Source organism: Candidatus Solincola tengchongensis (assembly GCF_015711935.1).
In the GTDB taxonomy this organism is placed as follows: domain Bacteria; phylum Actinomycetota; class Geothermincolia; order Geothermincolales; family RBG-13-55-18; genus Solincola_A; species Solincola_A tengchongensis.
In genome coordinates this window covers 1-55,548 of the sequence record NZ_MU158682.1, presented here as the reverse complement: position 1 = coordinate 55,548, position 55,548 = coordinate 1, and the positions used below count along the sequence as shown (strand labels likewise).

Annotated in this window: 45 protein-coding genes and 1 pseudogene; 20 read left to right on the top strand and 26 right to left on the bottom strand. The window is 63.9% G+C overall.

What is annotated here, in order from left to right; genetic code table 11:
• From H7007_RS13285 to H7007_RS13265, 5 genes are all read right to left on the bottom strand, one after another.
• Nucleotides 1–773: GltB/FmdC/FwdC-like GXGXG domain-containing protein (locus H7007_RS13285; protein WP_287155824.1), on the bottom strand; the 773-nt coding region annotated here is incomplete at its 3' end.
• Between the two features lie 167 nt (nucleotides 774–940).
• The gene (locus tag H7007_RS13280; protein ID WP_287155822.1) at nucleotides 941–2,452 is read right to left on the bottom strand and encodes a glutamate synthase-related protein; all 1,512 of its coding nucleotides are present in this window, start codon (nucleotides 2,450–2,452) and stop codon (nucleotides 941–943) included.
• 17 nt (nucleotides 2,453–2,469) lie between these two features.
• Nucleotides 2,470–3,621: a class II glutamine amidotransferase gene (locus H7007_RS13275; protein WP_287155821.1), complete on the bottom strand. Its 1,152-nt coding sequence runs from the start codon at nucleotides 3,619–3,621 to the stop codon at nucleotides 2,470–2,472.
• A 6-nt stretch (nucleotides 3,622–3,627) separates the two neighbouring features.
• The gene (locus H7007_RS13270) at nucleotides 3,628–4,953 is read right to left on the bottom strand and encodes an NAD(P)/FAD-dependent oxidoreductase (RefSeq protein ID WP_287155819.1); all 1,326 of its coding nucleotides are present in this window, start codon (nucleotides 4,951–4,953) and stop codon (nucleotides 3,628–3,630) included.
• A 111-nt stretch (nucleotides 4,954–5,064) separates the two neighbouring features.
• A complete protein-coding gene (locus H7007_RS13265; RefSeq protein ID WP_287155818.1) occupies nucleotides 5,065–5,502 on the bottom strand; it encodes a 4Fe-4S dicluster domain-containing protein in 438 nt (145 codons plus the stop codon).
• 301 nt (nucleotides 5,503–5,803) lie between these two features.
• Between H7007_RS13265 and H7007_RS13260 the strand changes: the two genes are divergently transcribed.
• From H7007_RS13260 to H7007_RS13240, 5 genes are all read left to right on the top strand, one after another.
• Nucleotides 5,804–6,799, top strand: a complete 996-nt coding sequence (locus tag H7007_RS13260) for a DUF128 domain-containing protein (RefSeq protein WP_287155872.1) — start codon at nucleotides 5,804–5,806, stop codon at nucleotides 6,797–6,799.
• Between the two features lie 19 nt (nucleotides 6,800–6,818).
• Nucleotides 6,819–7,667, top strand: a complete 849-nt coding sequence (locus tag H7007_RS13255) for an ABC transporter ATP-binding protein (RefSeq protein WP_287155817.1) — start codon at nucleotides 6,819–6,821, stop codon at nucleotides 7,665–7,667.
• Nucleotides 7,664–8,455 (top strand): ABC transporter permease, encoded by a 792-nt coding sequence (locus H7007_RS13250; protein WP_287155816.1) that lies wholly within the window; start codon nucleotides 7,664–7,666, stop codon nucleotides 8,453–8,455. Before H7007_RS13255 ends, H7007_RS13250 begins: the two co-directional genes overlap by 4 nt.
• A gap of 265 nt (nucleotides 8,456–8,720) precedes the next feature.
• Nucleotides 8,721–9,485 (top strand): acetoacetate decarboxylase family protein, encoded by a 765-nt coding sequence (locus H7007_RS13245; RefSeq protein WP_287155815.1) that lies wholly within the window; start codon nucleotides 8,721–8,723, stop codon nucleotides 9,483–9,485.
• Nucleotides 9,486–9,715: 230 nt separating this feature from the next.
• Nucleotides 9,716–10,021, top strand: a complete 306-nt coding sequence (locus tag H7007_RS13240) for an MscL family protein (RefSeq protein WP_287155814.1) — start codon at nucleotides 9,716–9,718, stop codon at nucleotides 10,019–10,021.
• A 293-nt stretch (nucleotides 10,022–10,314) separates the two neighbouring features.
• Here H7007_RS13240 and H7007_RS13235 read toward each other — a convergent pair whose 3' ends face one another.
• The 8 genes from H7007_RS13235 to H7007_RS13200 all read right to left on the bottom strand — a co-directional run bounded on the left by H7007_RS13235 (nucleotide 10,315) and on the right by H7007_RS13200 (nucleotide 20,615).
• Nucleotides 10,315–11,655 (bottom strand): RuBisCO large subunit C-terminal-like domain-containing protein, encoded by a 1,341-nt coding sequence (locus H7007_RS13235; protein ID WP_287155813.1) that lies wholly within the window; start codon nucleotides 11,653–11,655, stop codon nucleotides 10,315–10,317.
• An 18-nt stretch (nucleotides 11,656–11,673) separates the two neighbouring features.
• Nucleotides 11,674–13,236 carry a xylulokinase gene (locus H7007_RS13230; RefSeq protein ID WP_287155812.1) on the bottom strand — a complete coding sequence of 521 codons (1,563 nt, stop codon included), beginning with the start codon at nucleotides 13,234–13,236 and terminating at the stop codon, nucleotides 11,674–11,676.
• 75 nt (nucleotides 13,237–13,311) lie between these two features.
• On the bottom strand, nucleotides 13,312–14,529 hold the full coding sequence (locus H7007_RS13225) for a saccharopine dehydrogenase family protein (RefSeq protein WP_287155811.1): 1,218 nt from the start codon (nucleotides 14,527–14,529) through the stop codon (nucleotides 13,312–13,314).
• 17 nt (nucleotides 14,530–14,546) lie between these two features.
• A complete protein-coding gene (locus H7007_RS13220) occupies nucleotides 14,547–15,389 on the bottom strand; it encodes a TetR/AcrR family transcriptional regulator (RefSeq protein WP_287155810.1) in 843 nt (280 codons plus the stop codon).
• 748 nt (nucleotides 15,390–16,137) lie between these two features.
• The gene (locus H7007_RS13215; RefSeq protein WP_287155809.1) at nucleotides 16,138–17,145 is read right to left on the bottom strand and encodes a hypothetical protein; all 1,008 of its coding nucleotides are present in this window, start codon (nucleotides 17,143–17,145) and stop codon (nucleotides 16,138–16,140) included.
• Nucleotides 17,146–17,371: 226 nt separating this feature from the next.
• Nucleotides 17,372–17,533 carry a hypothetical protein gene (locus H7007_RS13210; protein ID WP_287155808.1) on the bottom strand — a complete coding sequence of 54 codons (162 nt, stop codon included), beginning with the start codon at nucleotides 17,531–17,533 and terminating at the stop codon, nucleotides 17,372–17,374.
• Nucleotides 17,530–18,222, bottom strand: a complete 693-nt coding sequence (locus H7007_RS13205) for a flavodoxin family protein (protein ID WP_287155807.1) — start codon at nucleotides 18,220–18,222, stop codon at nucleotides 17,530–17,532. The genes H7007_RS13210 and H7007_RS13205 overlap by 4 nt, the downstream gene beginning before the upstream one ends.
• Nucleotides 18,219–20,615: a sensor histidine kinase gene (locus H7007_RS13200; protein WP_287155806.1), complete on the bottom strand. Its 2,397-nt coding sequence runs from the start codon at nucleotides 20,613–20,615 to the stop codon at nucleotides 18,219–18,221. The genes H7007_RS13205 and H7007_RS13200 overlap by 4 nt, the downstream gene beginning before the upstream one ends.
• Before the next feature lie 271 nt (nucleotides 20,616–20,886).
• Between H7007_RS13200 and H7007_RS13195 the strand changes: the two genes are divergently transcribed.
• From H7007_RS13195 to H7007_RS13165, 8 genes are all read left to right on the top strand, one after another.
• A complete protein-coding gene (locus H7007_RS13195) occupies nucleotides 20,887–22,044 on the top strand; it encodes an iron-containing alcohol dehydrogenase (RefSeq protein ID WP_287155805.1) in 1,158 nt (385 codons plus the stop codon).
• Nucleotides 22,045–23,024: 980 nt separating this feature from the next.
• Nucleotides 23,025–23,195 carry a hypothetical protein gene (locus H7007_RS13190; protein WP_287155804.1) on the top strand — a complete coding sequence of 57 codons (171 nt, stop codon included), beginning with the start codon at nucleotides 23,025–23,027 and terminating at the stop codon, nucleotides 23,193–23,195.
• A complete protein-coding gene (locus H7007_RS13785; protein ID WP_350340662.1) occupies nucleotides 23,185–23,265 on the top strand; it encodes a 4Fe-4S binding protein in 81 nt (26 codons plus the stop codon). The genes H7007_RS13190 and H7007_RS13785 overlap by 11 nt, the downstream gene beginning before the upstream one ends.
• 42 nt (nucleotides 23,266–23,307) lie before the next feature.
• Complete coding sequence (locus H7007_RS13185) at nucleotides 23,308–23,739, top strand: hypothetical protein (protein ID WP_287155803.1); 432 nt, start codon at nucleotides 23,308–23,310, stop codon at nucleotides 23,737–23,739.
• Nucleotides 23,740–24,378: 639 nt separating this feature from the next.
• Entirely contained in the window at nucleotides 24,379–25,971 is a 1,593-nt protein-coding gene (locus tag H7007_RS13180) for a phenylacetate--CoA ligase family protein (protein WP_287155802.1), read from the top strand.
• Between the two features lie 114 nt (nucleotides 25,972–26,085).
• Entirely contained in the window at nucleotides 26,086–27,582 is a 1,497-nt protein-coding gene (gene glpK / locus H7007_RS13175) for a glycerol kinase GlpK (RefSeq protein ID WP_287155800.1), read from the top strand.
• A 384-nt stretch (nucleotides 27,583–27,966) separates the two neighbouring features.
• A complete protein-coding gene (locus H7007_RS13170) occupies nucleotides 27,967–28,719 on the top strand; it encodes an alpha/beta hydrolase (protein ID WP_287155799.1) in 753 nt (250 codons plus the stop codon).
• Between the two features lie 104 nt (nucleotides 28,720–28,823).
• Nucleotides 28,824–31,751, top strand: a complete 2,928-nt coding sequence (locus H7007_RS13165) for a YCF48-related protein (RefSeq protein WP_287155871.1) — start codon at nucleotides 28,824–28,826, stop codon at nucleotides 31,749–31,751.
• A gap of 707 nt (nucleotides 31,752–32,458) precedes the next feature.
• Here the strand turns inward: H7007_RS13165 and heR are convergent.
• A complete protein-coding gene (gene heR, locus H7007_RS13160) occupies nucleotides 32,459–33,247 on the bottom strand; it encodes a heliorhodopsin HeR (RefSeq protein ID WP_287155798.1) in 789 nt (262 codons plus the stop codon).
• 276 nt (nucleotides 33,248–33,523) lie between these two features.
• On the bottom strand, nucleotides 33,524–34,084 hold the full coding sequence (locus H7007_RS13155; protein ID WP_287155797.1) for a cupin domain-containing protein: 561 nt from the start codon (nucleotides 34,082–34,084) through the stop codon (nucleotides 33,524–33,526).
• Nucleotides 34,085–34,726: 642 nt separating this feature from the next.
• On the opposite strand from H7007_RS13155, the gene H7007_RS13150 reads away from it, so the two are divergent.
• The 4 genes from H7007_RS13150 (at nucleotide 34,727) to H7007_RS13135 (ending at nucleotide 38,532) form a co-directional block, all read left to right on the top strand.
• Nucleotides 34,727–34,879, top strand: coding sequence for a hypothetical protein (locus H7007_RS13150; RefSeq protein ID WP_287155796.1), 153 nt, complete (start codon nucleotides 34,727–34,729; stop codon nucleotides 34,877–34,879).
• Between the two features lie 854 nt (nucleotides 34,880–35,733).
• Nucleotides 35,734–35,991, top strand: a complete 258-nt coding sequence (locus H7007_RS13145) for a putative Se/S carrier protein (RefSeq protein WP_287155795.1) — start codon at nucleotides 35,734–35,736, stop codon at nucleotides 35,989–35,991.
• A 61-nt stretch (nucleotides 35,992–36,052) separates the two neighbouring features.
• Nucleotides 36,053–37,330 carry a double-cubane-cluster-containing anaerobic reductase gene (locus H7007_RS13140; RefSeq protein WP_287155794.1) on the top strand — a complete coding sequence of 426 codons (1,278 nt, stop codon included), beginning with the start codon at nucleotides 36,053–36,055 and terminating at the stop codon, nucleotides 37,328–37,330.
• A gap of 452 nt (nucleotides 37,331–37,782) precedes the next feature.
• Nucleotides 37,783–38,532: an acyl-CoA dehydratase activase gene (locus H7007_RS13135; RefSeq protein WP_287155793.1), complete on the top strand. Its 750-nt coding sequence runs from the start codon at nucleotides 37,783–37,785 to the stop codon at nucleotides 38,530–38,532.
• A 28-nt stretch (nucleotides 38,533–38,560) separates the two neighbouring features.
• Here the strand turns inward: H7007_RS13135 and H7007_RS13130 are convergent, their stop codons facing one another.
• On the bottom strand, nucleotides 38,561–39,316 hold the full coding sequence (locus H7007_RS13130) for a class I fructose-bisphosphate aldolase (RefSeq protein WP_287155791.1): 756 nt from the start codon (nucleotides 39,314–39,316) through the stop codon (nucleotides 38,561–38,563).
• Between the two features lie 189 nt (nucleotides 39,317–39,505).
• Nucleotides 39,506–41,905, bottom strand: a complete 2,400-nt coding sequence (locus H7007_RS13125; RefSeq protein WP_287155790.1) for an NlpC/P60 family protein — start codon at nucleotides 41,903–41,905, stop codon at nucleotides 39,506–39,508.
• A gap of 729 nt (nucleotides 41,906–42,634) precedes the next feature.
• Between H7007_RS13125 and H7007_RS13120 the strand changes: the two genes are divergently transcribed.
• Nucleotides 42,635–43,792 (top strand): aminotransferase class V-fold PLP-dependent enzyme, encoded by a 1,158-nt coding sequence (locus tag H7007_RS13120; RefSeq protein WP_287155789.1) that lies wholly within the window; start codon nucleotides 42,635–42,637, stop codon nucleotides 43,790–43,792.
• 643 nt (nucleotides 43,793–44,435) lie between these two features.
• Here the strand turns inward: H7007_RS13120 and H7007_RS13115 are convergent.
• Genes H7007_RS13115 through H7007_RS13100 form a run of 4 tightly spaced genes read right to left on the bottom strand, consistent with a single transcriptional unit; the run spans nucleotide 44,436 to nucleotide 47,758 of the window.
• Entirely contained in the window at nucleotides 44,436–44,879 is a 444-nt protein-coding gene (locus H7007_RS13115) for a Zn-ribbon domain-containing OB-fold protein (RefSeq protein ID WP_287155788.1), read from the bottom strand.
• 12 nt (nucleotides 44,880–44,891) lie between these two features.
• Nucleotides 44,892–46,124: a thiolase C-terminal domain-containing protein gene (locus tag H7007_RS13110; protein ID WP_287155870.1), complete on the bottom strand. Its 1,233-nt coding sequence runs from the start codon at nucleotides 46,122–46,124 to the stop codon at nucleotides 44,892–44,894.
• A 12-nt stretch (nucleotides 46,125–46,136) separates the two neighbouring features.
• Entirely contained in the window at nucleotides 46,137–47,282 is a 1,146-nt protein-coding gene (locus tag H7007_RS13105) for a thiolase family protein (RefSeq protein ID WP_287155787.1), read from the bottom strand.
• Between the two features lie 14 nt (nucleotides 47,283–47,296).
• Nucleotides 47,297–47,758, bottom strand: a complete 462-nt coding sequence (locus H7007_RS13100) for a Zn-ribbon domain-containing OB-fold protein (protein WP_287155786.1) — start codon at nucleotides 47,756–47,758, stop codon at nucleotides 47,297–47,299.
• A 432-nt stretch (nucleotides 47,759–48,190) separates the two neighbouring features.
• On the opposite strand from H7007_RS13100, the gene H7007_RS13095 reads away from it, so the two are divergent.
• Complete coding sequence (locus tag H7007_RS13095; RefSeq protein WP_287155785.1) at nucleotides 48,191–49,522, top strand: alpha/beta hydrolase; 1,332 nt, start codon at nucleotides 48,191–48,193, stop codon at nucleotides 49,520–49,522.
• Nucleotides 49,523–49,655: 133 nt separating this feature from the next.
• Here the strand turns inward: H7007_RS13095 and H7007_RS13090 are convergent, their stop codons facing one another.
• The 3 genes and pseudogenes from H7007_RS13090 to H7007_RS13780 form a co-directional block, all read right to left on the bottom strand.
• Complete coding sequence (locus tag H7007_RS13090) at nucleotides 49,656–50,393, bottom strand: class I SAM-dependent methyltransferase (RefSeq protein ID WP_287155784.1); 738 nt, start codon at nucleotides 50,391–50,393, stop codon at nucleotides 49,656–49,658.
• Between the two features lie 9 nt (nucleotides 50,394–50,402).
• Nucleotides 50,403–51,509, bottom strand: coding sequence for a DUF362 domain-containing protein (locus H7007_RS13085; protein ID WP_287155782.1), 1,107 nt, complete (start codon nucleotides 51,507–51,509; stop codon nucleotides 50,403–50,405).
• A 10-nt stretch (nucleotides 51,510–51,519) separates the two neighbouring features.
• Nucleotides 51,520–52,455 (bottom strand): annotated as a pseudogene (locus H7007_RS13780) (C-GCAxxG-C-C family protein); the annotation flags it as partial.
• A 639-nt stretch (nucleotides 52,456–53,094) separates the two neighbouring features.
• Between H7007_RS13780 and H7007_RS13070 the strand changes: the two are divergent.
• Nucleotides 53,095–53,889 carry an enoyl-CoA hydratase/isomerase family protein gene (locus tag H7007_RS13070; protein WP_287155781.1) on the top strand — a complete coding sequence of 265 codons (795 nt, stop codon included), beginning with the start codon at nucleotides 53,095–53,097 and terminating at the stop codon, nucleotides 53,887–53,889.
• A gap of 92 nt (nucleotides 53,890–53,981) precedes the next feature.
• Here the strand turns inward: H7007_RS13070 and H7007_RS13065 are convergent, their stop codons facing one another.
• Complete coding sequence (locus H7007_RS13065; protein ID WP_287155780.1) at nucleotides 53,982–55,187, bottom strand: acetyl-CoA acetyltransferase; 1,206 nt, start codon at nucleotides 55,185–55,187, stop codon at nucleotides 53,982–53,984.
• A gap of 1 nt (nucleotide 55,188) precedes the next feature.
• The coding region (locus H7007_RS13060) for a Zn-ribbon domain-containing OB-fold protein (RefSeq protein ID WP_287155779.1) at nucleotides 55,189–55,548 on the bottom strand (360 nt) is incomplete at its 5' end.

Sequence of the window (55,548 nt, the reverse complement as noted above, 5' to 3'; positions counted from 1 at the left end):
TGGGACCGGGCGTATATCTTGAGGAAATCGGAGCCCATTATGGACGCGGCGTCGGCGGCGAAATAACCCGCGTACTCCTCCACGAAGGGACGGATGAGCTCCTTGTCCTCCTGCGTGGCCGGAACGGCGACCGCTTCCTTGCCCAGCTGATGTTCCTCGATCTCCCCGCGCAGGAAGATCAGGCCCCCGTGCATCCCGGTACCGATGTGCCGGGCTCTGAACCTGGACCTCTTTCCCTTCCCTCCCTTCAGGCCGAGCACTATGACCAGCCCGCCAGCCATGTACTCGCCGAGGAAGTCCTGTGTATCGCCGCCGATGACCAGCACGGGGCGAAGCTTCCGGTATTCCTTCATGTGTATGGCGGCGCGGTAGCCCACCCCGTCGCGGATGAATATCCTCCCTCCCCTCATGCCCATGGCCACGATATCCCCGGCCCGGCCGTGCACCACTATCAAACCGCTGTTCATGGTGTTCCCCACTCCGTCCTGGGCGTTGCGGTCCACGGTGATGCGGGGTCCGTCCATGAAGGCTCCCAGGTCGTTGCCGGGGACCCCGTGGATGACGATGCGCACCGGGCGCCGGATGCCCGATCCTATATAGCGCTGCCCGAAGACGTTCTCCACCACGATCTCCTCGACGCCCTCCGAGGCGGCGCCCTTGATCATGTTGTTCAGCTCCCGGTAGTGCAGATGGCGGGCGTTTATCTTCACCCTGCCGTCGACACGCATGAAGACGCCCGGGAGACCGGCATGGTGGTCGACATCGATCTTCATTCCCGCTTCACCCCTACAACTCCGCGCTCCCCGTCACCCGTCCCTCTCCTCTCGGCATGCTTATTCCGCTCATCTCATTTTTTTCTTCGCAACCCGGCCCCTTCCTCCAACTGCGCGGCCGCGCCTCACAAATGAAGAGACGGGCCGGGCACCGGGAGGTTCCCCTTTCAGGCACCTGCGTGTTTAATGCCCAGTATGTCCAATTCCTCCCTGGTGAGGCCCACGCCCCGCAGGCGCAGGCGGTTGCCGCGCAGGCTCTCGATGGCGTTTATGCCCATCCCGCCCAGCATCTCCATTATCTCGTGGGACCAGGCGCGGAGGAGGTTCACCAGGCGGCGGGCCCCCACCTCGGGGTTGAGGCGCTTGGACAGGTAGGGATCCTGGGTGGCGATGCCCCAGTTGCACTTCCCGGTATAGCACTTCTGGCACACGTGGCACCCCAAGGCCACTAGTGCCGCCGTCCCGATGTACACCGCGTCCGCCCCCAGGGCTATGGCCTTGACGACGTCTGCGGAGGAACGGATGCCGCCGGCCACCACGATGCTCGCCCGGTTGCGGATGCCCTCTTGGCGCAGGCGGTCGTCCACCGCCGCCAGGGCCAGCTCGATGGGGATGCCCACGTTGTCCCTAATCATGGTGGGCGCTGCGCCGGTGCCCCCACGGATCCCGTCGAGGACTATGATGTCCGCCCCGGCACGCACCATCCCGGAGGCTATGGCCGCGGAGTTGTGCACCGCGGCGATCTTCACCGACACCGGTTTGCTCCAGTGGGTGGCCTCCTTGAGGGCGTATATGAGCTGGGCCAGGTCCTCGATGGAATAGATGTCGTGATGCGGGGCGGGGGAAAGGGCGTCCGTGCCCTTGGGGATCATGCGCGTGCGGGAGATCTCGGCGCTGACCTTCTCCCCCGGGAGGTGGCCTCCGATGCCCGGCTTGGCCCCCTGTCCTATCTTTATCTCCAGCGCCGCCGCCACCTCCAGGTAATCCGCGTGAACCCCGAAACGCCCCGAGGCCACCTGGCATATGGTATGCTCCCCGTACTTGTAGAGGTTGCGGTGCAGCCCGCCCTCCCCGGTGTTGTAGTAGGTCCCCGCCTCCGCCGCGGCGCGGGCCAGGGATTCGCAGGCGTTGTAGCTGATGGCCCCGTAGGATATGGCCGAGAACATGATGGGGGTCTCCAGTTTAAGCTGGGGGGTTATCCTGGTCTCCAGGGAGGGCTTGCCTCCCTTCCTTCCCACCTTAAGGGCGTCGGGCTTGGCCCCCAGGTAGGTGCGCAGCTCCATGGGTTCCCGGAGGGGATCTATGGAGGGATTGGTCACCTGGCTGGCGTCCAGGACTATGCGGTCCCAGTAGATGGGGTAGTCCTTGTCGCAACCCATCCCGGTCAGGAGGACACCACCCGTCTCCGACTGCTTGTAGATGTTCTGCAGGACCTCCCTGGTCCAGTTGGCGTTTGGGGGATGCTGGGTCGGGTTGTGCCTCACCACCAGGGCGTTGGTAGGGCACAGGGTGGCGCAGCGCAGGCAGCCCACGCATTTGCTCTCGTCGGCGAAGACGGCGTCCTCCTCCTCGTCGTACCAGTGCACCTCGAAGGCGCACTGCCGGGCGCAGACCTCGCACCGGATGCACCGGTAGTCGTCCCGGTCGATGAGGAACTGCGGTAAGAGGTAGCTCTTCAAGCTCTCCAGCCTCCCTATCAAGCCGAATCCGAAGCAGGAAGGGATATGACCTCGGCGCCCTTCGTCTCGATTTCCTCCATCTTCTCCGCCAGCTCGGCTATTATGGGTTCCCCTCCCTGCGGGATCCACGTCTCCTGAAGGCCGTCGTCCACCAGGTGGATGGGAGCCTCCTCGGAGGAGATGTACATGAATTCACCGCTGCGCCCGGCCACCAGGGGCCGCAGCCTGATGCGGTCCGTGAGCCCTATCATCTGGCTCCGGTTGGAGATGATGATGCTGAAGGGACCGTTGAGGAGCAGGGAACCGTATGTCTGGCGCAGGGCGGTGTGCACCTCCCGCTCTCGCGGCGGCATGCGGTCTATCTCCGTCCACAGGGGCGCGGCGAAGACCCTGGCCATGTCCTCTACGGTGAGCCCGTGCTTCCTCAGCAGCAGGTCCACCCCGTAGGCGATGACCTCGGTGTCCGTGTGCAGGGTGCAGATATACCCGAACATCTCAAGGTAGCGGCGGTTTATTCCGTAGGAGGAGATCTCCCCGTTGTGCACCACGGACCAGTCCAGGATGTTGAAGGGATGTGCCCCTCCCCACCATCCCTGGGTATTGGTGGGGAACCTGCCGTGGGCCACCCAGGTGTAGCCCTCATAGTCCTCCAGGCGGAAGAAGCGGCCGATGTCCTCGGGGAAGCCCACCCCCTTGAAGACCCCCATGTTCTTCCCGCTGGAGAAGACGAAGGCACCCTCTATCCTGACGTTGATGTGCATCACCGCCTGGACCACAAAATCGTCGGCCTCCCGCTCCGAGCAGACCAGGCTTTCCCTGGGCCGCAGGAAATAACGCCACAGGAGCGGGGGGTCGTCCACCCCCTCGCAGGGGCGAGTGGGGATGACCTCCGCGCCCTCCACATCGAACCTGCTCTTGAAGAATTCCTCCGTCTCCTCCCTGGCCCCCTGGTCGTCGTACATCATGTGGAAACAGTACAGCTCGGCGTACTGGGGATAGATGCCGTAAGCGGCGAAGCCGCCGCCCAGTCCGTTGCTCCTCTCCTTCATGTTGGAGATGGCCGTGATCATGGGTTCTCCGTTGAACCTCTCCCCACGGACGTTCATCATCCCGAATATGGAACACCCGGAGAAATCCTTGTCGTCGCGAAAGCGTACCTCTCTGAGCATGGCCGCTTATCTCCTTCTCCTCTCGCGCTCCTGCCGAGCCTCGCGCTCCTGCTTGGCCAGGCCGGCCACCGCCTCCACGATGCGTTCCTCCCTCATGGAGCGCGGGAAATGGATGTGCCCGAAGCCCTCCTCGAGGAGGAAACCCTTTATCCTCCGCACGTTGGCCCTCTCCTGGATGAGGGAGGTGAGGATTCCCGCCCTCTCTATCTTTCCGGCCACCAGCATGCCCACCAGCACATCTCCCCGGATAACCGCCTTGCGGTAATCGCCGTCCTCGCCCCGCCGGATGAGCACCTCATAAGAAGCGTCGGGCGGGTTGACCACGCCGGCGGAGAGCACGGGAAGCCCGAAGAACTCCACGGCGTTCATGGAGTTGCCGCCGGGATAAGGGGCCTCCTTCCCGGCCATGTTCAGGCCCGCGTACTTTCCCTGTAAGGCCGCCACCGGCCAGAGGGCGTTCACCGTGGGTTCACCGCGCACAAGGTCGTAGGCCGCCACGGCGTCACCGGCGGCGTAGACGTCCGGCTCGGAGGTCCGTTGATGCTCGTCCACCACGATCCCGCCCTCGCAGCGCAGACCCGCCACCTCGGCGAGCTCGGTGCGCGGCCTCACCCCCACCGCCACCACCAGGAGGTCGAAGTCCAGCTCCGCACCGTCATCGAGGACCGCCGTACCGCGGTATCCGCCGCGGGCCGCGACCCGCGAGACGCTGCGGCCCGTAAGTATCTCTATGCCCGATTCCCTGCAACGCGCGGCCACCATCTCCGAGGCCGTCTCGTCCAGGGCCAGGGGGAGGACACGGTCCATCCTCTCCACCACAACGACCTCGCATCCCCGGGAGTGAAGGGCTTCCGCAGCCTTCATGCCTATCAGGCCGGCCCCCATCACCAGCGACCTCAGGGGGCGGGACGTCAGGCGGAGCATGGTCCTGGCGTCATCCCAGGACACGAAGGTGAGGTACATCGCCTCCTCCAGTCCTTCTACCGGGGGCATAAAGGGGCGGAACCCGGTGGCCAGAAGCAGCCTCCTCCACTTATACCTCTCGCCATCCGAGGTCTCCAGGCACCGCCGCTCCGGGTCCACCGCCTCCACCTTGCTCCCCGCATGGAAGTCGATCTTCCGCCTGCGGTAATAATCTGGGGGGCGGTAGTACATCCCCTTCTCGTCGACGGTCCCCATCACCAGGTAGGAGATAAGGGGACGGGAATAACAGCGGCGCTTCTCCTCGCCGAACAGGGCCAGGCTACCGTCCGGGTCCAAGCTGCGGATGGCGTCACAGGCGTTGATGGCCGCCGCCGAGTTGCCCACCACCACGTAGTCGTATGTCCGCATGTCCGCGCCTCTTCCTCTTCTCCCGCGCGACCCTTTCCTATACCTCCCCCGGGGACTACCCTCGGGCGCCGGACGGGCCGAGTGCCAATCCGGTTCCATGCCTACGTGCGCCTACTCCTCGACCAGCACCAGGGCCTCGTTCGGGCAGTTGGCCACGCAGGCCGGCACCTCCAGGTCCGGGCAAAGGTCGCACTTCCCCACCACCTTCTTGCCCTCCCCGTCCCTGCGTACAGCCCCGTAAGGGCAGACCAGGATGCAGGTCCAGCAGCCCACGCAACGCCGGGAGTCGTGGACCACCACTCCCGACACGCCATCCCTCTGCATGGCCCCCGAGAGGCAGGCCGTGATGCAGGGGGCCTCCTCGCAGTGCCGGCACTGCAGGGCGAAGGAGACGTGGCCGTGCTCCTCGACCTCCACCCTCTTGGCCGGCCTCCGCTCCTTCTTGAAGGCTTTGATGATGTTCCGGCTCTTGGAGTGCTGGACGATGCAGTGTATCTCGCATAGGCGGCAGCCGATGCAGTATTCCTCACGGGGGATTATGCGTTTCAACTATCTACCGCCTTTCGCAAGGCCATCGGTCTTGCCTTTCGCAAGGCCATCGGTCTTCCTCGCGGGTTCGGGATGACGAACCCGGCGTCCTCACCGCATCCGGGTCATAGAATATATTAATCGCAAAACCTGCCCACGACCATTGACAGTCTAACCCCTGGAGGTGACAGAGAGCACCGCTCCAGGGACTTTACGCCTTGAGGCGTATAGTCTATAATAATCGGCAATAGGTAACCTATTACCTATAATAAGCCTAATAATTGCTATGTCAAGACCATATAACGGTAAATAGTTGCCGATTATGAATGAGGATGCCTTTCTGGAGCGCAAGACCCTCTCCATCCTGGAGGTCCTCCAGGAGGCGGGTAAACCCCTCGGGGCGAGGGCCGTCTCACGGGAGCTGTCCCGCAAAGGGCTGGACCTCAACGAGAGGACGGTGCGCTATCACCTCCTCCACCTCGACGCCAGGGGGTACACACGCCTGGTGGGAAGGAGCGGACGGGTTCTCACCGAGAAGGGGGCCAGGGAAGTGGAGGGTGCCCTGGCCGTGGAACGCCTGGGCTTCGTCAATGCGCGCATAGACGACCTCGCCTGGCGCGCCGACTACGACCTGCGCACGGGAAAGGGCCGCGTGGTGGTGAACATCACCTTCTTCCCTCAGGAACAGGAGCCGAGGGCCATGGAGGCCATGCGCGGCGCCTTCCGGGCCGGCCTCTGCCTTTCCGACCTGGTGCAGCGATCCGGTCCGGGCGGGCGCATCGGCCGGTTGGAGGTGCCCTCCGGGATGGTGGGTTGGGCGACCCTGTGCAGCGTGACCCTGAACGCCGTGTTCCTTCGCCACGGGATACCGGTGGAATCCACCTTCGGAGGCCTCCTGGAGATGCAGGATGGTAGGCCCCGCCGCTTTACGGAGATCATCAGCTACTCCGGCTCCACCCTGGACCCCATCGAGATCTTCATCAAGGGAAAGATGACCGGCGTCCACGCCGCGGCGGAGACCGGCAACGGGAGGATATGCGCCTCCTTCCGGCAGATCCCGGCCAGCGCCCGCGAGCGGGCCGCCGAGATACTGGAGGAGATGAAGACCGCCCGCATGGGAGGCCTAGTGGTGCTGGGGAAACCGGGGCAGCCTTGCCTGGAGATACCCTGTCCCAAGGACCGGGTCGGCCTGGTGGTGGCCGGAGGGCTCAACCCCCCCGCGGCGGCGGAGGAGCTAGGGGTGGACACCTACTCCCGGGCCATGGCCGATCTGGTGGACTATTCGCTGCTGGTACCCTTCTCCAAGGTAAGGCCCTGAAGGAAGGCGGTGAGCCCTTATGCCGAACGGGACCTCTCGGGGACCGGTTCTGGAGATAGTGGACCTGGTCAAGGAGTTCCCGAGGCCGGGACGGGGACTTCGCTCCTACCTCCAGCCCGGCTGGAGGCGGGGGAAGGTAAGAGCCCTGGACGGGGTCAGCTTCTGCGTGAGCGGCGGTAGCATCTTCGGGATACTGGGGACCAACGGCGCGGGCAAGACCACCCTCCTGAGGATAATCATGAACCTCCTGCTCCCCACCTCGGGAAAGGTCACGGTCATGGGCCGCGAGCTGGAGAGAAACGACTACCGGTACCGGCGCCAGCTGGGGATGGCCTCCGGGGAGGAACGCAGCTTCTACTGGAGGCTCACCGGGCGGCGTAACCTGGAATTCTTCGCTTCTCTCCAGGGCTTGGAACGCCGCGTCGCGTCGCGGCGGATAGACGACGTCGCCTGCCTTCTGGGACTGGAGGAGAACCTGGACGTACCCTTCTCCGACTACTCGGCCGGGATGCGCCAGAGGATGTCCCTGGCCCGGGCCCTCCTGCACGACCCCGAGATACTCCTGCTCGACGAGCCCACCCGCTCCCTCTCCCCGGAGACCGCCCTCCCCCTGCAGGACTTCATCCGCCGCAGGCTGGTTGAGGAGAGGGGCAAGACCGTGCTCCTGGCCACCCAGGACATGCGCGAAGCGGAGAGGCTTTGCCGGGAGCTGGTGCTCCTGGACCGGGGACGGATCCTTTATGCCGGACCGCTCGACGAGCTCATGGAGAGAGGTAAGGGGGAGCTGGGAGAAGATGCCCGGCTGGAGGACATCTTCGTGGCCTTGGTGGGTGGTGGGGGGTCGGGCGTTGCCGGAGGTGCGCGGTGAGAAAGTGCCTGGCTTTCCTGAAACGCGATTTCCTCATCGAGACCAGCTACCGCTTCAACTTCCTCCTCTCCCTGGCCGGCCTGCTCTTCTCCGTCACCATCTTCTATTTCCTGGGGAAGATGGTGGATCCTTCCATGGTGAGAGGGTCGGCCGACGACTATTTCTCCTTCGCCCTGGTGGGGATGGCCCTGGCCCTGTTTTTACGCACCGGCCTGGGGTCCTTCGCGGAGAGCCTGCGCGAGGAGCAGATGGCCGGGACCCTGGAGGCGGTCATGTCCACCCCCACCTCCCTGGTGACCGTGGTCCTCTCCTCCTCCCTGTGGCGCTTTACCTTCACCTCCCTGGCCGCCCTGGCCTTTTTGGGGACGGGGGCCCTCTTCGGCGTCTCCTACGCCGGGGCCAACTGGGGCGCCGCGCTGCTCATCTTCGCCCTCACCGTCGCCGCCTTCTCCTCCCTGGGCATAATCTCCGCCTCCTTCATCGTCACCTTCAAGCGCGGGGACCCCGTCAACTGGCTGGTGAGCAGCCTTTCCGTGCTCCTCGGCGGGGTCTTCTACCCGGTCACCGTGCTCCCCGCATGGCTGAGGCCTCTCTCCAAGGCCCTTCCCATCACCTGGTCCCTGGAAGGGCTGCGCGCCGCCCTCCTGCGCGGAGCGGGCCTGCACGAACTGCGCGGGAAGATGGCCGTACTGGCAATCATTACCATTACTCTGCTCCCCCTCAGCCTGGCCCTCTTCCGCCTCGCCGTGAACCACGCTCGAAAGACGGGAACCCTCTCCAAGTACTGAACCGCGGCCCCGCCTTTCCGAGACCGGCCTTTCTTGCCCTATCTCCCGCTTTTTTTCCGGCTCCGCCCGCCAGGTTCCGAACTCCTTCGTCCGAGCCACGAACCCGGCCTCGCGCTTCGACCTCCCCCCGTCCGTTTAAAACTCCGCGCTGAGGGCAGGTATAATAATGCCGACCGCGGCTCGGCGGCAGACGTCCTTTACCAGCGGCCGTCACGGCGTATCGGAATCCGGGGGCCGGCGCCATCGGGGGAACGGAGGAGGTAACATGGAAGGGCTCTTCTTCGCGGACGTTGAGCAGAGGGAAGTGCAGATAACCGGGGGCTCCTGCGCCGTTCCGATCCTTTACCGGGAGGTCTTCGCCGTGGCCGGGATATTCCTTGCCCCCACCCTGAAGCTCCGCGACCTGCTGCCCACATCCAAGCTGGTGCCGGCGGAGGTGATGCCCGGAAAGGGCCTCCTCGCGGTCATGGCCTTCGATTACCGGGACACGAGCCTCGGTCCTTACCGGGAACTGGCCATAGCCGTGCCGGCGCGCTACCGGCCGCGAGTCAACCCCATGCTCATCCCGCCCCTGCGCATGGCCGCCTCCCTCTCCTTCGAGGCCTTCGTCTGGCAGCTCCCGGTGACCACGGAGGTCGCCCTCCACGCCGGCATCGACATCTGGGGCTATCCCAAGTTCATGGCGGAGATCGGTTTCGAGGAGGGCGAGGAAACGGTGACCTGCACCCTCGAGGAGCAGGGCAGGCATATACTGACCCTGGAGGTGAAGAAATCCCTGCCCCGCATGAAGACCTATTTCGACTTCAACACCTACACGGTGAAGGACAGGGAACTGCTCTTCACCTCCATCCGGGGACTGTCCACCTCCCTCGGAAGGAGCTTCCTGCCCGGAACCGCCCGCATGACCCTCGGGGAGCATGAGATCTCGAGGAAGATCCGCGAGATAGCGCCGGGGAAGAGCATCCATTCCCTGTACATCCCCCGGGCCCGGATGCTCCTGCCCGAGGCGGAACAGCGCCTGCCCCTCTGAAATACGCCCTGCGGCAATTCCCGGCCTCGGTTCCGGTCATTTCGAGCTCATTCCTTCACTCGGCCTGAAAACGCATTGTACCGGGATGCAGATCAGCGGAGGGGGATCCCCGTAGGCCCGTCCGCGAGCTCCCAGAAAGGTATTTCCTTTGTCACCGAAGAAAAATCCGTTGAGTTTGAAAAGGTGTCGGGGTCTTGCTTGAAGGAACCGGATATGGGGAGGTAGGGGCGATGAGAGGTTTCGTCGAGTTCGTGCGTAAACAAGGTGTTGTGGGCATGGCCATAGGCTTTATCGTGGGCGTGGCCACCGGTGCGCTGGTGAATGCCCTGGTTACCGACCTCATCAATCCCATCATAGGAGCTATTATAGGTAAGGTCACCCTGGACGAGCTCACTTTCACCATTGGGAAGTCCGTCTTCAAGTACGGGCATTTCATCGGCGTCCTCATCAACTTCCTGCTCATCCTGGCCGTGGTCTACGTCCTCTTCAAAGTCCTGCGCCTGGAAAGGCTGGATATCGAGGAAGAAAAGGATTGACCGCGCCATTTGGCCCGCCGACGGGTATCGTATCCCAGATCTTCCGGAGAACGCTGCAGGGGAGGCCGACCTCCGAAGGCCGAGGTCTCATCAAGAGGATTGCAAGGGTCAAAAGGCGTTTTCTTTCCCTGCCCATCTGTTCCCGTAACCCGCTTATCCCAAAAGAACTCGAGGCCTGAGGCAAGGCAATCCCGAGGCGGGTGATCAACGGATCCCTCAGATCCGATGAACGGGCGGATGGCGGCCTTCCCCCGCCTGAGGGATTACCGACCCGGCTGCATATATCGCTGGGGTCAGCCGAGGTGCTCGGTCTTGGCCTCGATGCCCGCCTCCGCGGTGGTCTCCTTGAAGACGCCCTCCCAGATTCCCAGGGCCACGGCCAGCTCCTGGTGGTCCTTCGCGTACTCGTGAAGCGGGATGCCCTGCATGGTGGCGTCGATGGCCTGGCGGAAGGCCCGGGCCCCGGCCGTGGGCCCCATGGGATGAGCGTGAATGCCCCCGCCGGAGCCGATCATGATCTCCCTGCCGAGGTCCGCCACGCAGGTGGGGACCATCTCCGGGGTTATGCCCCCGGAGGGCATGGGCATGGAGGGCTTGATGTTGTGCATGGGGTAGTGCATGACGTCCGCCGTGTACACGAAGCGGTCCTTGAGATAGGGCGCCTTGCCGTACGGCGCCGGGAAGACGATGGCGTCAGCCCCGGCCAGGCGGGGCAGTTTGGCCAGGACCAGGTGAGAGGCGATGCCCGAGATGGGCGACTCGTAAAGAGCGCCGGCGCAGTCCATGTGCGCCAATATGGGCACGTTTATGTCCGGGTCCTCGGCCAGGGCCTGCAGGGCGGGGAGCCCCACGGCCAGGTAGTTGACCATGATGGCGTTTGCCCCGGCGTCCACGGCGCGCTTGGCCACCTCGAACATCTTGGGCAGGTTGTCGGAGACGTTCACCGTGTACAGGGTGTGCTCCCCGGTCTCCTCGTAGACCCTCCTCTCCATGGCCATGTAGGCGCGCACCCTGTCCTCCACGCGGTTGAAGGCCATGTCCGCGATGAGCTCGTCGTCCTTGATCACGTCGCACCCGCCCAGGGCCGCCTCGTAGAACAACTTCTCCCCCACCTCGCAGGAATACCCGGTGCAGGGTTTTATCATGTTGTTGAGCAGGGGGCGGCGCTCCTTCATCCCCAGGGCCTCGTAGATGCCGTCGATACCGAACTTGGGGCCCCGGAACCCCTCGGTGTACTTCTTCGGAAAGTAGAGGTCGAGCAGCTTCACCTTCCCCGCCATGGAGATATTTCCCACCACAGCGGTGAGCAGCATGGGTATCTGGTGCTCGATGTTGCGGAAGGGGAAGGCGATCTGCACCACGTAGGTGCGCTCCTCCACCCCCCTGGGCACCTCGAACTCGTAGAAGGGCACCTCGTGGATGCCGATGACCTTGGCCACGTGCTTGGCCCTCACCTCCGGCGTCTCCCCGGGGACCGGGGTCCAGGTCCCCGTGGACTGCTCCACGGCCAGGAAGGGGGCCAGGTAGTACATGATGGCCTCCCGGGGGAGGGCGGCGTAATAGGTGGCCACGATGAACTCGTCGTAGTCTATGCCCTCGGGCAGGGCTTTCGGCTGGGCTTCGTAATAGAGCATCTCCTCCTACCTCCTCGTCTATCCGGCTTCGCAGGCCTCCTCGCCCTGGTTAAGGCGGCGGCAGAGGCCGCACAGGTTTCCGTACAGTTCGCGGAAAACGCCGTACAGTTCCTCGTACTCCGGGACGCAAGCGGTGTCGGGCTCGAAGGTCCGCCGCACCCGCACCGCCTTCTTCAGGTCGCGGTACCCTTCGTATTCGCCCAGGGCCGCCGCCACCGCCAAGGCGCAGCCGATGGCCCCCGCCTCCTGAGGATCGGCCACCGCCTCGATTTTCCTCCTGGTAACGTCGGCCATGATCTGCATCCAGACGTCGCTCCGCGCGCCCCCGCCGATAGCCCTCAGGGTGCGGCAGGGGAACCCGGCGTCCGCCACCGTGTCCACCAGCCAGCGGAAGTTGTAGGCCACGCCCTCGTATATGGACCGCAGGAGGTGCTCCCGGCTGTGGTTCAGGGAGAGGTTGACGAAAGCGGAACGTATGGTGGTGTCGGTAATGGGAGCCCTCTCCCCGAAGAGCCAGGGGGTGAAGAGCAGGCGCTCCGCTCCCGGCTTCACCTTCTCCACCACCTCGTCGAGCACGGCGAAGATGGCCATCTCGTCCCCCCTCCGCGCCGCTTCCTTTTTCTCCCCCTCGGTGGCGAAGTTGTCGGCGAACCACTTCAGGCAGGCCCCGGCGGTCTCCGTCTCCCCGATCATGAGGAACATCTCCGGGTCCGCGGAGGCCACGGAGACGATGCCGTTCTTCCCCAGGTTCTTGGGCTTCCTAACGGAGACCACCAGCCATCCCGAGGTCCCCAGGTAGATGTGGCCGTCCCCGTGCTCCAGGGCTCCGGAGCCGGTGGCCGCGGCGGGCACGTCTCCCATGCCCCCGATGACCGGTACGCCCGCCTCCAGCCCCATCTCCTCCGCCGCTTCGCGGGTGAGCAGGCCGACAACCTCCACGGAGCTCTTGATGTCCGGCATCTTCTCCAGGGGTATTCCCAGCAGGCGCGCGAACATCCTGTCCCATTCCCGGGTCTTGTTCTTCAGTATCCCGGTGACTCCCGCCCCGGTGTGGTCGATGATCATGTTCCCGGTGGCCCTGAAGACCAGGTAACCGGTGACGTCCAGTATCTTGTGGGTGGCGGCGAAGACCTCTGGCTCCTTCTCCTTTATCCAGAGTATCTTACAAACGACGTCCTTCCCCGAGGGGACTGCGCCGGCCAGGGCCATGAGCACCCGCGAGCCCCCGAACCTGCGCACCAGCCTGGCGGCCTGCTCGTCGGCCCGGCTGTCGATCCAGATGATCGCCGGGCGCAGGGGGACGCCCTTCTCGTCCACCGGGAGCACTCCCAGCATCTGGCCGGCGAACCCCATGCCCGCCACCTGGCGTGGATTGATGCGGCTCTCCTTGAGGACCTTGCGGGTGCTCACGGTCACCGCCATCCACCAGTCGAGCGGATCCTGCTCCGCCCAATGAGGGTGGGGATAGGAGGTCGGATAGGGTTCAAAGCAGGAGGCCACGATGTTTCCGCCCAGGTCGGTCAGCACCGCCTTGCTGCCGCCCGTCCCCACGTCATGGGAGATGATGAACTTCTCGCTCATTTGGAGGTCACCACCGTTCAAGGATCATGCGGATCGATTCTCCGCGCCGGACCCGTTCCGACCCCCCACGCGGCCTCAGAACTTGAGGTCCAGGGTCTCCACCTTGCCGTCCTTGTCCACGTGCTCTATGTAAATGGGAGCGCGGTCCCCCTTGCCGCTGGACTTGATCAACTCGCCGGCCAACTTGATCATGTCCATGGGATCCACGGCGGCCTCCGGCGGGAAGACCCCCTTCATGGCGATCTTTCCCTGCCCCATGACTATGGCCCCCAGGGCGGCGGGTATGCCCGTTCCCTCGCCCATCCCCATGCCCCTGGAGGACATCTGGAAGATGTAGGTATGGGGTTCGCCGTCCTTGGTCCCCTTGACCACGATCTTCAGGCATCCCCGCGGGGAGTCGATACCCGCCTCCTTGAGCAGGGCGTCGCGCCTGGAGAGGACGAAAGCCACGGCGAACTCGCGGGGTATGACCTTCTGGCCCTGCACCTCCAGCGGCTCGTCGGAGGTGAGCCCCAGGCGCACCATGTCCTTTATCAGGTTGGCGTAGGACACCGGGATGACCAGCCCCAGGTTGGTCACCCTCCTCACGCCCTTGATGTACTTGGGAAGGGTTATGGTCTCCGGATGGGGGTAGGCGTAAACGGGGTAAGTCCCCACATCGCGGAAATCCGTCATCTCCTCCAGGGCCTTCCCGCTCTCCTCGAAGAGGCGCACGGTACGGTATTCCCCGTCGAGGAACATGGGGATGTCTATCTCCATGGAATGGAAGCGGTGCTTGATCACCGCCGGGCCCTCCACGGGCTCGCCTCCGTGGGCGTGATAGATGTCCACCGAGTCCACCTGGTCGAGAAGGGTCTGCGCGGTGAACTTAACCAGCAGGTTGGCCATCCCCGGCGAGCTGCCCATGCCCACCAGCGCCGAGACCCCGGCCGCTTTGGCCTGCTCGTCCATGGCCAGCATCTCCTGCGTGGCGTCCATGTCGTCGCAGATGTCCACGTAGTTCACGCCCGCCTCGATGGCCGCCCGCAGGATGGGAGGTCCGAAGCGGTAAAAGGGCCCCACGCAGTTCAGTACCACGTCGGAACCGGACATCACCTCCCTGAGGGACCCCGCGTCGTCGGCGTCCACCGCGGCCGCGGAGACCTTGTCCCCCAGTTCCGCGGCCAGACGACGGGCGGCTTCTTCCTCCTTGTCGGCTATGACCAGCTCCGAGAAGTACCCGCCGGCGGCCAGTGCCCGCGCCGCGGTGCTCCCCACCGCTCCGCATCCGCCGAGAATGGTCAACCTGGACATCTCTTACCTCCTCTTCCTCATCTTTCCCTCGGCTTGCCGCCCTCAACCTTTTCTCTTACGCCCGCCATTTCGGGGGAAGCGCCGCCTCCTCCGCCCGCGGAGCCCGAAGGCTCGGCGCTCTTCCCTTTAGCCGTCCGTCCCCCGTCTGCGGGCTTTGGTTCCGGGACCCCCCCGCCCCTACCCCTCCCGGCACCCACCGCCTTTCCTCCCCCCGACACGGCTTCCGCCCCTGCCTTGCCGCCCGCGAAGGCACGGAGCATCTCCATGGCCATGTCCATGGCCCGGCGCAGGTCGAAGGAGCTGGAGTCCTCCAGCCACTGTATCTCCATCCCTTCCACCAGGCCCATGAGCATGCAAGCCAGGTAATAAGGGTCGTAGGGGGGGAAGACACCTTCCTCCACGCCCTGGGCCATTATCTCCTGCAGCTTCTCCTTGGTGCGGTTGATGTATTGGTAGAGCCGCTCCACGTGCTGCGGGGAGAAGGTCTCCAATTCCTCGGCGCGCATCTTCCAGGAGAGCTTGCAGTAATCGCGGTCCCGGTAATAGAGGTCGATTATCTCCCTGCCCAGCCAGAACAGTTTATCCCAGGCGTTGCCCTCCCTCTCCGCGGCTCGCTCCACCAGGTCGAGGAACTCGCGATGCATGTCCTCGATGAGGGAGAAGTAGAGGTCTTCCTTGGATTTCCAGTACCAGTATAGGGTGCCCTTCCCAAAGCCCGCTTCCAGGGCTATCTCGGACATGGTAGTGCGGTGGTATCCCTTGGCGGAGAAGAACTTGAGGGCGGCCCGCTTGAAGGCCTGCTCCCGCTCGTCCTTCGCCGGATTCCTCCTCAACCCCAGGGTCTTCCTCTCCGCGGCCATCCACGTGCCCTTTCGCTATACCGCCCCCAACGTCACAGGAAACCGGTCCTCTCGCCCGCCTCCCGCTGATTGTCCGACGCCCGGGGCTCGACCCCTTACCGAGACCGACGAGACCCCTCCTTCGTGTTGAGACCGCCGAAGCCCATTCTTCGGGATTCGCCGCCTTCGGGCTCCCCGCGGGAGATGGCTCCCCGTCGTCGCTCGATTCCTTCCGCCTCCGATGGGCATCCTCCGCCGCTTTCTCCGCCGTCGATATTTTAGACCAACCGGTCAGTCTTATTATGAAAAAGTATATGTCAACCGTCAATACTTGTCGCTACCTCAGCGCGAGGACCTGATGGCCTTATCGGAGAACGAAAAAAGGTGGGCCGACCGTCAATGCCCGTTCCACCCGATCATTGTCTTCGGTCGATCTTTAATCTTCTTATATCCCCTCAATTCCGGATGGCACCAGACCTTAGTGCGTTGGAGCCTGCATATCGGCCTTTCGGCCGACAAGATGGACCCTATGCCCCCACCAACATACCTGTGCCCGTGACCGTCACCGTTGCATCGCCGGGGTAAGCACCATTTTCCAGATAATGGATTTAATATCCTGGACGCTCTTCCAAGCCTTGGAGTGCGACATGTGGCTCACATGTGACCGGATAACGCCGTTTTAGGCCCCCGCCCTCCCTCATAGGTTTCTTCTTCCCGCCCCGGGAACGTCCGCCGAGCCTGTTCAGGGGCCTGAGTTGCCCCGCCTTCCTCAGGCCAGGCGGACGGAGATCTCCAGGTCTCCGTCCTCGGCCAGCGACCATTCCACCCGGGACCGCTCCGCACGGTAGGCCATCTCCACCAGGGCCTGAACGGTGCCCACCATCATCAGGTGGAGGGTGGAGTTCTCCACGGTCAGGGAAAGGCCGCGCCGCCTACCCTCGAAACGGGCCAGGTTGCCCATGCCCCGTAGCCCTATCATGCGGCGGAAGGTGTCCGCATCCCTCCACCACTCCTCGTTGGACCACGCCTCCCGGATATAACGCCGCATGGCCTCGATGACCGTCTCCGGTATCACTTCCCCGAGCTCCGCCTCCAGGTCGTCGAAGACGGCATCCAGCGCCAGCGGGCCGAAGAGGGCCATCCTCCTCCCGGTCTCCGGATTGGTGACCAATCCCCGCTCCGTGTCCCAACCATGCCGCGAGACCTCCAGGGGTACACCGCATAGGTCGCACCTCTCGTACTCGATATCCCCCGGCTTGAAAGCATACCTCTTCCTCCTCTGCAGGCGTTCCTGAAGCTCCAAGGGATGGGGGGACGGAAAGGCGCGAAAGCAAAAGAGGCCCTCCTCCATTTCCTCGTACTTCACCCACATCTCCCGGCCCTCGAAGGCCTCCACCGTCCCCAGGAGGTCGGCGGCGGCGAAATACACGGAGTAGGGACGCACGTAGAGCTCCTCCCTCCAGGGGTAGGGATCCCCCGTCTCCCAGGTCCTGCCAAGGTGACCGTCGCCGTAGCCGTATGCCCTCCCGATGTCCATCATGGACACGCTTATGGCCCTCGCCCGGGCCATGACCTTCTCCCTTTCCTCCGGGGGAGAGCCCTCCTCCGTGGCCTCCCGGGAACTCCCCTCCTCCCCCAGCAACCTCTGCATGTACCTCTTCGTCTCCCTGGCCCTGCTCTCGATGACGATGTGGCTCACCGGCCTGCCTATCAACTCCTCGATTCCCTGTATGACCCCGTCGATGGTCTCCGATTCGAAGAACACCATGCGGTTCAAGGGGGACCTGGAAAGGGAGATGACACCGTTCGGTTCCCATCTGTGCTCTTTACCGATGAAGGACGGTAGCCCACAACCGGAGCAGGTTTCCATCGCCGCACCTCCTGCCTTCAGTCAAATCCGCAGGATGGATGCCCCACCCATCGCAGATTGCCAAGCCGACGCCACGCTCGTCCACCGGTCGATTCACTGACCTTAAATATATCGGCGAAAGTAAGCGCATGTTTTAGCGCGAGATTGTGGGGTCGAACCCCACCACCCCGCTTCCCCCGAGGTGAAGGAGCCCGAAGAAGAGCCACCAGGAGGCCGCACCGGCTCGCACGCCATGCCGAGAACCGTCCCACAGGATGACCACCCGCACGGGAATGGCCTCCTCACCGGAGTTCAAGGTCGAGCCTCGGGAGGTAGGGCCTCCCGGCCGGCCTTGAGCAGCCGGGACAGCTCAACGGCCCGTTGCACGGTGGAAACCGCGCTGGCCACGCCCAACTGGTCGCGGAGTACGAGCCTCCTGTCGTCCCCCTCCCTCCTCCCCGTTCCCTCCAGGGAGGAAAAAGCCGCGCCTCCCTGCAGTCCTATATCCGGCGAGGCTATGACCATGTTCACGGCGTGGAAGAACTGGTGCACGGTGAGGAGGGCCATCTCCAGGCCGGCCATGCGAAACCAGGCCACGGCTATGGCGCCGCCCACCTTGTCGCGAAGCATTCCCGCCGTGAGATTGCCGTGTACGTAGATACGCATGCGGTCTATGCACGCGGCCAGGTGCCCGGATAGGCGCCCGAAATACACTGGGGTGGCCAGGAGGAGCACGTCGCAGGCTTCCACTCGGGGGTAGACCTCACCCATATCGTCCTGCCGGGAGCAGCGCCGCTCTTCCTCCTGCTTCCTCAGACACCAGTTGCAGTGAACACAGTCCTCCACCCGCAGGTCCGCGAGGTGGAGGATCTCCCAGCGGACTCCGGGGCGCCCGTCCTGGCTGCGCAGAGCGGCCTCCAATAGGGCGGCCACGTTTCCCTCCCTGACCGGGCTCCCGCAGATCCCCAGGATGCTGACCTCCGGCAGTTGGGCCGCGGAGCTCATGACACCTCGCTGATGAAGGGAAGAACGGGGATGCGGACGTAGGCCACGGTCCCCTCCCCGGGCGTGGCCTTGAAGGAGAGCTCGCCACCCATGGACTTCACGAACCTCCGGCAGACCAGGAGGCTTCTGGCCCTCCGCCCCTCGGGTCGGGATTGCTCCTCGACCGCATCCGCGCGGGTGATCTCCCTGATAACCTCATCCGGTATACCCGGCCCCTGGTCCTCGACACGCAACAGTATCTCGTCACCCCACCTCTCCACCCCCAGGATCACCGGGCTTCCGGGGGGCGAGAAACGGAAGGCGTTATCCAGAAGGCACATGAGCGCTTCACGGAGGAGCCTCTTATCCGCGTGCACCCGGGGAAGGTCCTCCTCGAGCTCGAGGAAGATCTCCCCGGCTCTGCCTCTCCGGGCGTAGTAGTCCCTTAGGTCCCTGGCCAGAGCCGCCAGGTCGATGCCCCGCGCGGAGAGGACCACCCTCGGGACCGCCTCCTCTCCCGGAGCGGCCAGGAGGTCCATGGGAACCTCGTCCCCTCTGGAAAGGCGAGCGATCTGCAGATAATCGTGCTCCTCTTCCCCGCCACCCCCGAGATGTTGACCTCTGGAATGTTTCCTGTCCATCCCCCCCGCCCCTTGCGCGCCCTCTCCTTCCGGGCCGGTGCCGTCCGGCGCGCTTGCGCCATCCCCGCCCCGACCGGGGCTGCCCGGCTCCTCCGGCTCACCGGCTCGAGAGGCCATGCGCGGGCGCAGGGCGAGCATCGCCTCGCCCGCATCCCTTCCCAGGGACTGCAGAGCCTTCTCCGCAGCCTCATCGGATTCCCCGGCCTGCGGGTCGGCGAACACCAGCGCGCCGACCACCGAGTCCTCCGCCCTGAGGGGGAGCAGGAGCAGCGAACGCCACCGCCTCTCCCGGAGAAGTGAGACAAGTGTTTCCGGCCTCTCCAGCATGGAGGACATGTCCTCCCATCCCTCACGGGGAACACCCCCGTGGATGCCCAGGCGGAACATGGCGGCCTCCCGGCATACCCGCGTGTAACCGGGGCGCAGGACGATCCTCCTCAACCTTTCCCGGTCCCTTTCCCCCAACCCGCGGGAGGCCTCGAGTGAGGCCTGGCCTTCCTCCAGCAGGAACGCCGCTCCCGCCTGGTAACCCACCACGTCCTCCGCGAGCTCCAGGCAATGGTCGAGAAACTGTTCCCAGTCCTTGCTCCTCGCCGCCCTTTCCATTATCTTCCAGCGCATGTCGAGCGAGGCCACCCTATCCCGAAGCGCCGCCATCTCCTCCGCTTCACCGGCCTCCTCCTGCATGAGGAGCGCGTACTCGCGGATCTTGTTTCTCACTTGGTACGCGGGACGGGCGGTCAACCTCAGGTTCTTCTTCCCCCTCTTCGTCCTGATCGTTACCGTCTTCTCCATCTCCTCCCCTCGGGCAACGACGCCCTCCGCCAAGGCCTCCACCTCACTCCTCGCCTCGTCGGGGAAGAGCTCTCCCAGGAGGGCCCCGATGGCCCTGTCCCGGGATACGCCCAAAAGCTCCTCCGCCCGGGAGCTCATGAGGGTCACGCGGTAATCCGGCGTGAAACAGATCAGTGGCGACCGCGTGCTGTCCAGCAGGTTCCACACGCGCCGCAGCTCCTCGTTCCGTTCCTTCTTGAGCCGTGCCTCGGAGGTGACGTCCCGTCCCAGGCCCAGCATCACCGTCTCCCCGGCTTCGCTCCAGAGGATGACCGTTACCGCCAACACGAAGAGGGTCCCGTCCGGGCGCTTGAACTCCAGCTCGCCCCTCCAGGGGGTGGCGTGCACCGTTTCCGCCAGGTACTCGAGGGTCTTCTTGGCTTTTTCGTGGACCAGGAAGAAGGAGAGAGGTCTTCCCAGTACCTCTTCCGCCGTGTGTCCCAGCGCCTGGCACAAGGCTGCGTTGGCGTATACGAGGCCGGTCTCCCCGTCCAGGAGAAAGGCCGGGTCCGCCAACCGGTCAAGGAATCCTCTGATCTCTACCGCAGCCTCCGGTACGAGCATGGTAAGCTGCGCGCCCTCCGGGCGGCGCGGCGGCGCGGCGGCGCCGGGAAGGGTCGTGGTGATGCTGACCATGCTCCCCGTGCTCCCCAGCGCCTCCAGCGGATAGGGGGTTATGGAGACGTTGAGGCGCAGGAGATGCTTTCCGAGCCTGTAGGCCATGGCGTAGTTTTCCACTCCGCGACCACGCCTGGTCTTGGCCAGCAGGTCCTTCAGCGCGCTGTAAAGAAGGGGGTTGACCTCCCGGAGGGGGGTTTTCCGCGCTTCCTCGAGGGGCCGTTCGAGGAACACCTCGGCGTCCCGGTTCCCCTCCAGAACCCGGTCTTCCCCGTCCAGGAGAAGGGATGCGTGGAGGGCGCCCCGGTCGCCTTTCTCCATCTCCGTCCTCCTCTCCTCCTCTCCAGCAGCCTATGGACATCCTCTTCCTCGATGATACCGGACAACACCGGGCGGCACGAAGGAAACGAAAAACCTCCGCGAGCAATCGTCCCGCCGCGGTATGCCCAAAGTGAATATTCGATTACCGCCGCTTTTCTACCTTCTCCCACGCTCCCGGGAAGCCATGCCGTACCCGGTGAGCGCGAGCGCCGCCTAAACCCGGCGGCGCGCCAGGACGATAACCTCAATGCCGTGCGGCGGAGGTGATGGTATGGCGGTTCACCTGCTCCGTTTTCCCGTTCAGGTGGTCTTTGGAGAGGAGGCCATCAGGGAGATTCGCTCCTTTGCCCGGAGCTTCGGTAAACACGCCCTTCTGGTCACCGGGGACGGTCCCACCGCCTCCCTGCCCGCCGTGGAATCCATACGGGAGATGCTGGCCGAGGAAGGCATCGCGGTGTCCCTCTTTTCGGAGGTGAAATCGGATCCCGACGTGGAAACGGTGGAAAAAGGTGTGGCCACGGCACGGGAGGTGGGCTGCGACTTCGTCATCGGGTTCGGCGGGGGAAGCCCCATGGACGCGGCCAAGGTCATCGCCGTCCGCCTGAACAACGAGGGCGACATCGCCTCCTGGGAAGGGGTGGGAAGGGTCCCCGGCAGGGCCAAGCCGCTGATATGCATCCCCACCACATCGGGAACCGGAAGCGAGGTGACCTGGGTGGCGGTGATATCCGGAGGGAAACGGGGGCAGAAGATGTCCATCGTAAGCCATCACCTCTACCCCGTGCTGGCCATCGTCGACCCCCGCCTCAGTTACACCATGCCGCCCGAGCTCACCGCCGCAACGGGGATGGACGCCCTCACCCACGCCGTGGAATCCCACGTGGCGCGAAAGTCCTGGGAGCCCACCAGGGCCCTCTCCCTGAAGGCCGCCGGCCTGGTCTTTTCCTACCTGGAGAGGGCGTGCCAGGACGACTCGGACGCCGAGGCGCGCCGCGGCATGTCCCTGGCCTCCATGATGGCCGGGATGGCCTTCACCACATCGGGGCTGGGGCTGGCACACGCTCTCTCTCATGCCCTCGGCGCCCACTTCAAGGTCCCCCACGGCGTGGCCAACGCCGTCCTGCTTCCGCACGTCATGCGCTTCAACCTGGCGTCCGCTCCCGAAGCCTATCGTGAGCTGGCCGCCGCCATGGGGATGGACACGGCCGGGCTTTCCGCGCCCCAGGCGGCGGAAAAGGCGGTGGAGGCGGTGGAAGGGCTCCTGGCCGTGCTCCCCCTCCCGCGGACCCTGCGGGAGCTGGGAATCCCCCCGAGCAGCGTGGAGTCCCTGGCCGCCGAGGCCTTTCTCAACACACGCATGCGCTCCTCCAACCCCAGGGACACGGTCCTCGAGGACCTGATCGGCGTGCTGCGGGAGGCCATGGGGTGAGGGGATGAGGATGTCTCCGGAGCGCCACGCCATTCCGCCCCGCCTCGCCGCAGGAAGCCACGGACCGGGACCGGCCGGACCCGACCCCGGAACGCGGTCCATAAATGGCGGGGTGCCGCGCGACCCTTAAAGGCAGGGGGGGAGAAGATATTGATCCATGTCATGTACCGCGGTATCGACGGGGGATAGAATCCCCGAATGGAACAGCTCCCGAGAAAAGCCTGGTTCTGCAATCGCAGCGGAGAACCCCGCAATCTCGCTTATTCTCGGGAGCTGGTGTTCCCTTTTTTTCTAATCCTAATTTACCACATTCACCGAATTTCTAAACATCCTGCCGCCGGGCGCCAACCCATGATACGCCGCTCCCGGCTCTCACGTCCCCCGGCCATCCCTCCCCGGCGGCCGCGGCGCTCCCCGCCCCGGTGGCCAACGGGAGCTTCATCCACTGAAAGGCGAAACACTTCCTCCTCGCCGCTGCTCACCTTCCAGCCGCTCGGGAATTTCCGCCCCTCGTGACGGGTCGACATACGCCACCTCGGCATTCCTCAAACCCAAAACAGCATTGTAAGGACGTGACATGGAGGGGTTCCCCTCGATCGGGAGATCCCGGCCATCACACGAAGCAAGGGCGGAAAGGGAGAGCCGCGATACGAACCTCGGAAATGAGCATGACCCCTTCCTCCTTCTCGAGAGGTTTTACCCAATCCCGGGAATCGGAGCCGGTATAAGGCCGCAGAGCAGGTGCAAGCTGCGAAAGACCCTTTTTTTGTGTACGACTGGAGGTACAGGTCTCGAGGGATGGTGAATAGGAACATTGCATGTCGGGCAGCTGGCCGCTCCCATCTGCTGACCGCCAAAGAGGCGGCATGGCGACGAAAAAGCTCGGGTAGAGGAGCTTTATCTCGCTCTATGACCTGAATCATCGGCCGGTTTGTGAAGGGAAGGTTAAAATACCCCCGGAGGTATAAGAGGTGGTGGCCATGCGCAACAAGATGCCCTGGATCGACGTGGAGAGATGCGACATCTCCGAGAGATGCGAGGACTGCAAGGCGGCGCGATTCTGCCCCCACGGGGCCTTCCTGGTCATTCGCCCCGAGGAAGGGAACGGGAGCAGCTGCAGGGAACGGGAGCAGCTGCCGGGTGGGCATTGATTTCGAGAAGTGCAGGCTTTGCGGGAACTGCTCCCACGCCTGCGACCGGGGAGCGGTACGCATGGTGTGAGGAATCCCGCCGGGGATCATACCTAGGAAGGAGGTATTCAAGATGCCGGAGGTGGATAGGGAATTCCTGAAGAAATATCACAGGGCGGTGGTCAAATCCCTGTCCGGAGAACTGGAAAAGGTAAAATCGCGCATCGGTTCCCAGTGGGCGGAGGATTTCAGGAAGAAAACGGGTGCCCGCCTGGAGGGTGAGGAGTTCAGGCGTGCCCTGGAGGAGTACCTGCATGACGACCTCCGCTTCAGCGAAGACGTGAAAGTGCAGGCCGGGGGAGACGAATTGAAGGTGGAGGTGCGCGGCTGCCATATCTGCCACGGCAACGAGGAGCTCCGCCGCGAGGGGGCACCCACCCTGTGCCCCATCATACCCACGGGGCTTTTTTGCATATCCCGGGTAGCCGGAAGGAAGGCCTCACTCCGGGAGGTGCGCAAGAACGGCGTGGTCGGGGAGTGCGACATACACTACAGCATGAGCTGAGCCCCTAAATCCCAAGCAGCCGGGTATAGGGCCTCGCTCCAGGGAATGAGGAAAACGGGGCGGTGAGGGAGTGTGATATACATTAAAGCGGGAGCTGAAATCTCCCTACCCGCACAGCCGGGTGGAATGTAAGAGGACGTGTTCCGTTGAAAGCACGAGAACGGTGCGGTCGGGAAGTGCCAGCATAGTAAGGGCATGATGTGCATGGAGCACGGCGAGCATGATAAGGGTATAAACGGAACATGACAAACATCGCAGGGATATTACCGAAAAAGGCTCGAGTCTCGAGGGGTTGCAGCTGCGAGCACAGGCTTTCGGCATCAGCCATGTCATGGAGTGGACGGCAAGGGTACGCGAAGGGTTGAAGGAGGTGGCACAGTGAAGCGCTTCATGGTACCGCGCGTGGCTCACTGCTCGGAGGGCTGCTGACTCGAGCCTCCGCGAGCCCTCGCCGCGGAGGCTGGATACGGCACCTGAACACCGTTGACCAAGACGGTTGGAAGAGCCCGCAAGGGCTCTTCTTTCACGGCGCGAAATGCATTCCCGCCCCCATCCTTGTTCGTGGTAGTATCGTTAAACAAGACCAAAGAAAAACGCTGTCGGGTCACGGCACACGAGGAGAGGGGGAGGAGAGGGGAGATGCCCAAGACCTTCTGGGACCACCTGCCGCCCAGGCAATACCTGGCCGCGCAGGAGCAGCACCTGGTCCGCTTCATCCGCGAACTGGTCTATCCCATGAGCCCCTATTATCGGGAGCTCTTCGATTACAACCGCATAAAGCCCAAGGTCATCCGGACCTTGAGGGACCTGTCCTGCATCCCCTTTACCACCAAGGCGGATATCGCCCCCCTTCCGGACGACCCGGAGATCCCCTTCAACCTCTTGCTCAGGCCGGACCGCGAGAGGATAAGCTCCCGCGCCGCGGTCCGCTGGAAGCACCGCATGCTCAGGCTGACCCACGGGAAAGAGGGCTACACGAAGCTCTTGCACCACGAGTTCTCCCCCGTCCACTACCACTTCACCATAGGACGCACGGCCCTCCCCACCCCCATCCTCTATACGCCGTATGACCTCCAGAGGCTGCGAGAAGCGGGCAGGCGCATCTTCGAGCTCGCCGAATTGAACCGCGAGGACATGGTGGTCAATGCCTTCCCTTTCGCTCCCCATCTTGCATTCTGGATGACCTACTTCGCCGTGGAGGCGGTGGGGATGCCCGCACTGCACACGGGCGGCGGCCGCATCCTGGGAACGGAGCGCATCCTGGACGCCCTGGAGCGCCTGCGGGGCACGGTCCTCACCGCCACCCCCAGCTACGCCTATCACCTCCTGCGCCTGGCGGCGAGGGAGGGGCGCGACCTCTCCAGTCTGCACACCATCATCCTCGGCGGGGACGGGCTTCCGAAGGGGCTCAAGGAGAAGATGCTCGAGCTGCTGGCCAAAGTGGGCTCGGAAAGGCCGGCGGTCATCTCCACCTACGGGTTCACGGAGGGCCGGGTGGCCTGGAGCGAGTGCCGGGCCTCGGCCCTCTCCCGCGAGGAGAGCTCGGGGTATCACCTCTTCCCGGACATGGAATACCTGGAGATCGTGGACCCGGAGACCGGCTCACGGGTGGAGGAGGGGAGGGATGGGGAGATCGTCTACACCTGCATCGACTGGCGGGGAAGCGTCCTCGTGCGTTTCCGCACCGGCGACCTGGTCCGGGGCGGCATCGTCCACGAGCCCTGCCCCTACTGCGGCCGCTCCCTTCCCAGGCTGGGGAGGGAGATAAACCGCACCTCGGAATACAAGGAGTTCGAGCTCACCAAGCTCAAGGGGACCCTGGTGGACCTCAACGCCTTCTACCCCCTCCTCTCCGGGCACAAGGACGTCCTGGAATGGCAGTTGGAGATCCGCAAGCACAACGACGACCCCTACGACCTGGACGAGCTGCACCTGCACGTAGCCCCTGCGGAAGGAATCTCCAGGAAATACCTGGAAAAGGAATTGTATGAGCTCCTGCAGAGGGAGGTGGAGATCGCCCCCACCCGGATCGTCTTCCACAGCCTTCCCCGCCTCCTGCAGAGGTTGGGCCTGGAGACCAAGGGACGCGAGAAGCGCTTTCTGGACATGAGGCCGGGGTCCCCGGATTTCCGGAAGGCGGCGGGGCTGGAGGGCGGCGAGGAGGAACCCGAGGGATATCAGGTGCCGCTGGCCTTCGAAGAGGACGAAGAGGAGGAAGGCGGCGAAGAATGACCGGGAGCGGTTGCCTCTCCCCGGCCCTCCCCGGACGGAGTTGATCGCCGGTAGCGGAGACCATCCATTCCCGGAGCGGCGGTTCATGATGAAGAGGCGCACGAGGAGGTCGAGATGATCGTCCTGGCCATCGACCAGGGGACCACGGGGACCAAATGCATCTGTTTCGACCGCGACCAGCGAGTGGTGTCCAGCCACTCCCAGGAATTCCCACAATATTTTCCCCGCCCCGGATGGGTGGAGCACGACGCGGAGGAGATATGGGAATGCACCCTCGATTCCGCCCGCCGCGCCCTGGAAGGGGCGGGGATCTCTCCCGGAGAGGTGGCCGCAGTGGGCATAACCAATCAGAGGGAGACGACGGTCATCTGGGACCGGGAGAGCGGGAAACCGGTGCGCAAGGCCATCGTCTGGCAGTGCCGCCGCAGCGCCGACATCTGTTCCCGCTGCCGGGACCAGGGGCTGGAGGACGAGGTGCATCGCAAGACCGGCCTCGTGCTGGACCCTTACTTCTCGGGCACCAAGCTGACCTGGGTCATGGAGCACGAGCCGGAGATAGCACGCCGCGCCCAGGCCGGCGAGCTGTGCTTCGGCACCGTCGACTCCTGGCTTCTCTACCGCCTCACCGGGGGCCGGGTGCACGCCACCGACGCTTCCAACGCCAGCCGCACCCTGCTCTTCAACCTCCATGACCTGGCCTGGGATGAGGAGCTGGCGCGCATCTTCCGGGTGCCCATGTCCATGCTCCCGGAGGTCAGGGACTCCAGCGGCGTGTTCGGGGAGACCGACCCCGCTTCTTTCCTGGGGATCACCGCTCCCGTGGCGGGTATCGCCGGGGACCAGCAGGCGGCCCTCTTCGGCCAGGCCTGTTTCCGGCCGGGGATGACAAAGAACACCTACGGCACGGGGAGTTTCGTCCTCATGAACACCGGCGACAAACCCACGCTCTCCTCCCGGGGCCTCCTCACCACCGTGGCCTGGAGCATAGGCGGAAAGGCCACCTACGCGCTGGAGGGCTCCATCTTCATCACCGGGGCGGCGGTAAACTGGCTGCGCGACGGCCTGCAGATAATCTCCGATGTGGCGGAGGTCGATGAGCTGGCCTCCCAGGTGGAGGACACCGGCGGGGTCTACTTCGTGCCCGCCTTCGTGGGCCTGGGAGCCCCCTACTGGAATCCGCGTGCCCGAGCCCTGCTCATCGGCATGACCCGTGGCACCACGCGGGCTCACGTCGCCCGGGCGGTCATCGAGTCCATGGCTCTCCAGACCTGCGATGTGGTGGAGGCCATGGTGGAGGAGACGGGAATACCCCTGAAGGAACTGCGCGTGGACGGCGGGGCCAGCGTCATGGACATGCTCCTGCAGTACCAGGCCGACCTCCTGGGGGTGCCCGTGCGCCGCCCCGTCATCCCGGAGACCACCTCGCTGGGGGCGGCGCTCCTCGCCGGCCTGGCCACCGGCGTATGGAAGGACCTGGAAGAGATAGAGGAGCGCTGGCGAGTGGACCGGGAGGCCCTTCCCAATTCCTCGGCGGCGGAGCGGGCGCGTGAGATGCGCCAATACTGGAAACGCGCCGTGGAGCGCAGCCTGGACTGGGCTCTGGAGGAATGAAGAGCCGGCAGAGGGCCTGTGCCGGAGGCGTCCGGGGCGGAAGCGCCGCCCTTGTCATATCCGGGAGCGCGATGCGAAAACACTCCCGGGCCGGATGGCGAGGGGATCGATGCCCGCAGGGTCGTGCGCGGAAGAAGATCACGCGATACCCCCATGGGCGCGATTCCGGGGATTGAAGTCCGTCCCGCCCGCTCTACGAACGAGCGGCGGTGAATGTCCGGGCAGCCCGGATGCGAGAATCGGAGGTGCGATCGCGAGCGCTCGCGAAACAGGAGAGGGCAACGCGAAAACCCCAAGCCGAAGACTGCGCCCGTGACCGGGCTTTTCCGATGTGTGCAAGTGGCGCCCTCCGCGGACCGCGGAGAGAGTGACGGGAGGTGAAAAATGACTGAAGAGGTCTGGCCGGACGCTCAACCCTTCCGGTTCGAGGGCGGTAAGACCGGGGTCCTCGTGGTCCACGGTTTCACCGGCTGCACCCAGAGCATGCGCCCCCTGGGGGAGGGCCTGGCGGAGGCAGGGTTCACGGTCCTCGGGCCCCGGCTCCCCGGCCACGGGACGAGCGTGGAGGACATGGCCGGGCGGAGATGGGAGGAATGGACCGGGGAAGCGGAGAAGGGCCTGCTGGAGCTGCTCGACCGCTGCGACAAGGTCTTCGTGACCGGTCTTTCCATGGGAGGCACCATAACCTGCTACCTCGGCGAGAAATACGCTGACCGGGTCTCCGGCCTCATGCCCATCAACGCCGCGGTGGCCAAGCTCAACCCGCTGATGCCCCTCACCCCACTTGCCAAGTATTTCCTGAAGACCATCCCCGGGGTGGGAAGCGACATCAAGGACCCCGACTCCAAGGAGCTCTGTTACGACAAGGTCCCGGTGCGCGCCGCGGCGGAGCTCTACGAGCTCATGAAGATCACCAAGCGAGGACTGCCCAGGATAACAGCGCCCATACTGATCTTCGCCTCCCGCGAGGACCATGTGGTGCCCACCACCAACGGACCCTATATCCTGGATCACGTGAGCTCCCCCGACAAGGAGCTGGTGTGGCTGGAGAACTCCTACCACGTGGCCACCCTGGATTACGACAAGGACCTCATCGTGAGGCGCTGCGTGGAGTTCATGCGCCGCCTGGGCGGCTGACGTCTCAACGCCATACTTTAAATCAAGTTTTATTCGGTATATTATCATTTCAAGTAACGGCGCTTAACAAGCGGTTAAAGGGCTGCCGGTAAATGGGGGTGGTGATGATGCTTCGCGCGCGCCGTGATTCCCTTTCCGTTTTTCTCGCCTCGGCGGTACTGCTCTTCTTCCTTCTCCTGCCCGCCATCTCTGGTCCGCCGAGTCTGGCCGAGGAACCGCGGGGTTGGTATCCCCAGGACTCGGGGACCTCGGTGCACCTCATGGCCGTGGAGGCGGTGGACGAGACGAATGCCTGGATCACCGGATACAACGGCACCATTCTCAAGACCACCGACGGAGGGGCCACCTGGGTGGCGCAGAACTCGGGCGTGACCTCGGAACTGCGCAGCCTCTCGGTGGTGGATGCCAGTACCGCCTGGGCGGCGGGGGATTACCTCCTCCGCACCACAAACGGCGGTGCCACCTGGTCCAAACTGAACCTGGGGAAGAACTTCTACGCCTACCACGTATGTGCGGTGAGTACCAGTGTGGTTTGGGTGGCCGGCAATTACTGGGTGGAGTCGAAAGGCGATTACCAGCGCCAGGTGCGCAAGAGCATAAACGGCGGGGTGAGTTGGACCACCTACGTCCTGCCCACAACCGAACCGATCAACGACCTGTGCGCCGTGGACGCCTCAACGGCCTGGGTGGCCTGTATGGACGGGGTCATCCTCAAGACCACCAACGGCGGGAGCGTCTGGAATAAGCTGTCAACAGAAACCGGGGACACCTTCACGGACATGGACGTCCTGAACGCCGACACGGTCTTTGCCGTCTCCGGAAACCGCGTCTACAGGACATGGGACGGGGGGATGTATTGGAACTTCTCGGAGATCGGACTGGGCTATCTCCGGGCCGTGGAAGCGGTGAGTCCCTCCACCATCTGGGCCGCGGGCGACAACGGGCTCATCGTCAAGTCCACGGACGGTGGCGGCACCTGGACCAGGCAACAGCCCCAGGACACGAATCTGCGCAACTATTACGGCATCTCCGCGGTCAACGCCGACGTGGCCTGGATCGCGGGCTCGGACGGTAAGATCCTCCACACCGTGAACGGAGGCGTGGAGCCGCCACCCGTCCCGGAAATAACCCATGTGCAACCTTATACCGTTTATCCCCTTTCGCTGGTCTCGGTGTACGGGAACAACTTCGGCCCCTTTACCTCTCCCGAGGATTACGGGAAGAACTTCTATCTCTCCCTGGACTCCGAGACGGTACCTTTTTCCAACATCCTCAAATGGGAAGACGACGAGGTGGACTTCAGGGTGCCGTCCGGGCTTCCGCCCGGGCCCGTGGAGGTGAGCGTCACCGTCAACGGGTTCAGTTCCAACAGGGAGAGCATCATCGTCCTGGAGGCCCCGACCAAGGGCTGGCGCCTCCAGGACCCTGGGGTCAACATGCCCCTTTTCTCCGTCTCCGCGGCGGACGCCGACACCGCCTGGGCTGTGGGTTACAACGGCACCATAATCAAGACCGCCGACGGCGGCAACACCTGGACGCCTCAGAACTCCGGGACCACCAAGGCCCTGCTCGCGGTCTCCGCGGCTAGCCCCCGTGTGGCCTGGGCCGGCGGCGAGGAGGTCCTCCTCCTCACCGTGGACGGCGGCGAAAGCTGGCACACGGTCTCCGCAGAACCGGGTTACTACGTTTACGACATCGCCTCCGTCGACGAGCAGAACTGCTGGGTGGTGGGAGGCGCCCCCTTACCGCAGTACATGCCGGGCCGCGGCTTCATCCTCAGGACACGAGACGGCGCAAGGAAGTGGGAGCTGCAGGTGGTCAACCATACCTATACCTTCTATAGCATATCCGCCGCGGGCGGCGACGCCGCCTGGGCGGCAGGGGGGGAGATGATGCTCTACGGGACTTCCGGAATCATACTCAGGACCACCGATGGAGGTACCACCTGGACCCCCTGCGGATCCACGGACCGCAGCTGGTGGCGCATCGCCGCCTGCGATGCCAGTAACGCCATGGCCTGGGGCACGGTTCGTGACGGCAATTATCCTTTTGGCATAAGGCCGGACTGCCGGAGGACCAGGGACGGGGGAGCGACCTGGACCGTCTTCAGCGATCTGCAGATGGCCAGGATCTACCTGCCCTACAGCGGCGCGGAGATGCTCGATCCTCAGACCGTCTGGATGGCGGCCTCCGGCACCTCGGCTTGGTCTCGCGATGCGGGCATCGCCAAGACGGTCGACGGTGGGGCCAGCTGGAGCTATCAACTGGACGAAAATTACGGTTACCCCACCATTCCGGCAATCGATGTCAGCGCCGTGGACCGGGACACGGCCTGGGCGGTGGGCGGCTACTACCTCCTGCACACCACGGACGGGGGATACGCCGGCCCGGCCCCGGTCATCGACTCCATCTCTCCCACATCGGGCGGGGCATATGAGGTGGTGACCGTCGAGGGCAGCAACTTCAGGGAGAGGTTGACGGTCCTTTTCGGGGACAAGCCCGCCTCCGTGGAGTCCTGGACGGACACCCGCATAGTGTGCCGGGCCCCGGAGACAGGCGCGTCCGACCTGCGGGTCCCCGTGACCGTAACCACTCCCAACGGCACCTCCAACCCGGCCCACTTCAGTTACGGGAGGGGCTTCACAGTTCTGTCCATCGAGCCCAACCAGGGTTCCCAGCTCTCCTTCCAGGTCACGGCGAGCATAAGGGGGACCGGCTTCCTCCCCGGGGCCACGGTCCGGCTGGAGAAGGGAGCGGCGGTGATCGACGCCATTGGCGCCAACGTGGTCTCCATGGAGCGCATCGACTGCGTACTGCCGCTCTGGGGAGCGGAGCCGGGAACCTACGACGTGGCGGTGAAAAACCCCGACGGCAGCGAGGCCAGGCTGGCGGGCGGCTTCACGGTGACCTCGGCCTGCGGCCAGGGCGGAGGCGCAGCGGCCCTCCTGGCGGGCGCTTCACTTGGACTGCTCTCACTCGCCGGTTCCCGCTGCCGGCGCCGGAGGAAAAACCGCCGTCGCGCTACGGGATAAAAATACGGTGGCTAAGGCCCGGCGGTGCTGGAGCACGTCCGTTCCGTTTGCCAGTGCCTCTCTGGGATCATCCTAAGTATTATCTCTGGACATTGCCGGAGAATAGACGTGGGCCCCGTGGGTCCGCCTCTACGGGTTGAAGTACGTTGCGACTCGGACACGAGGCCCGGGGGACTCCGGTCCAAGATCGGCGAGAAAGGACGGCGTTTCTCCCGGCGGGCTTTTAATCGGATTGCTCTGCATCGCCAGAGACCAATTCCCGGCGGACGAGGGACACCAGGGAAAACCACTGCATAGCTGCGGGAAAATACGAGAAAAAGGCTCATCGGGAGAATGAGCCGGCACTCGTTGAGCTGAGCTTAGATCTGTAAATGAAGCCCTTGAAAATGACGCGGGCTGGCTCCATCTCCACATCCTCTTGCTCCTGGCGATTTATGCACACAATTACTTCTTTAAAAGGGCATGGGGGTTGAATTTGCGACTTCCCCAGGTTCTTTCGGGCACAAACGCGTGCTCAGTATGCCCTCCACATCAGGGCCGAAAGGGACACGACCCACTCACATGCCTCCTATCTCGTCAAAAGATCCTCGAATGCATTACGCTCGTCCAAAGACGAAGGTCATGCCACTCATCATTCGTTTCCCCTGTCCCCCTATCTCCCCTCTTGTGTAGAGCCTAAAGGAAGATTCTCCGCTTCGCGAACCACCTCAGGATCCGCGCAGGGTGCCCCCGAAGACCTGCCAGGCCAGGGCCGACTTGGCCAACAAGCTCAGCAGGATGTACACCTTCTCCCCGAAGAGGTAGTCCCTCCACCTCCCCACCTTGCGGTACTGCAGTACCATGTTCAGGGCGAAGACGTTGAAGAACACGAAGAGGATGGGGAGGATGAAATACACGAAGGTGGGCACCCTGGCCTCCGGATTGGACACCGCGGAGAAGAAGTACAGGGCGATCACCACCCAGGGGATTATCCCCGCCAGGCAACCGAACCAGAAGGCGGTCCAGCGGGTCCTCTCCGTGTTCTGGTTGTCCAGCTCCATCATCCACCCGAAGAGGATCATCATGGCGTTGAGGAAGAAGAGCAGTATGAGGGTGCTCAGGTCGTAGACCCCGGAGAGCATGGCGATGACCACGATCATCAGCGAGGCGCTGAAGGAATACTCTATCCACCTGGCATGGTTGATCCCCCTCTTCAGGTTCTTCACGTACCATTCATAGATGCCCGGCAGCGTGAGCAGGAAGTGGGCCAGCGCGCTCATGAAGAGAAAGGCGGCCACCATGGGCCCGATGCGCAGGTGTCCCACCACGCTGGGCAGGCTGGGCTCCTTGAAACTCGCCGGGTCGGCCTTGAGGTAATTGGTGGTCACAGGAAGGGAGAAGTCGTTGCTCAAGGCCAGCATGAGGAGGCCCTGCAGGAGATGTAGGCAGGCCATAACGGCATTGTATAGGCGCAGCCTTCGATAGACGTCCTTGCGTACCGGTCTTTCTTCCCTCATGGGGCCTCCTTTCCTCCCACGCACGCAGTTTCCCCTGCGGGAGAGCTGTTTATCGACCGCCAAAATACGGCAATCCAAATTATTCCCCCTTTCGGCGGCCGATACACGGCGGCCGAAGTCGGGGCCGCCCGATCGGTGCCGAGGCCCGCAGTAGGATGCTGAGACAACCGAAGCGATGCCGAATTTCGGAGGACAGCCCTGATGAAGGATCTCCCGGCGCACCGCAAGAGCGAGGCGCGATCCGAACCGTGCCGGCGAGGGCGGCATCCGGCATCCCTAGACGCTGGGCGGGGTTATGACCATGAGGAGCACTCCATCCTCCCTGGAGAGGTTCTCCCAAGCGTGGGGCTCGTCGCCGCGGAAGTAGGCACAGTCGCCCTCCCTCAGGTGATGGGCCTCCCCCCCGAGCTCGAAGCGGAATTCCCCCTTTATGACTAGGGCCAGCTCCTCTCCCCCGTGTACTATCGGTTCCTGGTAGCGAGCCCGGGGCTTAAAGGTGCCTAGGATGGGCTCCATGGAGGCCTCCCCTTGCTCCACGAGCAGCTCGAGCACCACCGATTCCGGGCTGTCCACCCTTTTCCTCTCCTCCCGTCGGAAGGTGACCTTGCGCGCGGGGCTCCCGGAAAAGAGCTCCGGAAGCGTCACCCCGTAGAAACCGAGAAGACGTATGAGGTTCTTGACGGTAATGGTCGTCTTGCCGTTCTCCAACTTGCTGAGGAAGGAAACGGAGAACCCGGTAGCTTCCGATACTTTGCGTATGGAGAGGTTGCGGCTTCGACGCAACTCCCTGAGCCGCACACCCACATCCTGCATGCTCCTGCTCAGCTCGTCCATCATCACCTCTCCAAACGCCCAAAAGCTCCGCTGGCATCCGCGATGAGAAGCGCCTTCTCCCCATCAGGACTCCCCTGGGAGAAAGTTGTTTCAATCGCACGCAACACCTCGTGTGCCCCCAACACCGCCGCACCCCCGACCTCGCTTTCCCCGTTCATTATATTCGAGAAAATCATGTTTTCATAAAAGATAACATATAATTTCTTTAAGCAATATATGGATATAAAAAAGCCACAATCCTCTTATCCGCGAGTAACATTGAGACCTGATCTTTCTTCACGCGATCCCTTTTTGAGCCATGTAAACCGATCCTCGCCTCCTCCTCAACGGCAGCAGCCAAAGTGCAGGGCCGAAAATTGGGTCGTTTTAGCCGGCGTTGAAAGCCTGGAATCAGCCTCCATGTGCCCGGCAGCCGAACCAGCGGCAGAGATTCGTACCTAGGACGAGGCGAAAAGAGCGAGAGGGAGGGGGCGGCAAGCGGGTCTTACGCTCCAACGACTCTCTCCACGAGATAATGCGATATAACCTCATAATGACATACGCGGCAACTTATTGGAAAACTTTTTATAATAATATAAGAATATTGACTATAGTTGTATAATATGCTATCTATTATTTAGCAATGTTTCTACATAGTGAAAGGTGATGAAGATGTTCAGCGACTACGAGGTCGAGCTCTGGTATCTGGGGAAACCCTTCGCGGCGGCGGAATCCGAGGAACAGGAAGCGAGAGTGGTCCCCATCAGCCACGAGGAAGCGGAGCGCATATTCCTAGGGCTTCCCCTGAAAGCCGCGTGACGGACCCATGCGCGGCATCGAGGCGCGGGAGGTGCGGGTCATGACGGCGCGCTCGATGAAGCCCTCGAACAGGTCTGACAACCCCGCAGGGAATGGCCCCGACCTCACTCCCTTGAAAACGAGGAACGCGCACCTGCTCTCCTTTCCGGTTAACGGGCGAGACCTCCCGGCCTATTACCTATGCTATCCCGGCACCCGCAGGTTCAGGGAGGGAATCCCTCTCGATAAAGCGGAAAGCGAAGGATGACGTCCCGCCTTTCGGACCCTTGAGAAAGGTGTGGACCCTTGAGAAAGGTGTGGCCAGTCTACCTTGTAGTTCCCGCGCCGGCCCCAAAAGGCGCGACCCCGGATAAGTAACGACTCTATACTCCCCGATGTACATACCCCTTTTTTGCCGGTCGACGATTTTAGGCGCGCATCCGATGCCTTAGATTTCAAGGTTCCCGTCACGGTTTCAGCTGCCACGGGTCTTTCAAGACGTCTTCATATCCGATCCGGCATCGAAGTAGTTAAAATCCCCCCCGGACCTGGAGGGGGTGGACGTCCACCGCATCATGGATGACATAAGGAGGCGGGTGGAGGAAAAGAGGGACACCGGGCTCTACCGGGAGCTCCCCCTCGCAGAGTTGGAGAAGATGCGCCTATGAGAACGGGGAGAGGCGACCATCCAGGACCCCCTGGTCGATAACGAGCCCGCTTCGGCCACTGATGCGAGAACGGTTTCACGTTTTCAACCCCGATGATAATCCTCCCATTTTAAATAGGGCCTTGCGCTTCTTTGGACCGTGTTTTATCATCCAGTTGAATTAAATTTGAATATATATAAGATAAATTAATTTTATAATTCCATTTCCATGAACGAGTTCGAGTGCCGGGTGATCCTCTTCGACTCCACCCACCAGGCGCTACGCGGAGAACGGGCCCTTAAGGAAGCGGAGATCTCTTATGCGGTAATCAATACCCCGCGCGAGTTCAGCGTGGATTGCGGGATATCCCTGCGCATAGGGACCGAGGCCGAGGAGGCGGCGCGCGCCGCCCTGCAGGAGGCCGGGGTGGTCTTCGCGGACATCGTTCCCTACCGGACGCGGGTCGGGAAACGCGGTGGTCCTTGACCTGACCGCTCTTCAGGTGTCGAGTTGCCGAAGGAAGCGTCACTCGAAAAGGAGGTCGGTGATGTCCGATTATCGTGAGATGTGGGAGAAACTGGGGCTGGACCTGCAGGCCCACGACGGCCTTCTGGAGGTACTTCCGCCCCTCTACGGGGAAACCATCTTGAGTCAGGAGAACCGGCCTAAAGGCATGGAGTATTTCGACTTCGTCTTCTCCGAGATCCACGGACTGAGGGTCAAGGAGCTGGTCGACCACCGGGCGCAGGGCGGCCTGGTGGTCGGGACCTTCTGCACCTATGTACCGGAGGAACTGATCATCGCCGCGGGCGGGATATGCGTGGGCCTCTGTGCGGGAGCCCAGGTGGCCGAGGAGGCAACGGAGCAGTACCTCCCCCGCAATCTCTGCGCCCTCATCAAGTCATCACTGGGATTCAAGCTGGCCAAGGTGTGCCCCTATATCGAGTCCTGCGACCTGCTGGTGGGCGAGACGACCTGCGACGGGAAGAAGAAATACTATGAGATACTGGGGCAGTTCCAGCCAGTGCACGTCATGGAGCTTCCCCAGCGGAAGGACGACGTGGACCGCGCCCTCTGGAGGTCGGAGGTAAGGCGCCTTGCGGCACGGCTTGAAGAGCTTGCCGGGAGGAAAATAGAACCCGAGTCCCTGCGCGAGGCCATAAAGGTGGTCAACGAGAAACGCCGGGCCCTCCTGCGTCTGGCCGAGCTCCGCAAGAGCGACCCGCCCGTGATCTCCGGCAGAGACGCCCTGCTCATCAACCAGATCGCGTTCTACGACGATCCGAAACGCCTTGCGGAGAAGGTCAACGCCCTTTGTGACGAGCTGGAGGAGAGGAGGGAAAAGGGAATTGCCATAGGTGGAGCGCACCGTCCCCGATTGCTCCTCTCCGGTTGCCCTATGGCCATTCCCAACTGGAAACTGCCCGCCATCATCGAGACCTACGGAGCCCTGGTGGCCATGGACGAGATGTGCACCGGTATCCGCTACTTCAGGCACCTGGTGGACGAGGAACCCGCCGACCTCGAGGGCATGCTGGACGCCATAGCCGATCGCTACCTGCGCATCGACTGCGCCGTCTTCACGCCCAACCGGGAGAGGATCGAACACATAAAGGAGCTGGTCGGCGATTATTCCATCGACGCCGTGGTCTATTACGCCCTGCAGTTCTGCGACCCCTACACCGTGGAGGCTTTCCTTATCAGGCAGGAGCTGGAAAAGGAGGGCATTCCCTTCCTCTACCTTGAGAGCGACTACAGCACGGAGGACGTCGGTCAGCTCACCACCCGCGTTCAGGCCTTGGTGGAGATGCTCACGTCCGGGTAGAAGAAGGGGCCCGCAAATACATATACCCTCCCACCGCGTGGATTGCGGCGGGAAGGCCATAACCCCTGCGACGAAGGCGGAGGCAAGGAGGGAAGCCCGTTCAATCGGGTTACGTTTCTGCAGCCCGGTCGTTTCGTCCGGGTACGCGGCCGGAGAACAGGGGTCCCGAAAACCGTGCATGAAAACCTGTGCCTTGGAGGACCGCAGGGGACCTGCCTCGAAAAGCGGTCTATTATCGTCCTTTCGGCGGGATGCACCGCTCCCTGGCCTTGCTATAAAATACCTTCTCGAGGCTTCTCGAGGTGGGACCGTTCCCGCCTGCGGGCGAAGAAACACGGACCCCGACGTGGCCAATCCGGCGCGAGGGGCCATATCCACGCGCGCATGCCGGTAACCGTCAGCCGGACGCGTCAACCTACGTCAGGCCTATGGCTCGGGAAGGAGGGAGGGCATTGAAGGTCGCCGGTCTGGACATAGGGTCAAGGACCATAGCCCTGGTGGAGATGGACGACGGGGAGATATCCTTCAGCGAGGTGGTGGACACCACCTTCGATCCCCTGGAACAGTGTCGCCGTCTTCTCGACGCGCGTCGTTTCGACCTCCTGGTAGCCACCGGTTACGGGCGCCACCTGGCCCAGGCCAATTTCGCCCACCAGGTGATAACGGAGATAAAGGCCTTCGCCCTGGGATGCCATCACTTCTTCCCGGAATGCCGCACCATCCTGGACATCGGAGGACAGGACACCAAGGCCATCTCCGTCGGACCGGGAGGCAAGGTAGTGGATTTCCAGATGAACGACCGCTGCGCTGCGGGGACGGGTAAGTTCCTCGAGGTGATGGCCTCCGCTCTGGGGTTGTCCCTGCACGAGCTGGGCGTGGTGGCCATGGAGGCGGAGGGGGAGGTAAAGATCTCCAGCATGTGCACCGTCTTCGCCGAGTCCGAGGTCACCGGGCTCATCGCCAGGGGGACTCCCCGCCCGCTCATAGCCCGCGGACTGCATGAGGCGGTCTGTGACCGGGCCGCCGCCCTCCTCAAAAGGGTAGGCGTGCAACGAGAGTTGGTCTTCGCCGGTGGCGTGGCGCGCAACCCCTGCCTGAAGGCCCTTCTGGAAGAGCGCCTGGGGTTGCCCCTCCTGGTGCCCGAAGACCCCCAGATAGTGGGAGCCCTCGGCGCCGCTCTCTCAGCGATGGGGGAAAATTAAGGACCCCCCGGGCGGCAATCCCGGGCTCTTAAGACAGGAGGCTGCGGAGGGAACGGAGCATCTCCTCTCCGCTCTCCCGTTCGAGAGACGAGGCGTCCAGGAGCACGCCGGCGGCTCCGTCGCGCAGCGCCCGTCCGGCCACCTCCAGAGGGTCCGCCCCACCGTGTGTTTCACCCAGCGAGACCAGAACGGGTACGGGGCACCCCCTCACCGCCTCCGTGAGGTCCCCGCCCTTCACCGGATACCTCAGGACCACCACATCGGCCCCCAGCTCGGCGGCCACCCGCGCCGTGACCGCCAGCGCCTCCTCCTCGCTGAGGCCCGCGCTCCCCCGCAGGGCCACCATGGCCTCCAACACTATGGGGACGCCCCAGCGGTCGCAGGCATCCGAGAGGGCGCTCACCGCCTGGATGAACTCCCCCTCCAGCTCATGCCCGAACTTCACCGCCGCGGCCACGCCGTCGGCTCCCCAGCGCAGGGCCTCCTCCACCCCGCTTATCAGCCGGTCCCGGAACTCGCGCGCACCTTCAAGCACCGTGAACCCACCGCTCACGCGCATCACCAGGCCCGGCTGCGAGGGGGTCTCCGGCAACCCGTGGCGGAACATGCCCCGGGTCATGAGCAAGGAATCCGGTGAACCCCCCATGACCAGTCGGACAGCCTCCTGCGGTCGTGCGAGCAGGCCCACCGGACCCACCACCGCCGCCTGGTCCAGGGCGACCATAAGGGTGCCACCACCGCCGCCCAATATGCGCCGCAGCCTCACTTCTTTCCCGGTCGACATCTTCCTCCTCACCTCCCGGGCTCCCGTGCATCGTGCCCGCGTAAACGCCTCGGCCTCATCCTCCGGCTTTCACCGGCACGGCCTCCGCCTGAACCTACGCATCTCCCGCCCCCCGCGCGGCCATGACAACGATTATACACACGATGGCCTACGGTCGGGTCTAATGCGGGACATAAGGGGTTCGGGGTCTCATCCCCCCGTGTACCCCTCGGCGAAGAAGCGACGCTGGTAGGGGCCCTCCTGGGCCGTGCAGTTGGTCCCCCCGGAGCGGTCTTTGTAATAGAAGTACATGGAACGCTCCATGAACAGGGGGAGATCGGAATCCATGCGCGTGGCGAAGGAACAGGCGCCCATCCCCGCTATCTCGTCCACGCAGAGGCTCATCCGCGAACGGGCCGGGACCTCCAGGCCCACACTCACCGTGGAGGAATCCTCTCTGCAGAACTCCAGCCGTACCTCCGCCGCCTCGGGGTTGGGGTTGGCCAGGAGTATCCAGGTGTCGAAGGAATCCCCGGTGTAGCCCTCGGCCAGGAAGAGGTGGGTGGAAGGATTTTCCACAGCTGCCGAGCAGTGGCCGCCGCGCCGCCCGAAATAGTCGAAGTACATGGCCCGCTCCGCCACCACCGGCACGCCGTTCAGGGACTCGATGAGCGTACCGAAGGACGATCCAGGCACCCTGTCCCGTGCGCTGATGGTCACCCGCGAATTAGGGGGCACCGTCCTGCGCTCGCTGACGTTGGATCCTCCCTGCACCAGGTAGGTGACCTCCACCTCCGCCGCCTCGGGGTTGGGGTTGGCCAGGAGTATCCAGGTGTCGAAGGAATCCCCGGTGTAGCCCTCGGCCAGGAAGAGGTGGGTGGAAGGATTTTCCACAGCTGCCGAGCAGTGGCCGCCGCGTCGCCCGAAATAGTCGAAGTACATGGCCCGCTCCGCGGCCACAGGCACGCCGTTCAGGGAAAGGTAGCTGATGCCCACGCTGCCCTCAGGAAGGCCCGCCACCCCGTTGACCCAGACCGTGAACCGGCTGCGCGGCGGGAGGGAGTAGTTCACCTTCACCGGGGCATGGCCCTCCGGGAGGTAGTCCACCTCCACTTGGGCCTCGGCGTCACCCGGGTTGACCATCAAGAGCCAGGTGTGGAACCCGCGGCCCGTGTATCCCTCCGCGAAATAACCCCTTGGGGAGGGCTGGCTCAGGCCCTCGCTGGCGTGCCCGTCATCCGCCCAGTCCCCGTAATCGAAGTACATGGCCCGCTCGGCGATCACCCCGGGCGCTGGCGCCTCCACCTCCATGGAGAGCTCGTCGTAGGCATAGAGGTCGTCCACGGGCAGCGTGAAGCGGCTGTGCGGCGCCAGCCGGTAATCCCTGGTCTCCGGTTCCCGACCGGAGCGCAGGAACCTCACGCTCACCGGCTGGGTGTACTCGCCGGGGTTGTAGAGGAGGAGCCAAGTGTCGAAGCGGTCGTTGTAGGGGCCTCCCACCACCCTTCTGCCCCAGGCAAAATGGGTCCTCCAGTAATCGTTGTTCTCCAGGCAGTCGAAGGCCACTCCTCCGTTGGAGCCGCCGGAATGGATGAAGATCCCGTTTCCGACGTACATGCCCGCGTGTCCTATGTGCCCCTCGGGATTATCGTCGGCGTTCTCGTAGAAGAAGATGGCGTCGCCCGGCTGCAGTGCCTGTCGGGACACGAAGAGGTAACGGTTGTCCCTGGCCTGGTCGTCTGCCACCCGCTGCATGGGGTAACCCATGCGAATGGACAGGGTGTTGTAGACGAAGCCCGAGCAGTCGAACCCGCCCTCCGATTCCCTTTCCCCGCCGTAGACGTAGGGACATCCCAAGCGCTCGAAGGCGAAGGCCACTGCCTGGCGCTGGGACTCGGTGGCGGCGGGGAGCTTACACCTGGAGGCGGAAAGGGAATCCCTCACGTACCATGGCCTCCAGCTCTCCATGTGGTCAAGGCGGTAGAGGGTATAGGCCATCTCTCCCCGGGGGTAGGCCTGCCCAGGCCAGACGCGGCTATAGCGGTACTTGCAGCGCAACCCCATGAAGACGGCCATCGCGCCTCCATACCAGGGACTGCCTCCGGTCAGCACGTCCACGTTGGAGGCTACATCCCCCATTCCCGCTCCAGCGGCCACCCCTGCGGCTACGCGCTCGAAGGCGGTTCCCTGCGATGGCTGGAATGAGCCGTCGGGAAGGCGATCCATGATCCCGTACTTGACCGCCAGGTTGGCCCAGATGAAATCGGGATGGGAGGGCGGGAGGTCGGTGAAGGTGACCGCGGGGTCGGCGCTCTCTCCGGCGTGCCCGAATACGCTCACCAGCGCCCTGGCGCAGTCTATGCGCGAGAGGGCCTCCGCCGGATGGAAGCCCCCGTCCGGGAAGCCCTGCATGTAACCCCTCTGGGCGGCGTATTCCACGGCCTGCCGTATTTCCTCTGGCTGTCCAGAGAGGTCGTTAAAGCCCTGGGCCAAAGCCTTCCCCGTCGCCGCGGGGAAGAGGGATAGGACGAGCAGGAAGAGGAGCGGTAAAAGGGCCGCTGTGCGGAAAGGTGCCCTCCCACCTCGCCGCAAGGTTCTGACGTGCCGCATCAAGCGGCGCTCCCGGGCTCCCGCAACCCGGAACCGCAAGGCCCTCCACGCCGAGGAAACGTGATGAACTTCCCGCCCCGACCGGCCCTCCCACCTCCCCGCAAGGTTCTGACGTGCCGCATCAAGCGGCGCTCCCGGGCTCCCGCAACCCGGAACCGCAAGGCCCTCCACGCCGAGGAAACGTGATGAACTTCCCGCCCCGACCGGAGATCTTCATATCTTCTGGGCCCGCTTCCTCCAGGACCAAAGCTCCCGCTGCTCTCCGCCTGCATAATCTTTCCTACGCCCCGCACTATTTATCACGCCATCTCGAGCCGTCAGTCCACATGTGCTCTCCATGCTTGAATCGTCTACCGGACCGTGGGCCTTTAACCATGCCTCAATCCTCGGCCTGAGACTTCACCCTGCAAGCCCGCGGCCTTAAGACCATAAGAAAGACTCACAGGATTCGTCGGTATTCCACGTCCCGTCCCGGATCTCACCATTGTCCGGCATTTCCCACCATCCCGAGTCCTCGACCTGCCGCAAGATGCCGGCAGCCTAAAATGAACGGTGAGAGTGGAGATGCCCAGGGTTTCGCCCGGCTCCATCCCAAACGGCAAACCAAGTCATCGTTCTGGACGGACGAGTTCCGTGGCTATGCACCGACACGCTCACCCAACCCGACCCTTACGGCGTGGTATCATTTCCTTACCCTTGTTCTTTAGCCGTTCGTACCTGGGAGCAGCCGTGAGCGGGGACGTGTACCTGGACAACGCGGCCACCACCTACCCTAAGCCCGAGAGGGTGTACCGGGCCATGGACCGCTTCGCCCGCGAGGTGGGCGGGAACCCGGGCCGCAGCGGACACCACCGGGCGCTGGAAGCGGGCCGCGAGGTGCTCCGCGCCAGGGAGGCGCTGTCGCGACTCTTCCGGATCGACGACCCCTCGCGGATCATCTTCACCAAGAACGCCACCGAGGCCCTCAATCTGGTCATCCGGGGGAGGCTGCTCGAAGGTGGCCACGCGGTGATAACCTCACTGGAACACAATTCCGTGTGGAGGCCGCTGGAAGCTCTTTCCAGGAAGGGGGGGGTCGCGTACACCATCGTCCCCTGCGGGGCGGACGGCAGCCTGGACCTCTCGGAATTGAGGGCGGCCATGACATCCGAGACCCGTTTGGTGGCCTGCACCCATGCCTCAAACGTCAGCGGTGCCCTGCTGCCCATCCGGGAGATCGCGGAGGTGGCCGCCGAAAAGGGCGTCCCGCTGCTCGTCGACGCCGCCCAGACCGCGGGCCGGGTGGAGATATACCCGAAAGAGATGAGCATAACCTACCTCGCCTTCACAGGCCATAAGGAACTCTTCGGGCCCCAGGGCACGGGTGGCCTGTACATGGCCCCGGGATGGGAGCTCGAACCCCTCACCTGCGGGGGGACGGGCAGCCGCTCGGAGAGTTCCCTGCAGCCCGACTTCCTCCCCGACCGCTACGAGAGCGGCACCCTCAACGCCCACGGCCTGGCCGGACTTCGGGCCGGGGTGGAATATGTGCTGGAGAAGGGCGTAGTGGAGATAAGGAGGCACGAGCGGGAGCTCACCGAAAGGCTCCTGGAGGGCCTCTCCGCCATACCCGGGACCACAGTCTATGGGCCCCGGGAGTGGGAGAAGAGGGTGGGCATCGTCGCCTTCAACCTGGGAAATTATTCCTCATCCGAGCTGGCGTCCCTCCTGGACGACGAGTACGGGATCTGCGTCCGTTCCGGGTTGCACTGCTCGCCCCTGGCCCACCGCACCCTAGGGACCTTGCAGCGCGGCGTGGTCCGCGCCAGCCTCAGCCACCTGAACACCGAGGAGGACGTGGAGTACCTCCTCCGAGCTCTCAGGGAAATCTCGCGGTGGGGACTCTAGGATTGCCATACCGTTCTTGGATGCCGATCCTGAAAACCTCCAAGCCGTTCTGGACCCAGCGCGCACTCTCCTTTCCGGTCAACGAGCCTTCAAGGCCCTCTGTTTGCCGTGGACGAAAGGGATTGGGGAGGAAAGAGCATGGTCTCTGTGCCGGAACTCGAATCGCATTCATAGGCATTCACACCCTCGCAGCGCGAAGAGGTGGGAAAATGCAGGCCGGGAAGGAAAAAGGGAGGAAGATCTTAGGAAGGACGACCGGCGGGCACAACCGGGAAGATAGAAAGGCCGGCTTGGCCATCCTCTCCCGGAAATCTTCCATCCGCTTCGCTTCTCCCGCCGGATGGAGCGTGATGCCGTTCAGCAGGAGAGACCGCCTTTTTCCGTTTGATTTGCCTGTTTTTCCTGGATGACAGGGAGGGCTCTCGACCTTTTTCGACCTAAGAAGCGCCTACCAAAAACAGCATCGGGGGCGCCGGTTTGTTTGGAGGATCAAGCCCATCCGTCAGCGTTATCCTTGTGATCCATGGGGTTGTCCGCCGGGATGCGTTCGGGGCGCGGCTTACCGCGCCCCGCGACTCCTCTCCCTGCCCCGTTGCCGGAACCGAATACCCGAAGGGGTATCACGATTCAAGACCTGACCCCATTATTCGGGTATGAAGCTCTCCATGTCCTGGAGGTTGCCGACCCTCTGCTCGGCCCACTTTATCTTGACCCGCATGCCGATGTGCACGTCCTCGGGCTTCATGCCCTCCCCGGCACCCATGATCCAGGTGTCCGAGCCGTCCAGCTTAACCATCAGGGAGACGCGTGGTTCATCCAGCGGGTTGCCGCGCACGTCCGCGTACCCGATGGTGTAGCTCATCACCTCGCCGTGGTCGCTTATCTCCGCCGGCTCGTGGATGGCGATGTGGCACTTGCGGCAGTAGAAGTTGGCCGGCAGGTACACGGTGCCGCACTGGTGGCACCGGTTCCCGATGAGCTTGGCCTCCTTCATCTCCTTGAGCATGCTGTTGATGCCCATGCCCTCGATGCGGAACTTGAACGTGGAGAGGTCCCACGTGCCCTGCACTTGCCTGGTCTCTTCCATCCCCGTACCTCCTTACAGCTTCTTGGGCTTGTCGGCCAGGATGGTGATGGTCACGTACTGCATGAGCCCTCCCCAGCCGTGGGCTAGGGCCTTGTGCACCTCTTTCTCCACCTGGTGCTCCCCGGCCTGCCCCATGATCTGGAGGGCACACTCGGTGACCCGGTTGAGGGCCGAGGTCCCGATGGCGTTGGTGCTCACCACTCCTCCGGAAGCGTTCACCGGGAGGCTCCCGTTCATCTCCAGCTCCCCCTTCTCCAGGAGCTTGTGGGCCTCCCCCACCTCGCACATGCCGATCCTCTCCAGGAACATGAGGGTCTGGTGGGCGAACCCGTTGTAGATCTCCACGTAATCGATCTCCCTCCTGGGATCCTGGATCCCGGCCCTCTCGTAAGCTTGCTTGGCGGCTATCTGCGCCGGCATCTGCTCCGCCGGGTCGGTGATGATGCCCTCGATGAGGTTCCCGGTGGTGGCGTCGGAGGCGCAGTTGGCCACCGCCCACACCCAGGCCGCCTTGTCCGCCAACTTGGCCGCCTTCTCCTCCGAGGCCAGGATGCACACCGTGGCCCCGTCGGAGGTGGGGCAGACGTGGCCGAAGCGGATGGGCCAGGAGATGAGCGGGGTCTGGGCTATCTTCTCCGCCGTGGCCTCGGGATCCTTGAGGTGGGCGTAGGGGTTCTTGGCCGCGTTGCGCCTCTCCATGGCGGCGATGGCATCGATGTGCTCGATACCCGCCCCGGAATGGTGCAGGTAGGAGGTGGCCTGGTAGGAGATGCCGCCCGCGCTTCCGCCCCCGATGGCCCCCATGCCCTTCTGCCCGGTGACGTCTATGCCCGCGGCCAGCATGGCCATGATCTCCGGGGTGATGATCCCGAGGAGCCCCACCTGGGAATCGCCCTCGGACTGCTTCTCGTAGGTGACCACCATGACCACGTCATGCAGGCCGGAGGCTATGTGGTAATAGCCGGCGTGGAAGGCGGACATGCCCGTGGTCCCGCCGGTGGCTATGCGCATCACCGGCTTCCCCAGCGAGGCGATGTAATCCGCCGACCAGAGGTGGGGGAGGTTCACCCCCTCGAAGGTCTGCATGTTGCCGAAGACCACGGCGTCGATGTCCGCGGGGGTGAGGCCGGAGTTCCGGAAGGCGTTCTCCACCGCCTCGGAGATCATCTCCGGGATGCATACGTCCCGCCGCTTGCTGACGAAGACCGGGGTATATCCTATGCCCACTATGGCCACGTTGCGCATCTCCACCACCTCCTACACTCCCAGGAGGAGAACCGCGTTCTGCTGGGCGCAGGGACCGTCCTGTCCGTGCACCACGGCGACCTCCGCCTTGCCCACCTGGTTCTCGCCCGCCTCGCCGCGCAGCTGGCGGACGGCCTCCGCGAGCCGTATCAGGCCCGTGGCGCTCACGGGATGCGCTCCCAGGGCCCCGCCGGAGGGGTTGACGGGCATCTTCCCGGCGATGGAGGTGTCGCCGGATTTATAGGCCTCCTCCGCCGTCCCTTCCTCGAGCAGGCCCAGGGCCTCCGCCAGCAGGGGCTCCTGGTGGGCGAAGAGGGCGGAAACCTCCGCCAAGTCCACCTCGGCCTTGGGGTCCTTGATGCCCGCCATGTCGTAGGCCCGTTTCGCGGCCTGGGACGTGGAGGGCGATCTGGAGAGGTCCCGTTCCCCGATGTAGAAGGTCTCGATGCTCTGCCCCATGCCCAGTATCCATACCGGTTTCTCGGTGAGCTCCCTGGCGCGTTCCTCGGAGGCCAGGAGCACGGCGCAGCCGCCGTCCGTGGGCGGGTAGCAGTGCAGCTCTCGCAGCGGTTCATAGTAAGGCGGCGAGGAAGCCACCTGCTCCTTGCTCACCCCCGGGAGCCTCCTCGCCTGGAAGGGATTGGCGGCAGCGTTGGAGAGTGCCTGCGCCGCCGCCTCGTGAAGGAGTTCATCCGAGTAACCGTATCTCGCCAGGTAGCTCCTCGCCTGGAATGCCGCCGCGTTGATCTCGTTGAGCAGTTTCATCTGCCGGTCGTAGATCGGGCTCAACTGGTATTCCACGTGGAGGTAGGGACTGACCTGGCTCCCGGTGAGGCCCAGCGCCACGACCATGGCCGTGCGGTACTGCCCGGAGAGGATGCGCATCACCGCGTACATCACCGCGTTCAAACCGTCCATCTCCACCTTGCTCTCGTCTCGCATGTAGGCTCCCGCCGGGGCGTCGAGGAAGACGTTGGAGATGGTCCTCCCGTCCAGGAAATCGTTGGTGCTGAAGATGGTGGTGTCCACGGCGGTGCGGTCTATTCCCAGGTCGTCGAAGAGGCCCCGGGTGAGCTCGAAGGTGAGGCGCTCACGGGTGGTGACCAGGTCCGGCGCGCACTTCATGCGGAACCCTACGATGGCGACCTTCTTGTCCATCCCACTCACCTCCCTCACGCCGGCTCGAAGTGGTCGAGGTCCCCGTAGTCCCCCTCGACCTGGTCCTTCCACACCGCTTTGACCTTCATCCCCGCTTCCACTTTGCCGGGGTCCACCCCTTCCACCCTGTGCAGGAGCAGGGAGGCGTTGTCGTCCAGTTTGATGAGACCCAGCACGTAGGGCCTCTCGGCGGGACTCAACCTGCCGCCCTTCTCCATGACCACGTGGCCCACGGTGAAGTTCTCCAGGGTCCCCTCCTGGGGGAGTTCCACCATCTCCTCCATGACCTTGTTGCACACCCCGCAATACTTGCGAGGGGGCACGGCGATCTTCTTGCAGTCCGGGCACCTGGAGCCGAGTATCTTCCTCTCCTTGAAACCTTCCAGGTAGCGGGTCATGTATGGCCCTATGCGATAGTTGTAGGTATAGTCCATGGGGACTACCGGCGTCAGAAAGGTCTCCTCCGTCGCTCCCATAACTCCCTCCTTTCCCACGGGACGACTCATGGTTCGACGTCAGCGGTGGCGGGATTTGTCCGAACAATGCAATCCTATACCCTTTGCGATGGATTGTAAATATCTTTACTATTGATTGCTACTTTATAATTTTTCGTCGCCTTCGTTGCGCTCACCGCCTGGACCGCGAACACCTTGTCTTCCCATGCCGCGGCCTTGAAGTGAGTGGGTGGTTTCGCCATTCACCTATCGCCCCGGTTCCTTTCCGGCCCTGCTCAGCGCCTGCCCCGCGAAGATCTTGTCCACCCGTGCAGCAGCCTTATAATTAATAATCGAATCCGTATTTAATAACCTGTTTTGTTCATCAAACAACGGCGAACAGGGCCGCACCACGGATGGGGAAATGCTACCGTTGGGGGTTTCACCGCTTTCGGTTTGCTGAGGGGGATCACGATGAAAAAGGGCTGTCCGCTTTGTTTCACGTTACTTATCGTCCTCATTCTCGCTCTTTACGTCCTTCCCTATTCGGCGGCGGACGTACCGCCGGAAAACGATCGTTACGCTGCGCGGACCGCTGACGGAGTCGAGCTGGCCCTCAAGCGTTACCGCCCGGATCCCGGGGCACCCTTCCGCAAGGGGAGGCAGCCCGTGATCCTCATGCCCGGCCTCATGAGCAACATGAACGAATTCGACGTACATACCCCGCCTGGCGAGTCCTTCGCCGTGATACTGCCCTCCACCCTTGCGCCCTGGGCACGCGACGACCCGTATGTCGCCCGCGACCCGATGCGCTACTACAGCCTCGCCCATTACCTCTGGAACCAGGGTTACGACGTGTGGCTGGCCAACTACCGGGGAGAGGGCAGGGGACCTTATGTGAGCGGCGGGCAGGGGGGTTATTCCCTCGACGACCTGGGCATATACGACGTCCCGGCGGTGGTGAAAAAGGTCTACGAGGAGACCGGCAGGCATCCCGTGTACATCGGCCACAGCATGGGGGCGAGCATGGCCTACATCTTTCTGGAGGGCGCCGAGTATCTTGATGCTCCCGACCCGCACGTGCACTCCGATCCCGCCCTGGTGAAGGAGCGCAACTCAGGCCGCGGCGAACAATCTCTTAAAGGCCTGGTGGTTCTGGACGGCCCCATGGGCACGGTGGGGATGAACGCCTCCTATGACCCTTCGCTATTCCTGGTTTTGCGCGACCGCTGGTATATGGACCTCAGGTGGCTCAACCCCGTTCTTGACCTTCTAGCGCCCTGCACATACCAGCTTTACAGGTTCTTATGGTTCCTCTGCCGTCTCTTCAACTGGCCGGATCTCGGCCCCATGAACCTCCTGCTCTCCACCAACCCCGACAACATCCATCAGGAGGTCCACCGTTATTTGCTCAAACACGCCGTGGACGGGATGAGCACACGTACCGTGGCGCAGTTCTCCTCCGCATACGCCACCAAGAGGTTCCGTGAGGACTGGTACAACGGTGTGGACGACTCCACGGTCCCCATCCCGCCGCCGCCCGCCCCCGGCGACGGGTATTATTACTACAGCGACCACCTGGACCTCGTTTCCCTGCCGGTCCTGGTCATAGCCGACGACACGGTGGACATCACCCATCCCGACGACATACGGAACTTTTTCCTCGGCAAGTCCAGACACCGGCTGGATTACTTCCTACGCGTCCCCAACACCGCCCATGTCGACCTTGTGGCGGGGCTCAACGCTCCCACGGAGGTCTTTCCGGCCATCGGCCGTTGGTTGCGCATGCTCTGCAGGTCCAGGTGAGGCGCCGATTCTCCCGAAGAGGCCCGGGGGCAAAGGGACGAAGGGAGGGGGGGTCATCTCCGCGTGTTCATCCCCGGCATCTCCCTTTGGCCGCACGGGGAGGCTGCAGCGGGCGGAAAACGCCGCGCGCCGCCTATCCCTTTTGCGCCAGCACCGCGAGAGAGGTGCCGCCAAAGAGGTCGAACCGGCGTATCAGGCGCGCCTCCAGGTCCAGGAGCGCGCGGAGGACGCGGTGGGTGGCGGGGAAGAGCGTCTCCATTCCCGGGGTATGATTACCCTTCCCGCCGACGAAATTCCCCCGCCACATGTAATAGCGGACCAGGGGCTGTACCAGCACGGCGTAAGAGGTGAGGCGCAGGGGGCGCAGGCCGGAGGAAATGAGGAGGCGCCTCACCTCCCACCTGGTGTAGCGGCGGAGGTGTCCGGCCAGGCAGTCGAAATCGCTGTATAGCTCGGGGCGGCCGGGGATGGTGAGGAGGAGGCGGCCGCCCGGCTTCAGCACCCTCTTCAGCTCAAGCAGGGCGGGCAGGTCCAGGCGCAGGTGCTCGAGGACGTCCAGGCAGGTCACAAGGTCGAAGGTGGCATCGGGATAGGGCAGCGCGTATATGCTCGCCTCGCGGACGTGTTCTATTCCCCGCAGGCGGCAGAAACGCACCGCTTCCTCGGAGTAGTCGCAGCCCTCCACTTCCCCGTAGCGGGAGAGAAAGGCGAAGTTCCCCCCCGTACCGCAGCCGACGTCGAGTATCCGCCGCCCGTCGCCCGGAGCCGGCCCGTCCAAGAGGGAGGCCAGGACCATACGCCGTCCCACGAACCACCAATGCTCGTCCTCCTTCTCGAACATGGTGGCGTAGGCCCTCTTCTCCAGCTTCATCCTGGCTCCTCAAGCTCGGGACAGGGCACCCCGCGGGCAGGCCTCCGCGCAGCAGAAACAGGTGATACAAGTACCGGCGTCTATCTTCGGCAGGTCTCCGCGCATGGACACCGCCTCCACGGGACAGGCCTTCACGCATATGCGGCACCCGTCGCACTTCCCGGCGTCCAGGCGGACCTCCCCGAAGCGGAAGGAGGGAGCACGCCCCGTGATGCGGTCCAGGGGACGCCGCAGGAGGTCGTATATCCTCAAAAGGATGCCGGAGATCATCATGCGGTTGAGATCGGGGCGGGCTGGGAGCTCGAACTCCCTGCGCACGGCCTCGACGCCGTCCCCCAGGACCTCGAACCCCTCGAGGCGGCCCAGCCCCCTCTCGGCCGCCAGACGGATGTGGGCGATCTCGCGCGGGTCGGCACCCATGATGCGCGCGCAGGTCGCATCCACCTCCACCACGTTATCCCCGGCGACGATGACCCCCAGGCGCACCGGCCTCCCGTTGGTGGGCCCCAGGGCTCCCTCCATCCCCACAAGGCCGTCCACCACTATGAGCCGGGAGCGGATCACTGTGTTGAGGTCAACGATGCCCTGGTCCAGGCCGCGAAGGTGGATGATGAGCTTGTCCCGGGTGGGGACCACCCCCTTCAGGTTCTTGAGGCCCAGGGAGACCACCGTCTGGAGATGGGTCTTCATGACCGGCATGTTGATCAGGGCGTCGCATTCCAGAACCGGCTTGGCCACCACCTCCTCCTTCACCACCACCCCTCCCGGGATGCGTATCTCCACCCTCTCCGCCGCGTCCAGGTCGAGCAGGGGGAACCCGTAGCGCTCACGGAAATCGCCGTACCCGGCACGGGGAAAGACACGAGAGGAGCGAAAGGGGTGGATGGGGCTCTCGCCCACCGCCACCTCGGCTCCCTGCGCCGCTGCCAAACGGCACACCTCCGCCACCAGCTCCGGGTCGGTGACCGCTCCCGTCTCGCTGGCCTTTGCGGCGCAGATGTTGGGCTTCACCAATACCTTCTCGCCCGGGGAGACGAACCTTCCCATCCCTCCCAGGAGCTCAACGGCTCTGCGCACGTCCTGCGGGCCCTCCGCCCTGATCACAGCCACGGTCATCGGCTACACCTCACTTAACGACTCTCAGCGCTTCCTCGGCGCACCACGACCTTATCCCGTCGCAGACCTCCGAATACTTGGTGTATTCTTCCAATTCCCAGGCCTCCGCGAACGACCGCCCCGTGAGCTCGCGGCATTCCAGGGAACCGAAGCGCTTCCGGAATCCCCGCACCAGTGGGTTACCCACCGACCACAATCCCTTCCTTCCCCTACCCGCGTAGAGGTTGAGATGGCCACGGGTAAAGAAGAACAGCGTCCCGAAGACGCCTTCCGCACGGGGGTCGATCCCCCATACTCCTCCAAGTGCCAGCAGGGCTCCCGCCAGTGCACCGCAAAGGCCGCCGGAGAGTCCCACGCCGCCGTCCAGTGCGATGGATATCTCTTCCAGGAACTCGCTACCCAGCCCGGCCTCCTCACGGATGCGGCGCAGGACCGGTGCGGCGCAATGGCCTCCGATCCGGGGGCCGGCGGCCCCGGGAGCCCCGCCTGCCTCGCGAACCGCCTCGCCAACCGGGGCTTCCTCCTCCGCTGCTCCGGCGGCCCTTGCCTCCCGCTCACCTTCCTCGAGAGGCTGGTTCACCAACTCGATGAGCTTCTCCACCGCCTTCCCGATATGGTTCACGCAGCGGGTGAAGACCTTCCCGGTGAATATGTAGTCCGCGAAACCGGAGGCCCTGCGGAGATCCGCTCCGCACCTTTCCCGGCACAGGGTGCTCCCGAAGCTCTCCTCGAACCACGCGGTGTACTCGCGCATACGCCGGTAGAGGGCCTCCCTCTTCGCCTCCTCTCCCTCCAGGAGGTCCCCCAGGTGCCCCAGGGCCAGGGACATGCACCCACCGGAGACCACGCCGCAGGTGGAGCCCTCGCTCACCCCTCCCCCTTCCAGGGGACAGGCGGCCTTCACCGCGCTGCGGTCGGTCAAGCCCAGGTACCCTACCAGGGTACCGAAGGTGGCCTGGTTTCAGTTCAGGTAAGTTATGAGTCGCACGCGTGCCAGGGTGGCTATCCAGCGGTTCAACAACTCGTCCATGAAGGCCTCCTCTCGAGATGTAAGAGAAGCGGACGTGAACATTATAACCCGGGCGAAGAGGAAGATTACGCTCGGGTAACCCGGGACGAGCGAAAGGCGGAAGGGGAGCGAACCTCACCTCCCCCTCATCTCCAAGGGCCATCGTGGCCGCGCAGTCCGAGCCGATGCCCCGGTGAGCTCATGGTAATTTCCGGTCATAAATGCGACGACCTTTGAACGGCGAACCTGCATGAGTCATGAGGTGGTGCCGGTCTTCCCCGGGATCTTGCCCCTTCACCGCCGAATAGCGGAAGGTACACATCCCGGCAACATCGAAGGAAGTTCCGTGAGGAACGACTTGATGAGGCCGCTTCGCTTCAGGCGCGGGTGGTTGCATCCCGAAACCCGTACGGTGCACGGGAGAGCACCCGCAAACACATATGTCGTGACGGTGAAGTGATGCGCGCCGGACATTTTCGTGAGGATGGCAAGTGGTGAGGTCCGACAGCAGAAGAGATGCGGGGAGGAGCCTGCTTTCCGCCTTTTCTCGCTCATGGGAACCCGGAGGTGCGGAGTATGGAATACCGGAACCTCAAACTTGAAAGCAAAGGTCGCGTGGCCGTTCTGACCTTGAACCGCCCGGAGCGCGGGAACGCCCTCAGCGTGGAGATGATGCGGGAGCTGGAGGACGCCGCCCTATCCTTCCGGGAGGACACGGAGACCCGGGTGGTGGTCTTCACCGGGGCGGGCAAACACTTCTGCGTGGGTATCGACCTGCGGGACCCGGCGCATGTGGAATCCTTAAGCTCTCCCCTGCTCGCCCGCCGGCGCCTCTTCGACCTCGGTCCCCGCATGATCCGCGCCCTGAGGGAAATGGACCAGGTGACACTCGCCGCCCTCAACGGAGCGGCCATGGGCGGCGGAGCTTGCATCGCCTCCGCCCTGGACTTCCGGCTGGGGGCCGCGGACTGCCGGGTGGGTTATCCGGAGAGCAGCCTGGCCATACCCCTTAGCTGGGTCAGCCTCCCCCTCTGCGTGCGCCTGGTGGGCCCCTCCCGCGCCAAGCGCTGGCTGATGCTCGGGGAGAGGCTGGGGGCCGAGGTCCTCCTGGAATGGGGTTTCCTCGATGAGGTGGTGCCCCCGGAGGAGCTGATGGAGAGGGCGCTGCAAACGGCCGAGTCCTACGCCGAACGTGCCCCGGTGGCGGTGCAGATGATCAAGCGCAGCGTCAACGCCGTGGCCGGGGCCTTGGACGAGGCCCTCATGCACATGGACGGCGACCAGGTGCTGCTGGCGCAGACCTCCCGCGATTTCCGGGAGGCGGTGAGCGCCTTTTTGGAGAAGCGGCAACCCCACTTCACCGGGGAATGACCTTCTTCCCCGATGAGAGAGGGCGCGGTCACCCGCGCCCGTCTTCCTCTCTCCTCCGCCAACCCGGCGGCGAGCGCCGGGTCCCGCCAGCCTCAGTCCACGCCGAAGATGGCCACCGAGCACACGTTCTGGGTGGGGACCCCGCCCAGGTTGTGGGTCAGCCCGAACTTGGGGTTCTTCACCGCGCGGTCCTCCGGCCAGCGGCCCAGGAGCTGGTTGTATATCTCGTAGATCATGCGGATCCCCGAGGCCCCGATGGGGTGCCCGAAGCACTTCAGCCCCCCGTCCGGCTGGCAGGGTATCTGACCGTCCAGGTCGAAGAAGCCGCTGAGGATGTCCTCCGGAGCCCCGCCGGGGGGAGAGATCCCCAGGTCCTCCATGGTCACCAGCTCGGTGATGGAGAAGCAGTCGTGCACCTCCATCATGGAGATCTCCTTGCGCGGGTCCTTTATCCCCGCTTCCTCGTAGGCCTTGCGGGAGGCCGTCTGGGTGGTTATGATGCCCGCCCCGTCCCAGCGGGTGAACATGGCCTCCTCCCCGGAGCTCACCGAGATCTGCAGGGCCTTGACCTTGACCATGGGCTCGTTGGGCTTGAGCTTCCTGAAGACCTCCGGGGTACAGACGATGGCCGCCGCCGACCCGTCGCTCACCCCGCAGCAGTCGAAGAGGCCCAGAGGGTATGCCACCATAGGAGCCCCCATGATCTGCTCCTTGGTCACCGCCCGGCGCAGGTGGGCGCGGGGGTTCTTGGCCCCGTTCTGATGGCTCTTCCAGGAGACATGGGTGATGGCCTCCTTGAGCTTCTCCATGGGGATCTTGTACTTGGCGGCGTAGGCCGTGGCCAGCTGGGCGAACATGCCAGGAGCGGTGGCGTTGGGCCCGATCATCACCGCCTCCTGGCCGAAGGCCGGGCTGTCGGGAAGCCCTCCGTACCCGGTGTCCTTGAGCTTCTCCACGCCGATGGCCAGGGCGATCTCGCAAGCCCCCGAGGCCACGGCGTAGGTGGCGCCGCGGAAGGCCTCCGTACCCGAGGCGCAGAAGTTGTCCACCCGGGTGAAGGGTATGAAGGGGGTGTGCAGGGCCCCGCTGGCGTAGGTGGCGCCCTTGCCGATGTTTATCTCGTCGATGTGGATGCCCAGCCAGGCGGCCTGGATGTCCTTCTTCTCGATGCCCGCGTCCTGAAGGGCCTCGGTCAGGGCTTCTATGAGGAGGTCGTCGGAACCGGCGTCCCAGCGCTCCCCGAATTTCGTGCATCCCATGCCCAGGATGACCACCTTGTCCCGGATTCCCTCGGCCATCTCACTTCACCTCCCCCACCGCCGGGATGGCTTTCCAGAAGTAATTGGTGATGTCGCGCTTGGGATCATAGAACTTGATGCGGAAGCTGAACTCCACCGGCATGCCCACGGAGAGGTCTTCCACCGTGCAGTCGGTAAAGTCCATGAGTGTACGGCCGCCGCCGTTGAAGTTCACGTTGCCGTAGATGGCTGGCGGGTTGACCGAGGCGGCCAGCATGTCCCCGGTATAGGTGAAGACCGTCCCGCCCTTGTCCGCCAGGTACACGGGGTCCATCTCGTCCAGGGCCTGGCAGTCGGGGTTGATGCACAGGCGCTGCGGAGGGAACTGCTGCGTCCCGCACTTGCGGCACTTGCTCCCCCA

Bases quoted from the DNA above. Each gene is read 5' to 3' on its own strand.
- H7007_RS13275 (WP_287155821.1), bottom strand. From the start codon at position 3,621: ATGCTCAGAGAGGTACGCTTTCGCGACGACAAGGATTTCTCCGGGTGT.
- H7007_RS13270 (WP_287155819.1), bottom strand. From the start codon at position 4,953: ATGCGGACATACGACTACGTGGTGGTGGGCAACTCGGCGGCGGCCATC.
- H7007_RS13260 (WP_287155872.1), top strand. From the start codon at position 5,804: ATGAATGAGGATGCCTTTCTGGAGCGCAAGACCCTCTCCATCCTGGAG.
- H7007_RS13255 (WP_287155817.1), top strand. From the start codon at position 6,819: ATGCCGAACGGGACCTCTCGGGGACCGGTTCTGGAGATAGTGGACCTG.
- H7007_RS13245 (WP_287155815.1), top strand. From the start codon at position 8,721: ATGGAAGGGCTCTTCTTCGCGGACGTTGAGCAGAGGGAAGTGCAGATA.
- H7007_RS13240 (WP_287155814.1), top strand. From the start codon at position 9,716: ATGAGAGGTTTCGTCGAGTTCGTGCGTAAACAAGGTGTTGTGGGCATG.
- H7007_RS13235 (WP_287155813.1), bottom strand. From the start codon at position 11,655: ATGCTCTATTACGAAGCCCAGCCGAAAGCCCTGCCCGAGGGCATAGAC.
- H7007_RS13230 (WP_287155812.1), bottom strand. From the start codon at position 13,236: ATGAGCGAGAAGTTCATCATCTCCCATGACGTGGGGACGGGCGGCAGC.
- H7007_RS13225 (WP_287155811.1), bottom strand. From the start codon at position 14,529: ATGTCCAGGTTGACCATTCTCGGCGGATGCGGAGCGGTGGGGAGCACC.
- H7007_RS13220 (WP_287155810.1), bottom strand. From the start codon at position 15,389: ATGGCCGCGGAGAGGAAGACCCTGGGGTTGAGGAGGAATCCGGCGAAG.
- H7007_RS13205 (WP_287155807.1), bottom strand. From the start codon at position 18,222: ATGAGCTCCGCGGCCCAACTGCCGGAGGTCAGCATCCTGGGGATCTGC.
- H7007_RS13200 (WP_287155806.1), bottom strand. From the start codon at position 20,615: ATGGAGAAAGGCGACCGGGGCGCCCTCCACGCATCCCTTCTCCTGGAC.
- H7007_RS13195 (WP_287155805.1), top strand. From the start codon at position 20,887: ATGGCGGTTCACCTGCTCCGTTTTCCCGTTCAGGTGGTCTTTGGAGAG.
- H7007_RS13190 (WP_287155804.1), top strand. From the start codon at position 23,025: ATGCGCAACAAGATGCCCTGGATCGACGTGGAGAGATGCGACATCTCC.
- H7007_RS13185 (WP_287155803.1), top strand. From the start codon at position 23,308: ATGCCGGAGGTGGATAGGGAATTCCTGAAGAAATATCACAGGGCGGTG.
- H7007_RS13180 (WP_287155802.1), top strand. From the start codon at position 24,379: ATGCCCAAGACCTTCTGGGACCACCTGCCGCCCAGGCAATACCTGGCC.
- glpK (WP_287155800.1), top strand. From the start codon at position 26,086: ATGATCGTCCTGGCCATCGACCAGGGGACCACGGGGACCAAATGCATC.
- H7007_RS13170 (WP_287155799.1), top strand. From the start codon at position 27,967: ATGACTGAAGAGGTCTGGCCGGACGCTCAACCCTTCCGGTTCGAGGGC.
- H7007_RS13165 (WP_287155871.1), top strand. From the start codon at position 28,824: ATGATGCTTCGCGCGCGCCGTGATTCCCTTTCCGTTTTTCTCGCCTCG.
- heR (WP_287155798.1), bottom strand. From the start codon at position 33,247: ATGAGGGAAGAAAGACCGGTACGCAAGGACGTCTATCGAAGGCTGCGC.
- H7007_RS13155 (WP_287155797.1), bottom strand. From the start codon at position 34,084: ATGATGGACGAGCTGAGCAGGAGCATGCAGGATGTGGGTGTGCGGCTC.
- H7007_RS13150 (WP_287155796.1), top strand. From the start codon at position 34,727: ATGAAGATGTTCAGCGACTACGAGGTCGAGCTCTGGTATCTGGGGAAA.
- H7007_RS13145 (WP_287155795.1), top strand. From the start codon at position 35,734: ATGAACGAGTTCGAGTGCCGGGTGATCCTCTTCGACTCCACCCACCAG.
- H7007_RS13140 (WP_287155794.1), top strand. From the start codon at position 36,053: ATGTCCGATTATCGTGAGATGTGGGAGAAACTGGGGCTGGACCTGCAG.
- H7007_RS13130 (WP_287155791.1), bottom strand. From the start codon at position 39,316: ATGTCGACCGGGAAAGAAGTGAGGCTGCGGCGCATATTGGGCGGCGGT.
- H7007_RS13125 (WP_287155790.1), bottom strand. From the start codon at position 41,905: ATGCGGCACGTCAGAACCTTGCGGCGAGGTGGGAGGGCACCTTTCCGC.
- H7007_RS13115 (WP_287155788.1), bottom strand. From the start codon at position 44,879: ATGGAAGAGACCAGGCAAGTGCAGGGCACGTGGGACCTCTCCACGTTC.
- H7007_RS13110 (WP_287155870.1), bottom strand. From the start codon at position 46,124: ATGCGCAACGTGGCCATAGTGGGCATAGGATATACCCCGGTCTTCGTC.
- H7007_RS13105 (WP_287155787.1), bottom strand. From the start codon at position 47,282: ATGGACAAGAAGGTCGCCATCGTAGGGTTCCGCATGAAGTGCGCGCCG.
- H7007_RS13100 (WP_287155786.1), bottom strand. From the start codon at position 47,758: ATGGGAGCGACGGAGGAGACCTTTCTGACGCCGGTAGTCCCCATGGAC.
- H7007_RS13095 (WP_287155785.1), top strand. From the start codon at position 48,191: ATGAAAAAGGGCTGTCCGCTTTGTTTCACGTTACTTATCGTCCTCATT.
- H7007_RS13090 (WP_287155784.1), bottom strand. From the start codon at position 50,393: ATGAAGCTGGAGAAGAGGGCCTACGCCACCATGTTCGAGAAGGAGGAC.
- H7007_RS13085 (WP_287155782.1), bottom strand. From the start codon at position 51,509: ATGACCGTGGCTGTGATCAGGGCGGAGGGCCCGCAGGACGTGCGCAGA.
- H7007_RS13070 (WP_287155781.1), top strand. From the start codon at position 53,095: ATGGAATACCGGAACCTCAAACTTGAAAGCAAAGGTCGCGTGGCCGTT.
- H7007_RS13065 (WP_287155780.1), bottom strand. From the start codon at position 55,187: ATGGCCGAGGGAATCCGGGACAAGGTGGTCATCCTGGGCATGGGATGC.